The 56,272-nt window shown below is 64.3% G+C and carries 54 protein-coding genes (2 of these 54 running past the window's edge); 21 read left to right on the top strand and 33 right to left on the bottom strand.

The features are described 5' to 3' along the window. From QQK95_RS17275 to QQK95_RS17260, 4 genes are all read right to left on the bottom strand, one after another. On the bottom strand, nt 1–322 hold the start of the coding sequence (locus tag QQK95_RS17275) for an AbrB family transcriptional regulator (RefSeq protein ID WP_284274876.1). 776 nt of this gene lie to the left of the window's left edge; the window shows 322 of its 1,098 coding nt (coding positions 1–322); the start codon lies at nt 320–322; its stop codon lies off the left edge, out of view. A gap of 67 nt (nt 323–389) precedes the next feature. Next, entirely contained in the window at nt 390–698 is a 309-nt protein-coding gene (locus tag QQK95_RS17270; RefSeq protein ID WP_284274875.1) for a putative quinol monooxygenase, read from the bottom strand. 64 nt (nt 699–762) lie between these two features. Further along, nucleotides 763–1,545, bottom strand: coding sequence for an SDR family NAD(P)-dependent oxidoreductase (locus tag QQK95_RS17265; protein WP_284274874.1), 783 nt, complete (start codon nt 1,543–1,545; stop codon nt 763–765). A 61-nt stretch (nt 1,546–1,606) separates the two neighbouring features. After that, the gene (locus tag QQK95_RS17260; RefSeq protein ID WP_284274873.1) at nt 1,607–2,044 is read right to left on the bottom strand and encodes a DsrE family protein; all 438 of its coding nucleotides are present in this window, start codon (nt 2,042–2,044) and stop codon (nt 1,607–1,609) included. Nucleotides 2,045–2,139: 95 nt separating this feature from the next. Between QQK95_RS17260 and QQK95_RS17255 the strand changes: the two genes are divergently transcribed. Continuing rightward, the gene (locus QQK95_RS17255) at nt 2,140–3,243 is read left to right on the top strand and encodes a hypothetical protein (RefSeq protein WP_284274871.1); all 1,104 of its coding nucleotides are present in this window, start codon (nt 2,140–2,142) and stop codon (nt 3,241–3,243) included. 114 nt (nt 3,244–3,357) lie between these two features. Here QQK95_RS17255 and QQK95_RS17250 read toward each other — a convergent pair whose 3' ends face one another. Continuing rightward, nucleotides 3,358–4,305 carry a cation diffusion facilitator family transporter gene (locus QQK95_RS17250; RefSeq protein ID WP_284274869.1) on the bottom strand — a complete coding sequence of 316 codons (948 nt, stop codon included), beginning with the start codon at nt 4,303–4,305 and terminating at the stop codon, nt 3,358–3,360. A gap of 5 nt (nt 4,306–4,310) precedes the next feature. Continuing rightward, on the bottom strand, nt 4,311–6,500 hold the full coding sequence (locus QQK95_RS17245; protein WP_284274867.1) for an anthranilate synthase: 2,190 nt from the start codon (nt 6,498–6,500) through the stop codon (nt 4,311–4,313). A gap of 319 nt (nt 6,501–6,819) precedes the next feature. On the opposite strand from QQK95_RS17245, the gene QQK95_RS17240 reads away from it, so the two are divergent. Beyond that, a complete protein-coding gene (locus tag QQK95_RS17240; RefSeq protein WP_284274865.1) occupies nt 6,820–7,590 on the top strand; it encodes an isocitrate lyase/PEP mutase family protein in 771 nt (256 codons plus the stop codon). Between the two features lies 1 nt (nt 7,591). On the opposite strand, the gene QQK95_RS17235 is transcribed toward QQK95_RS17240, so the two are convergent. The 3 genes from QQK95_RS17235 to QQK95_RS17225 form a co-directional block, all read right to left on the bottom strand. Further along, a complete protein-coding gene (locus QQK95_RS17235; RefSeq protein WP_284274863.1) occupies nt 7,592–8,647 on the bottom strand; it encodes a succinylglutamate desuccinylase/aspartoacylase family protein in 1,056 nt (351 codons plus the stop codon). 110 nt (nt 8,648–8,757) lie between these two features. Beyond that, a complete protein-coding gene (locus QQK95_RS17230) occupies nt 8,758–9,933 on the bottom strand; it encodes an MFS transporter (RefSeq protein ID WP_284274861.1) in 1,176 nt (391 codons plus the stop codon). A gap of 162 nt (nt 9,934–10,095) precedes the next feature. Next, on the bottom strand, nt 10,096–12,462 hold the full coding sequence (locus QQK95_RS17225) for a membrane-bound PQQ-dependent dehydrogenase, glucose/quinate/shikimate family (RefSeq protein WP_284274859.1): 2,367 nt from the start codon (nt 12,460–12,462) through the stop codon (nt 10,096–10,098). 171 nt (nt 12,463–12,633) lie between these two features. On the opposite strand from QQK95_RS17225, the gene QQK95_RS17220 reads away from it, so the two are divergent. Further along, the gene (locus tag QQK95_RS17220) at nt 12,634–13,086 is read left to right on the top strand and encodes a MarR family winged helix-turn-helix transcriptional regulator (protein WP_284274857.1); all 453 of its coding nucleotides are present in this window, start codon (nt 12,634–12,636) and stop codon (nt 13,084–13,086) included. A gap of 3 nt (nt 13,087–13,089) precedes the next feature. Here the strand turns inward: QQK95_RS17220 and QQK95_RS17215 are convergent, their stop codons facing one another. Together QQK95_RS17215 and QQK95_RS17210 are read right to left on the bottom strand one after the other, a co-directional pair. Then, nucleotides 13,090–14,466 (bottom strand): FAD-containing oxidoreductase, encoded by a 1,377-nt coding sequence (locus QQK95_RS17215; RefSeq protein ID WP_284274855.1) that lies wholly within the window; start codon nt 14,464–14,466, stop codon nt 13,090–13,092. Beyond that, nucleotides 14,463–14,924: a DUF4126 domain-containing protein gene (locus QQK95_RS17210; RefSeq protein WP_284274854.1), complete on the bottom strand. Its 462-nt coding sequence runs from the start codon at nt 14,922–14,924 to the stop codon at nt 14,463–14,465. Before QQK95_RS17210 ends, QQK95_RS17215 begins: the two co-directional genes overlap by 4 nt. Before the next feature lie 141 nt (nt 14,925–15,065). On the opposite strand from QQK95_RS17210, the gene QQK95_RS17205 reads away from it, so the two are divergent. After that, nucleotides 15,066–15,623, top strand: coding sequence for a sugar O-acetyltransferase (locus QQK95_RS17205; RefSeq protein WP_284274853.1), 558 nt, complete (start codon nt 15,066–15,068; stop codon nt 15,621–15,623). A 16-nt stretch (nt 15,624–15,639) separates the two neighbouring features. Here the strand turns inward: QQK95_RS17205 and QQK95_RS17200 are convergent, their stop codons facing one another. Further along, complete coding sequence (locus QQK95_RS17200; RefSeq protein ID WP_284274851.1) at nt 15,640–16,626, bottom strand: helix-turn-helix domain-containing protein; 987 nt, start codon at nt 16,624–16,626, stop codon at nt 15,640–15,642. 125 nt (nt 16,627–16,751) lie between these two features. On the opposite strand from QQK95_RS17200, the gene QQK95_RS17195 reads away from it, so the two are divergent. After that, a complete protein-coding gene (locus QQK95_RS17195) occupies nt 16,752–17,396 on the top strand; it encodes a cysteine hydrolase family protein (RefSeq protein WP_284274850.1) in 645 nt (214 codons plus the stop codon). A 67-nt stretch (nt 17,397–17,463) separates the two neighbouring features. Here the strand turns inward: QQK95_RS17195 and QQK95_RS17190 are convergent, their stop codons facing one another. From QQK95_RS17190 to QQK95_RS17155, 8 genes are all read right to left on the bottom strand, one after another. Then, entirely contained in the window at nt 17,464–19,143 is a 1,680-nt protein-coding gene (locus tag QQK95_RS17190) for a formate--tetrahydrofolate ligase (protein WP_284274849.1), read from the bottom strand. Nucleotides 19,144–19,458: 315 nt separating this feature from the next. Further along, a complete protein-coding gene (locus QQK95_RS17185) occupies nt 19,459–20,583 on the bottom strand; it encodes a DUF2333 family protein (protein ID WP_284274848.1) in 1,125 nt (374 codons plus the stop codon). Nucleotides 20,584–20,783: 200 nt separating this feature from the next. Beyond that, the gene (locus tag QQK95_RS17180) at nt 20,784–22,082 is read right to left on the bottom strand and encodes a DUF6638 family protein (protein ID WP_284274847.1); all 1,299 of its coding nucleotides are present in this window, start codon (nt 22,080–22,082) and stop codon (nt 20,784–20,786) included. 258 nt (nt 22,083–22,340) lie between these two features. Beyond that, nucleotides 22,341–24,251 (bottom strand): AAA family ATPase, encoded by a 1,911-nt coding sequence (locus QQK95_RS17175; RefSeq protein WP_284274845.1) that lies wholly within the window; start codon nt 24,249–24,251, stop codon nt 22,341–22,343. A 24-nt stretch (nt 24,252–24,275) separates the two neighbouring features. Continuing rightward, complete coding sequence (locus tag QQK95_RS17170; RefSeq protein ID WP_143973709.1) at nt 24,276–25,421, bottom strand: hypothetical protein; 1,146 nt, start codon at nt 25,419–25,421, stop codon at nt 24,276–24,278. Between the two features lie 40 nt (nt 25,422–25,461). Continuing rightward, entirely contained in the window at nt 25,462–26,550 is a 1,089-nt protein-coding gene (locus tag QQK95_RS17165; protein ID WP_095773710.1) for a hypothetical protein, read from the bottom strand. A 308-nt stretch (nt 26,551–26,858) separates the two neighbouring features. Beyond that, complete coding sequence (locus QQK95_RS17160; RefSeq protein ID WP_284274844.1) at nt 26,859–27,248, bottom strand: c-type cytochrome; 390 nt, start codon at nt 27,246–27,248, stop codon at nt 26,859–26,861. Nucleotides 27,249–27,360: 112 nt separating this feature from the next. After that, nucleotides 27,361–27,936 carry a LysR substrate-binding domain-containing protein gene (locus tag QQK95_RS17155; protein ID WP_284274841.1) on the bottom strand — a complete coding sequence of 192 codons (576 nt, stop codon included), beginning with the start codon at nt 27,934–27,936 and terminating at the stop codon, nt 27,361–27,363. 36 nt (nt 27,937–27,972) lie between these two features. Between QQK95_RS17155 and QQK95_RS17150 the strand changes: the two genes are divergently transcribed. Then, nucleotides 27,973–28,764, top strand: a complete 792-nt coding sequence (locus QQK95_RS17150) for a DMT family transporter (protein ID WP_284274839.1) — start codon at nt 27,973–27,975, stop codon at nt 28,762–28,764. 25 nt (nt 28,765–28,789) lie between these two features. On the opposite strand, the gene QQK95_RS17145 is transcribed toward QQK95_RS17150, so the two are convergent. Next, nucleotides 28,790–29,401 carry a thymidine kinase gene (locus QQK95_RS17145; protein WP_284274837.1) on the bottom strand — a complete coding sequence of 204 codons (612 nt, stop codon included), beginning with the start codon at nt 29,399–29,401 and terminating at the stop codon, nt 28,790–28,792. A 257-nt stretch (nt 29,402–29,658) separates the two neighbouring features. Between QQK95_RS17145 and QQK95_RS17140 the strand changes: the two genes are divergently transcribed. The 3 genes from QQK95_RS17140 to choV all read left to right on the top strand — a co-directional run bounded on the left by QQK95_RS17140 (nt 29,659) and on the right by choV (nt 32,765). After that, the gene (locus tag QQK95_RS17140) at nt 29,659–30,594 is read left to right on the top strand and encodes a choline ABC transporter substrate-binding protein (RefSeq protein WP_284274835.1); all 936 of its coding nucleotides are present in this window, start codon (nt 29,659–29,661) and stop codon (nt 30,592–30,594) included. A gap of 138 nt (nt 30,595–30,732) precedes the next feature. Further along, nucleotides 30,733–31,587, top strand: coding sequence for a choline ABC transporter permease subunit (gene choW, locus QQK95_RS17135; RefSeq protein WP_143973714.1), 855 nt, complete (start codon nt 30,733–30,735; stop codon nt 31,585–31,587). Beyond that, a complete protein-coding gene (gene choV, locus QQK95_RS17130; protein ID WP_284274833.1) occupies nt 31,584–32,765 on the top strand; it encodes a choline ABC transporter ATP-binding protein in 1,182 nt (393 codons plus the stop codon). The genes choW and choV overlap by 4 nt, the downstream gene beginning before the upstream one ends. A gap of 6 nt (nt 32,766–32,771) precedes the next feature. On the opposite strand, the gene QQK95_RS17125 is transcribed toward choV, so the two are convergent. Both QQK95_RS17125 and QQK95_RS17120 read right to left on the bottom strand, forming a co-directional pair. Continuing rightward, entirely contained in the window at nt 32,772–34,178 is a 1,407-nt protein-coding gene (locus QQK95_RS17125; protein ID WP_284274831.1) for an ATP-binding protein, read from the bottom strand. Beyond that, complete coding sequence (locus QQK95_RS17120) at nt 34,175–34,891, bottom strand: response regulator (RefSeq protein WP_284274830.1); 717 nt, start codon at nt 34,889–34,891, stop codon at nt 34,175–34,177. Before QQK95_RS17120 ends, QQK95_RS17125 begins: the two co-directional genes overlap by 4 nt. Before the next feature lie 324 nt (nt 34,892–35,215). Between QQK95_RS17120 and QQK95_RS17115 the strand changes: the two genes are divergently transcribed. The 4 genes from QQK95_RS17115 (at nt 35,216) to clpS (ending at nt 36,778) form a co-directional block, all read left to right on the top strand. Beyond that, nucleotides 35,216–35,515 carry a hypothetical protein gene (locus QQK95_RS17115; protein ID WP_095201931.1) on the top strand — a complete coding sequence of 100 codons (300 nt, stop codon included), beginning with the start codon at nt 35,216–35,218 and terminating at the stop codon, nt 35,513–35,515. A gap of 37 nt (nt 35,516–35,552) precedes the next feature. Further along, on the top strand, nt 35,553–35,858 hold the full coding sequence (locus QQK95_RS17110; protein ID WP_284274828.1) for a hypothetical protein: 306 nt from the start codon (nt 35,553–35,555) through the stop codon (nt 35,856–35,858). A gap of 161 nt (nt 35,859–36,019) precedes the next feature. After that, nucleotides 36,020–36,334, top strand: a complete 315-nt coding sequence (locus QQK95_RS17105; RefSeq protein WP_284274827.1) for a hypothetical protein — start codon at nt 36,020–36,022, stop codon at nt 36,332–36,334. A 138-nt stretch (nt 36,335–36,472) separates the two neighbouring features. Further along, nucleotides 36,473–36,778, top strand: coding sequence for an ATP-dependent Clp protease adapter ClpS (clpS, locus tag QQK95_RS17100; protein ID WP_010911143.1), 306 nt, complete (start codon nt 36,473–36,475; stop codon nt 36,776–36,778). Nucleotides 36,779–36,829: 51 nt separating this feature from the next. On the opposite strand, the gene QQK95_RS17095 is transcribed toward clpS, so the two are convergent. From QQK95_RS17095 to QQK95_RS17080, 4 genes are read right to left on the bottom strand one after another with little or no spacing between them, the layout of a single operon-like run. Then, nucleotides 36,830–38,908: a hypothetical protein gene (locus tag QQK95_RS17095; RefSeq protein WP_284274823.1), complete on the bottom strand. Its 2,079-nt coding sequence runs from the start codon at nt 38,906–38,908 to the stop codon at nt 36,830–36,832. 60 nt (nt 38,909–38,968) lie between these two features. Continuing rightward, complete coding sequence (locus QQK95_RS17090) at nt 38,969–41,788, bottom strand: DUF4159 domain-containing protein (protein ID WP_284274821.1); 2,820 nt, start codon at nt 41,786–41,788, stop codon at nt 38,969–38,971. Further along, nucleotides 41,785–42,738: a DUF58 domain-containing protein gene (locus QQK95_RS17085; protein WP_284274820.1), complete on the bottom strand. Its 954-nt coding sequence runs from the start codon at nt 42,736–42,738 to the stop codon at nt 41,785–41,787. Before QQK95_RS17085 ends, QQK95_RS17090 begins: the two co-directional genes overlap by 4 nt. Then, nucleotides 42,738–43,742: an AAA family ATPase gene (locus tag QQK95_RS17080; protein ID WP_284274818.1), complete on the bottom strand. Its 1,005-nt coding sequence runs from the start codon at nt 43,740–43,742 to the stop codon at nt 42,738–42,740. Before QQK95_RS17080 ends, QQK95_RS17085 begins: the two co-directional genes overlap by 1 nt. Nucleotides 43,743–43,883: 141 nt before the next feature. On the opposite strand from QQK95_RS17080, the gene QQK95_RS17075 reads away from it, so the two are divergent. Genes QQK95_RS17075 through QQK95_RS17065 form a run of 3 tightly spaced genes read left to right on the top strand, consistent with a single transcriptional unit; the run spans nt 43,884 to nt 46,404 of the window. Further along, a complete protein-coding gene (locus QQK95_RS17075; protein WP_284274925.1) occupies nt 43,884–44,513 on the top strand; it encodes a DUF1285 domain-containing protein in 630 nt (209 codons plus the stop codon). Continuing rightward, on the top strand, nt 44,513–45,145 hold the full coding sequence (locus tag QQK95_RS17070; RefSeq protein ID WP_284274924.1) for a CoA pyrophosphatase: 633 nt from the start codon (nt 44,513–44,515) through the stop codon (nt 45,143–45,145). Before QQK95_RS17075 ends, QQK95_RS17070 begins: the two co-directional genes overlap by 1 nt. Then, complete coding sequence (locus tag QQK95_RS17065; RefSeq protein ID WP_284274816.1) at nt 45,142–46,404, top strand: CCA tRNA nucleotidyltransferase; 1,263 nt, start codon at nt 45,142–45,144, stop codon at nt 46,402–46,404. The genes QQK95_RS17070 and QQK95_RS17065 overlap by 4 nt, the downstream gene beginning before the upstream one ends. Nucleotides 46,405–46,482: 78 nt before the next feature. Here QQK95_RS17065 and QQK95_RS17060 read toward each other — a convergent pair whose 3' ends face one another. The 4 genes from QQK95_RS17060 to hemF all read right to left on the bottom strand — a co-directional run bounded on the left by QQK95_RS17060 (nt 46,483) and on the right by hemF (nt 49,681). Beyond that, nucleotides 46,483–47,463 (bottom strand): S8 family serine peptidase, encoded by a 981-nt coding sequence (locus QQK95_RS17060; RefSeq protein WP_284274814.1) that lies wholly within the window; start codon nt 47,461–47,463, stop codon nt 46,483–46,485. Nucleotides 47,464–47,548: 85 nt separating this feature from the next. After that, nucleotides 47,549–48,127 carry a hypothetical protein gene (locus QQK95_RS17055; RefSeq protein ID WP_284274813.1) on the bottom strand — a complete coding sequence of 193 codons (579 nt, stop codon included), beginning with the start codon at nt 48,125–48,127 and terminating at the stop codon, nt 47,549–47,551. A gap of 260 nt (nt 48,128–48,387) precedes the next feature. Then, complete coding sequence (locus QQK95_RS17050) at nt 48,388–48,573, bottom strand: DUF1059 domain-containing protein (RefSeq protein ID WP_027047304.1); 186 nt, start codon at nt 48,571–48,573, stop codon at nt 48,388–48,390. A 193-nt stretch (nt 48,574–48,766) separates the two neighbouring features. Then, on the bottom strand, nt 48,767–49,681 hold the full coding sequence (gene hemF / locus QQK95_RS17045; protein ID WP_284274808.1) for an oxygen-dependent coproporphyrinogen oxidase: 915 nt from the start codon (nt 49,679–49,681) through the stop codon (nt 48,767–48,769). 165 nt (nt 49,682–49,846) lie between these two features. Between hemF and QQK95_RS17040 the strand changes: the two genes are divergently transcribed. Next, the gene (locus QQK95_RS17040; protein WP_284274806.1) at nt 49,847–50,104 is read left to right on the top strand and encodes a hypothetical protein; all 258 of its coding nucleotides are present in this window, start codon (nt 49,847–49,849) and stop codon (nt 50,102–50,104) included. A 231-nt stretch (nt 50,105–50,335) separates the two neighbouring features. Here the strand turns inward: QQK95_RS17040 and soxR are convergent, their stop codons facing one another. Further along, nucleotides 50,336–50,779, bottom strand: coding sequence for a redox-sensitive transcriptional activator SoxR (soxR, locus tag QQK95_RS17035; RefSeq protein WP_284274804.1), 444 nt, complete (start codon nt 50,777–50,779; stop codon nt 50,336–50,338). A 155-nt stretch (nt 50,780–50,934) separates the two neighbouring features. Beyond that, nucleotides 50,935–51,393 (bottom strand): tRNA (cytidine(34)-2'-O)-methyltransferase, encoded by a 459-nt coding sequence (locus QQK95_RS17030; protein WP_284274802.1) that lies wholly within the window; start codon nt 51,391–51,393, stop codon nt 50,935–50,937. A 446-nt stretch (nt 51,394–51,839) separates the two neighbouring features. On the opposite strand from QQK95_RS17030, the gene QQK95_RS17025 reads away from it, so the two are divergent. The 4 genes in view from QQK95_RS17025 to QQK95_RS17010 are tightly spaced (at most 30 nt apart) and all read left to right on the top strand, a layout consistent with a single transcriptional unit that may run on beyond the window. Further along, on the top strand, nt 51,840–52,235 hold the full coding sequence (locus QQK95_RS17025; RefSeq protein WP_284274800.1) for a hypothetical protein: 396 nt from the start codon (nt 51,840–51,842) through the stop codon (nt 52,233–52,235). Nucleotides 52,236–52,265: 30 nt separating this feature from the next. Beyond that, nucleotides 52,266–54,152 (top strand): ABC transporter ATP-binding protein, encoded by a 1,887-nt coding sequence (locus QQK95_RS17020; RefSeq protein WP_284274798.1) that lies wholly within the window; start codon nt 52,266–52,268, stop codon nt 54,150–54,152. Nucleotides 54,153–54,162: 10 nt separating this feature from the next. Continuing rightward, nucleotides 54,163–56,046 (top strand): ABC transporter ATP-binding protein, encoded by a 1,884-nt coding sequence (locus QQK95_RS17015; RefSeq protein ID WP_284274796.1) that lies wholly within the window; start codon nt 54,163–54,165, stop codon nt 56,044–56,046. A gap of 4 nt (nt 56,047–56,050) precedes the next feature. Continuing rightward, nucleotides 56,051–56,272: the start of a GNAT family N-acetyltransferase gene (locus QQK95_RS17010; protein WP_284274795.1), read on the top strand. Its footprint extends 246 nt past the window's final position; only the first 222 of its 468 coding nucleotides appear in the window; the start codon lies at nt 56,051–56,053; the stop codon falls past the right edge of the window.

The raw sequence follows: 56,272 nt of genomic DNA, 5'->3' as shown, positions 1-56,272 counted from the left end.
TCACCACGCCAAGGAACAGCGGCCATTCCCGGTAGAAGACGGGAAAGATGTCGGCCGAAATCGACGCGGCGACGAGGCAGCCGACAATGGCCTGGGCCGAGCCGAACAGCAGGCGCGGCACCCGCACCGTGGCGCCATTGGTGCCGGCGACAATCGCCGCCAGCATCGGCCCGATCAGCAGCGCCGCCGGCAGAGCGGCGCGTTCGAGCGCGCCGGCAAACAAGGCCGAGATGGTGAGCAGGACCAGCCATTGCCAAGGCTTGGGTATTCGCGCCATGCGCTCGGTGGCGGGCTGGTCAGGAGGCTGCACCGAGGAATCCATGTTTCGGTCTTAGACGCCAAGCCCGGCGATGCGAACCCCGCCGTGCTGAAAAAGCTGCCCGCAGGCCTCAGCCCGTCTTGCCGTCAGGCAACCCGAAGCCGCCGACGGGGTGGGTCTCCACCTGGAACTCGAAGCCGGCGATGAAGGGGCGCGCCTTGGCGATGGCCGCCTGGACCTCCGGAAGCTGCAGTGAGGCCTTGTGGCTTGCCTGGTCGGTCCACACTTCGGTCACCCAGATCGCGTCGGCATCGGCCGGGTCGGTGGCGACGATATAGCTCAGGCAGCCGGGGAGAGCGCCGGTGCTGGCGCGCAGGACGTCCATGACCGCGTCGCGCTGGCCGCGCGCCGCCCGTATCTTGCCGATCAGTCCGTACATGCAGTTGTCTCCCCTTCAAAGTCTTCGACAAGAGTATGCGGACCTTCAGTATGCAGATAGCCGGTCAAGGCATCAACTGGCCGCCATTCACCTCGATCACCTGGCCGGTGATGTAGCCGCTCAGCATATCCGAAGAGAGGAACAGGTAGGCGCCGACGCAGTCCTCCGCCGTGCCGGCCCGGCCCTGCGGAATGGTGGCGACCATGCCCTTGATCTGCTCCTCGGTCGAATAGCGCTCGTGGAAGGGGGTGAGAATGGTGCCGGGCGCCACGGCGTTGACGCGGATGCCGAAGCCGATCAGTTCCTTGGCCATGCCGCGCGTCACGTTGGAGACGAAGGCCTTGGCCGAGCCATAGAGGCCGGCGCCGCCGCCGGCCCCATTGCGCGCGGCGATGGACGAGGTGTTGACGATGAAGCCGCCCTGCTTCTTCAGCCATGGCATCGCCTTGCGCGAGGCGGTCAGCACCGAACGGGCGTTGAGATCCATCACCGCGTCGTAATGCGCTTCGGTCTGTTCGGCATAGGGCACGCGGCCGAGCATGCCGCCGGCATTGTTGACCAGCCCGTCGAGGCGGCCGAAATGTTGCGCGCTGTCCTCGACGACGCGCTCGACATCGGCGGCAACGGAAAAATCGCCCTGGACGAGGAACACCTCGCCGCCGCTGTCACGAATGGTCTTGGCGAGTTTCTCGGCGGCCTCTCGGCTCGAATTGTAATGCAGCGCCACTTTGGATTTCTGCGCGGCATAGGCCAGCGCGAGGGCCGCGCCTATGCCGGTCGAGGCGCCGGTGACCAGCACCGCCTTGCCGGCGAGATCGGGAATGCTGAGCGTGTTGGTGGCTGGCACTGTTGTTCCTCCGGGATGTCTCCCGCCCTTCGTAGGCCTTTGCCACCCCGGTGTTCAAGCCTCAGGGGCGCAGATAGACGTAGCCCTGGCTTTGCAGTTCCGCGAGCTTGACGACGCCGCCCTTGTCGGCGGCATGGAAACCGTCGAGCAGGTCGGTGAGCGAAATGTCCATGCCCCGCATGGTGTTGCCGCAGGCCTGCGGCTCGAGCCCCTGCTGCACCAGGCCGGCGAAGCGGCCGGAGACCGCGGCCGATATGCCCTTCGACTTGAAGCTGGCCAGGGCCGGGCCATGCACGACCAGCACGATGTCGACATTGCCGCCGGTGCCTTCATAGTGGTTCTTGATGTTGCCGAGCACGAAGTTGACCTTGTCCACATCGCTCAGATGATAGGCGACCTTCAGCCTGGCGGGGCCCGCGGTCGCGGCCTGCGCGGCCCGCAGGCCAAGAAACGTCCCGGTTCCGGCAAGAACCGCGCGGAACATGTCGCGTCTGCGCATGGCATCCTCCTCAGATTTCACCGCTATTTGCGTGGCTGCGGCAGCAATACTAGCATACGTTGACGCTACGTCCTGTCGATGCGAGGAGAGGTCACATGACGTTCGGGGCAAGGAAATGGAAGACAATTGCGGGCGCCGGAATTGGCATTGCCCTGCTTGGTTTGCTGTCGGGCACGGCGGTCGCCGAAGATGCGCTGAAACTCAGGGAACTCAGCCCGAACGGGTCGGACGCTTGTTTCGGCCGGGTCTATGACGCGGCCCATCTGAAGGCGCATCCGAAGCAGAAAGTGGCACGGATCTTCTTCTACTACGGCCATGACCCGGTCAGCCGGCCGAACGAAGAACCCACGGCAAATGCCGACACGTCCTACAATGGTTTTCTCACCACGACGGTGCGCGGCGCCAAGGCGCCGCAATGGGCCGGCGGCTGGTGCAATCATGAATCCGAGGACGGCACATCAGGGCCGATCCGTTGCGGCATGGACTGCGACCGCACCATGGCCTCGCTGAAGGTCGATGACAAAGGCCGTCTGATTGTCACCGATGTCTCGGCCGACCTCTATCTCGATGCCGGATCGGAAGAGGAACTCGGCAAGGCGGAATATGACAGGCAGGCGCTGGGCTCGGAGGACGACAATTTCCGCCTCGACCCGATGCCGGCCGCGACCTGCAAGGCCGAGTTCGCGCGCATCGATCCGATCGACCCGGCGCTCGGCCCCCCGCTGCGCGAGCGGCTTAAGCCCGACCAGGCGTTCTGCTATGGCCGCGACTATGACGCGTCGCACCTTGCCTCGCACCCCAACCAGTTGACGCAGTCGATCCGGGTTTTTCGCGGGCCGGTGGAACTGGCGTCTTTCGCCTCCGGTGGTGACGCCGCCAATTGGCCTGATGGCGCCGACATCGCTGTCTCGGTGACCACCAGGCTGAAGTCGGGAAAGGTCACGCAGACCTATTCCTGCCAGGGCGAAGCCGACCAGTGGCGCTGCGCGGCAAGCTCTAAGATGAGCGATTTCTCCTGCGACATCGCGCAGAAGGAAATCTTCCTCAAGCGCGGCGCCAACGGCACGATGATGCTGGCCAATCCCAACAGCAGCCTGGCGATCGTCGATCTGTGCTCGAAGGCAGCGGACGGCAAGACGAAGTCGGACGACAAGGTCTACCGGCTGGAGCCAATGCCGCAATCGGCCTGCGCACCTTGAGCACGGCTTCGTCATCCTGTGGTCTGCGCCGCGTCGCTTCGCTGCTGCTCCGCCCGTGGATGACGAAGTCCAGACGCTTTGGCTAATTTTCCAAGGTCGTGACGGGGGATTGCCTCACGCGAACGGCACGGCCGTCGTGCCTTTCGGCAGCTTCGCCTCGTCGTCGGGCTCCACATGGATGGTGACGCGCACTGAGGGGATTTCGGCCTTCAGCGCGTCTTCGATCCGGTCGCAGATGACGTGGCTGGCGCCGACCGACATGTCGGCGTCGACGACCAGATGGAACTCGATGAAGGTGGCGCGGCCGGCGATGCGGGTTTTAAGGTCGTGCACCTCCAGCGCGCCCTTGCAATTGGCCGAGATGACATCGCGGATGCGCATGTGTTCCTGCGTGTCGACGGCACGGTCCATCAGGCCGTTCATCGACGAGCCGATGACGTGCCAGCCCTGCCACAGGATGTTGAGCGCGACGATGACGGCGAGCGCCGGATCGAGGATCTGCCAGCCGGTCAGGATTGCCCCGACCAGGCCGCCGAAGACGCCCACCGAGGTGACGACGTCGGTCATGATATGGTTGCCGTCGGCAACCAGCGCCGGCGATTTTTCGGCCCGGCCGGCGCGGATCAGCGTCCACGCCCAGAAGGCGTTGATCAGCGTGGCGATGCCGTTGACGGCAAGGCCGTTCCAGGGTCTTTCCAGGGGCGCCGGTGCTTGCCAGGAGCGCCAGACCTCGTTGAGGATCAACAGCGCGGCGACGACGATCAGCACGCCTTCTAGCACGGCCGAGAAATACTCGGCCTTGTGATGGCCGAACGGATGATCCTGGTCGGCCGGCTTGTAACTGACCTGGATCGCCCAGAAGGCGGCGACCGAGGCAATGACATTGACGATCGATTCCAGAGCGTCCGAATAAAGCGCGACGGAGCCGGTAATGTACCAGGCGGCCAGCTTCAGCGCGAGCACGACAAAGGCGACCACGATCGACCAGAAGGCAAGGTTGGCAACCTTGCGCTTCGCGGCCGCCTTGGCTGCGATCGCCATCGTGTTCTCGGCTTCGGCCATCGCGGTCAGGCTGCCTTTTCCTTGGCCTTGCGCGGCAAATGGGCGACGATGTTCTCGATGATGCGCATGCCGGCATTGTGGCCGAGCGTCATGATCGATTCCGGATGGAACTGCACGGCGGCGATCGGCTCCTTGCGGTGCTCGAAGGCCATGATGATGCCGTCCTCCGTCTCGGCCGTGACAATGAAATCATCGGGCAGCCGCACCGGATCGGCGAAGATCGAATGGTAGCGGCCGACAGTGACTTCCTTTGGCAGGCCGGAGAAGATGATGCCGGGCTTGGAGACGCGGATGCGCGAGGGCTTGCCGTGCATGGGAATATGCAGCTGGCGCAGTTCCCCGCCATAGGCCTCGGCCAGCGCCTGCAGGCCAAGGCACACGCCGAAGATCGGCAGGTCGCGGGCGCGCGCTCGTCTGATGGTGGCGGCGCAATCGAAATCCTTCGGCGTGCCCGGTCCGGGCGAGAGCACGACGAGGTCCGGCTTCAGCCGCTCGAACACTTCCTCCGGCACCGGCGTGCGCACGGTCGAGACATTGGCGCCGGTCTGGCGGAAGTAGTTGGCCAGCGTGTGGACGAAGGAGTCCTCGTGGTCGACGAGCAGGATGTTGACGCCGTCGCCGACCCGCGCGGTGGTGCGCTCGGTGTTGGCGGAATTGCCCGTCTTGGCGTCGCGAATGGCGGAGAGCATGGCGGATGCCTTCAGTTCGGTTTCGGCTTCTTCTTCCTCGGGGATGCTGTCGAACAGCAATGTGGCGCCGGCGCGCACTTCGGCTATGCCGTCCTTGATGCGGATGGTGCGCAAGGTGAGGCCAGTGTTCATGTCGCCGTTGAAATTGACCATGCCGATCGCCCCGCCATACCAGGCGCGCGGGCTCTTCTCGTTCTGCTCGATAAAGCGCATGGCCCACAGTTTCGGCGCGCCGGTGACGGTGACCGCCCAGGCATGCGACAGGAAGGCGTCGAAGGCGTCCATGCCTTCGCGCAGGCGGCCCTCTATGTGGTCGACGGTGTGGATAAGCCGCGAATACATCTCGATCTGGCGGCGGCCGATGACGCGCACCGAGCCGGGCTCGCAGACCCGCGACTTGTCGTTGCGGTCGACGTCCGAGCACATTGTGAGCTCGGATTCGTCCTTCTTCGAATTGAGCAGCTTCAGGATCTGCTCGCTATCCGAGATGGCATCGTCGCCGCGCTTGATGGTCCCCGAGATCGGGCAGGTCTCGACCCGGCGGCCGTTGACGCGCACGAACATTTCGGGCGAGGCGCCGATCAGATATTCGTTTTCGCCGAGATTGATGAAGAAGGAATAGGGCGAGGGGTTGATCGACTTCAGCTTGCGCGAAATCTCGGAGGGCTGGGTCTCGCAGCGCTCGTAGAACATCTGGCCGGGCACTACCTCGAACAGGTCGCCGCGCTTGAACGAGTCCATGGCGCGCCGCACAAGGTTGGCGTATTCGCCGGGTTCATGGTCGCCGCGCGGCGGGATGCGGTCAGCGGTCCTGAACGGCTCGGCGCTTGCGTCACGGGCCAAGCCTTCCGTCGAAAATCCCTCGCCTGAATAGTCGTAGCGGTCGGTCCAGGCCTTTGCGGAATAATGGTCGACCACCAGGATCTCGTCGGGCAGGAACAGCACAAGGTCGCGCTGGCTCGGCTTGCGCTCGAGCTTGTAGTCGACCGGGTCGAACTGGAAGGCGAGGTCGTAGCCGAAGGCGCCGTAGAGGCCGAGATTGGCGTCTTCCTCGGTCTTGAACAAGGCGGTGATGGCGCGCAGCACGGTAAACACCGAAGGCACGCGGCTGCGCTCCTCTTCGGTGAAGACACGGCCGGGTTTGGCGACGTCGAGGCGTATCAGCGTCTTCGTCGTCTCGGCGATGGTGATGTCGGCAAGGCCGCCCAGCGTCTTGCCGATGACCGGCAACAGCGCCTCGCCACGGCCGTTCAGTGCCTCGATGCGCATGGCGCGGCCGCGCGCGGAGATGACCAAAGGCGGATCGATGATGGCGGTGTCCCAGCGCGTGTAACGGCCGGGATATTCGTAATTGGAGGAAAACACCGCGCCCCGACGCGAGTTCAAGCCGTCGACATAGGCGTCGATCGCCCCCGCATAGGGCCGGTCGTGGCGCTCACGCGCAATGGTGATGCCACCCGCGGTCACGAAGCTTTCAGCGCCGTTTTCCAGAACCTTCATCGTCATTGCCGTCTCCATCAGCTTGTTGGGGCAACGGACCCGGGACTGGCTTTGGAAAAACAAATGGCCGCCCGGACTTTCCGTTGCGGCCACCCTCTCTTTTCACGCACGCGCGTTCGGACAGGCCGCTGTCAGCAGGCCCACCACCAAATGGTCTTGGTCGAACGCATGTTCATGGCGAAATCCATAGCGGCGAAAAACCGGATGCGCAACAGGTTTGAAAGGCTGTCCGGTGGCCGCCGCTTCCCGGGCCCATGGCACATCGCCACAGCCGGTGGCGTTGCCTAGACTATACATCTGACATCCAGAGAACGGGAAAACACCCATGACCGACCAGGCCGAGCGCGCGCGGACGTTCCATTCCCTTCACGTCAAGGGCAACCCGATCGTTCTCTACAATGCCTGGGATCCGGGCTCGGCCAAGATCGTCGAAAAGGCGGGCGCCAAGGCCATCGCCACCGGAAGCTGGCCGGTCGCGGCCGCCTTCGGCTATGCCGATGGCGAGAAGATCCCGCTGGACCTGGCGCTCGACAACATCAGGCGTATCGTGGGGGCAGTCGACCTGCCGGTGACCATGGACCTCGAGGGCGGCTATGGCGTCGAGCCGGAAGCGGTCGCCCAGACGGTGACACGCGCCTTGCAGGCTGGCGCCATCGGTTTCAATTTCGAGGACCAGATCGTCGGCGGCGCCGGCCTGCACGACATCGCCGTCCAGGTGAAGCGGGTCGAGGCGGCCGCGGCCGCCGTCAAGGCCTCCGGCATTCCGGCCTTCCTCAACGCCCGCACCGACATCTTCCTCAAGGCCAAGCCCGATGCGCATGACAAGGCGCTGCTCGACCAGGCGATCGAGCGGGCGCATGCCTATGAAAAGGCCGGAGTGAACGGTTTCTTTGCGCCGGGCCTTGGTGACGAGAGGCTTATCGAGGCGCTGTGCAAGACAGTTGCGCTGCCGGTCAACATCATCGCACTGGCGCATGTGCCGCCGCGCCAGCGGCTGGCCGAACTCGGCGTCGCCCGCATCAGCCACGGCCCGGTGCCTTACCGGCAGATGGCCGAATGGCTGGAGGCCAAGGCGCGGCTGGCGATCTCGGGCTAGGTCAATCCTCCAGCGTGCCCGACCTGGCATCGGCGCTCTTCCTGTCGCCGACCAATTTCAGCAGGTCCTCGCCGGCGCGGATGATGCGGCGCGAGCGGCGGGTCAGGATGATGCCGTCCTGCGGCGCGAACACTTCCGTGCGGCCATCGATCTCGCCCGGTGCATGGACGATGGTGGCGAGGCGATCGCCCCTGATGACGCGGTCGCCGGGCTTCACGTCATAGAGGACGGCGCCGGCCCGAGGCGCCGGCATCATGTCGATGTTTTCCAAGGGGGCGACGACGCCCTTGAATGGGCCGGGCGCAGGCAGCGCGCCGTCGGCGATCACGCCGCGCGCCACCAGCAGCCGGTAAAGCCCGTCGGCGTCGGCCTTGGCGAGCGCGCCGTCGACATCGAGGATGCCGCGATATTCGACCGTGGTGGCGACGCGCCGGTCGAACTTCGCCACGTCGGCGGGAACGTTCTGGTAGGGCATGATCGAGGCGCCTTCGAAGGTGCCGTCGGTGTCCTCGCTCCACAGCACGACCGCATCGACGCCCATGGCGGCGGCGCAATCAGCCATGGCCGGCCACAGGCTGGTGTGGATGTAGAGATAGGCTAGGCCCTCATCGTCGCAGTGCAGGTCGAGCACGATGTCGTGGCCGAGCGACAGCTGCACCAGGCGGGACTTCAGCCGCTGGTCGGCGCCGCCGAAGCTGGTGTCGGGCAAGAGCTTGGTGTCGGGCGCGGCAAGCAGCGGAAAGGCTCGGTTGAAATTGGTACGGGTGCCCAGGTGAAAGCGGCCTTGGTGCTCGCCGAAATGATATTGCGCGCGGCCGATCGGGTTGGCCCAGGGCACGATGGTGATATTGCCCCTGATGCGGCCTTCGGCAGCGGCCTTGTTCAGCGCCGGCATCAGCGCGTCGATGGCGACGACGCCCGGCAGCTCACCGGCGTGGAGGGCGGCCTGCAAATAGGCCGATGGCGCCGCCTTGTCGCTACCTGTGAAGCGAAACACCGGGAATTCGTAGGAAACGCCCTCGCTGTCACCGGCGATGCGTTCGATCGATTTCTGCATGACTTTCTCCGTTAGAGCGAGAAGACATGCCCATTTGAGGTATCGCTGTCGATTGGTCCAGTCGGCCGCGCTATGGGCGCAAGATTTCCATCCCTTTGGCGAATGGACGTCTATTCGGCTGCAGCCTGGAGCGGGACGGGCGCGCGCCGATCCAGCGCTTGCGACAGCACCGCGACGGTGACCGCCAGCAGAGCGAGCACCGCGCCGACCAATGGCAGTTGGGCATAGGAAACGCCGGCCGAAAGGGCCACACCGCCGATCCAGGCGCCGCTGGCATTGCCGACGTTGAAGGCGCCCTGGTTCAGCGTGGCGGCAAGGTTCGGCCCTTCGGCAGCGGCCTCGACGACACGGATCTGCAGCGGCGGCACGACGACGAAGATGAGCAGTCCCCAGAGGAAGACGATACCGACAGCGATACTGGCAATGGCGCCGAACTGCATGAAGCCGACGAACAGCACCGCCATCAACAGCAGCGTGCCAATGACCGTCGGCATCAGCTTCCAGTCCGCCAGCCGCCCACCAATGATGTTGCCGATCGTCATGCCGGCGCCGAACAGCAGCAGAACCCAGGTGACGGCAGAGGTCGACAGTCCGGACACGTCGGTGAGGTAGGGTTTTATGTAGGTGAAGACGGCAAACAGGCTGGCCGAGGCCAGCGAGGCGATCAGCATCGCCAGCCAGACCTGCAGCCTGCCCAGTACCCGCAACTCGCCGCGCAGGCCGCCGCCGCTCGGTTCAGCAACATCCGACGGCACCAGCCAGGCGATCGCCGCGACCGAGATCAGGCCGATGCCGACCACGGCGATGAATGTGGAGCGCCAGCCGAAAGCCTCGCCAAGCGCAGTGCCGGCGGGAACGCCCAGAATGTTGGAAAGCGTCAGTCCGGCAAACATCAGCGCCATGGCGCTGGCGCGTTTGTTGCGCGGAACCAGGCTTGCGGCCACGACCGAGCCGATGCCGAAGAAAGCGCCGTGGCCAAAAGCCGTGAAGACACGCGCCGCCATCAGTGTCCAATAGTCCGGCGCTATGGCGCAGAACAGATTGCCGACGACGAATGAAGCTGTCAGCCCGACCAGCACCGGCTTGCGCGGCAGGTGCGCGGTGGCCATGGCAACGATCGGGGCGCCGAAGACGACGCCCAGCGCATAGCCGGTGACCAGCAGGCCGGCCGAAGGGATCGACACGCGAAGGTCGGCGGCGACCTCGGGCAGCAGGCCCATGATGACGAATTCGGTGGTGCCGATGCAGAAGGACGCAATGGCAAGCGCGAGGATCGGCAGGGGCATGAGGCGTCCAGACTGAATCGGTTCAATTTTCAGACTGCGCGAGTATCCATGCCAGGCGCAATGTCTATCGCTGCAATGCAGCAATGCAGAAAGCGAGGGGCAGATCGAAAACGGGGCGCCGAGACGCCCCGTCTGTCGATCGTCCGCGGACGAACTTGCGGATCATGGCGCCTTCGGCAAGGCATAGGCGATGATGTAGTCGCCACGGTCGGGCGATTGGCGCGCCCCGCCCGCCGAGACGACGACGAACTGGCGGCCGCTTTCGGGCGAGGTATAGGTCATCGGCGTCGCCTGCGCGCCGACCGGCAGGCGGCCTTTCCAAAGCTCCTCGCCGGTGGCGATGTCGATGGCGCGCAGATAATAGTCCTGTGTGCCGGAATAGAAGACGAGGCCGCCGGCCGTCGTCACCGGGCCGCCGAGCGACGGCATGCCGATCGGGATTTGCAGGCCGGTCTTCATGCCGAGCGGGCCGGTGTCCTGCAGCGTGCCGGCCGGTACCTGCCAGACGAGTTTTCGCGTGTTCAGGTCGATGGCGCTGATCGTGCCGTAGGGCGGCTGATGGCAAGGCACGCCGAGCGGCGACATGAAGCCGTTCTTCAATGCGCCATAGGGCGTGCCGAGCTGGGTGCCGAGGCCATCATGCGCCGCCGAGGGGCCATAATTATCGGCCACGGCGCGTGGCAGCAACTCGACGAATTGCGGCATGCGGATGTCGTTGACGATCAGAGTGCCATTGGCCTCGTCGATCGAGGCGCTGCCCCAGTTCATGCCGCCATAATAGCCGGGAAACTGCAGCGAGCGCGTCGGGCCCGGCGGCGTGAACTCACCCTCGTAGCGCAGCCTCTTGAAACCGATGCGGCAATAGAGCTGGTCGAACGGGGTGGCGCCCCACATGCTGGCCTCGGTGAATGGCTGATCGCCGATCGAAGGCATGCCGACCGAATAGGGCTGGGTCGGCGACAGGAAGTCCTCCTTGGCGCCGCCGTCCTGTGGCACCGGCTTTTCCTGCACTTCGGCGATCGGCTTGCCGTCGCGGCGGTCGAGCATGAAGATCTGGCCGCGCTTGGTCACCTGGATCAGCGCCGGTACCTTGCCGCCCTTGCCGTCGGGTACGTCGTAGAGCGCAGGCTGCGAGGGAAGGTCATAGTCCCACAGATCGTGATGCACGGTCTGGAATTTCCAACGCTCGCGGCCGGTGGCGATGTCGAGGGCGACGACCGAGGCGGTGTAGTCCTCGGCCGCCTTGCTGCGTTCGGCGCCGAAGAAGTCGGGCGTGGCGTTGCCGGTCGGCAGATAGACGAGGCCGAGCGCGTCGTCATAGCTGGGCGTCGACCAGACATTGGGCGTGCCGCGCGTGTAGCTCTGGCCCTCCGGCGGCAGTTTGGTGATGGCGGGGTTGCCGAGGTCCCAGGCCCAGACCAGTTCGCCGGTTTTAGCGTTGAAGGCACGGATGGCGCCGGAGGGTTCACCGGTCTCGACATTGTCCCAGACCCAGCCGCCGACCATGATCAGGTCGCGCATGACTGTCGGAGCCGAGGTCTGGAAATAGAAACCGGCCTTGACCTCGCCCATGCCTTGCTTGAGGTCGACAATGCCGCCCTGGCCGAAATCCGCGCAGGGCTGGCCGGTCCTGGCATCGATCTCGATCAGCCGCGCGTCGATGGTTGTCATGACGATGCGTCCGGTACAGGCGGCTGGGGTGCCGCCGGCCGCTGCATCGGCCGCCGGCTGGTAGTAGCTCACGCCACGGCAGCGCTGCCACAGCGGCGCCGAGGCCTTCGGGTCGAATTTCCAGCGCGGCTCGCCGGTCTCGGCGTTGAGTGCATTGACGATATTTGTCGAAGAGCAGGTGTAGACGGTGTCGCCGATCTGCAGCGGCGTGTTCTGGTCCTCGGCGCCCTTGGCCGGGACATCGCCGGTGCGGAAGGTCCAGGCGACCTTGAGGTCTTTCACATTGTCCTTGTTGATCTGGTCGATCGGCGCATAGCGCGTGCCGGCGGGCGTGCGGCCGTAGTGGCGCCAGTCGGTGCTGGAGGCCGTCGCGGCGGCAGGCGTCGGCGCTTGACTGGCGGCGACCGTGTCGCGGATCACGCCATGCGGCTGGAAGGCATAGGCGGCGGTGGCGACCAGGCCGAGCACGAGGATGCCGGCAAGGGTGAAGGGACCACGCTTGCCGCTGCTGGATGACGGGAACAGCGGCGCCAGCAGGAGAGCGATCACCGCAAGCACCGCCGGCGCGACCAGTCGCGGCACCAGCGGCCAGAAGTTCAGTCCGGCCTCCCAGAGCGCCCAGGCGATGGTGGCGAGGAAAACGAGGATGTAGAGCCAGAAGCCGGCACGGCGGCGCAAGGCAAAGAGGAATCCCGAGATGATGATGCCGGCACCGGCCAGCGCGTAATACCAGGAGCCGCCAAGGCCGATGAGCTGGACGCCGCCATAAAGCAGCGGCAGGCCGATGATCATCAGCACCAGGCCGAAAAGGACAAGCAGCCAGATGCCGCCGGAGCTGTTGGAATCTTGGTTTGGCATGTGGATCCTCACGCTTTTCCGGTCGCGATGCCTCGCGGTCGCGGCGGCCGAAAGGGCCATCAGGGCGATCTTTGGAGCTCGGTCGTCGGCTTCCGGTTTTCGGCGACGGGGGCTTCGCCAGGGAAAAGAATTTTATCGCAACCTAATAGATAGCATGTTATCTTTTTGATCATGCCCAAGCAAGACCTGGATCGAGCCAGATTTGGCCAACTCGTTATATCAGTCGCCAGGCTGTGGCGGCGCGCGGCCGACAAGGCGCTCGACGATTGCGGGCTTTCGCATGCCACCGCCATGCCATTGGTGATGCTGTCGCGGCTGGGCGACAATCAGCGCCAGGGCGTGCTTGCCGATCATCTCGGCTTCGAGGGGCCGTCGCTGGTGCGCATCGTCGATCTGCTGGTCGAGGAAGGGCTGGTGACGCGCACCGAGGATGCGGCCGACCGACGCGCCAAGATCCTGTCGCTCACCGATGCCGGGCGCAGCCGCGTGACCGAGATCGAGCGGCTGCTGGCGGTGCTGCGCGCCGACCTGCTCAGCGATGTCGGCGACGCTGAACTGAGCGGTGCCATGCTTCTGCTCGGCCGGCTGGAGGCGAAGCTGAGCCGACCGGATACGGGGGAATAGACCTCAGGCCAGCGGCTTCAGCTCCTGGGCAATCGTGGGGAGCAGTTCCGACACAGTGGGATGGATGTGCATCGCGCGCGCCAGCGTGTCGACCGGCGCCTTGGCGTACATCAAATCGAGCACGCAATGCACCGCCTCGTCGCCGCCGGGACCGAGCACCGAGCAGCCGAGGATCTGCCGCGTGTCGGCATCGACGAGGATCTTCATGAAGCCTTGCGTCTCGCCTTTTTCGACGGCGCGGCCGACGCGGGTCATCGGCCGCTGGCCGACCAGCGCGCGGCGTCCGGATTTCCTCACCGCCGCCTCGGTCATGCCGCAGCGGCCGAGCGGCGGGTCGATGTAGAGCGCATAGGCCTCGATGCGGTCGCTGACCTTCCGCGGGTCGTTGTCGAGCAGATTGGCGGCGACGATCTCGTAGTCATTGTAGGAGGTGTGGGTGAAGGCGCCCTTGCCGTTGCAGTCGCCCATCGCCCAGATGCCTGGGACACTGGAGCGCAGCTGGTCGTCGACGATAACGGCACCACGTTTGTCGACGGCGACGCCGGCTTTGTCGAGGCCGAGATCGTCGGTGTTGAGCGTTCGGCCGAGCGCCAGCAGCACATGAGAACCGACGGCCGGCGGCTTGCCGGCCGAGAAGGTCACGGCGATATCGTCGCCTTGTTTGGCGAAGCCGATATCGTCGGCGCCGACATGGACCGTAATGCCCTCGTTTTCGAGGATGGACAGGATGGTGGCCGAGACGTCCTCGTCCTCGCGGCCGGTCAGGCGCGGGCTCTTCTCGATGACGGTGACGTCCGAGCCGAAACGGCGGAACATCTGCGCGAATTCGAGCGAGATGTAGCTGCCGCCGACGACGATCAGATGGCGCGGCAGGACCTCGAGATCCATCATCGAGGAATTGGTCAGATAGTCGATATCGTGGATGCCGGGCAAATCGGGCACGGAAGCGCGGCCGCCGGTGTTGAGGAAGATCTTTGCGGCAGTCAGAAGGTCGTCGCTGACGCGCACCGTATTGGCGGATTCGAAGCGCGCATGGCCGCGATAGAGCGTGCATTTGTCCATGCCGGCGATCCAGCTTTCCAGCCCGGTGCGGGAGGCGCCCGAAACCTTGTCCTTGCGCGCCTTGATCGCCTTGTAGTCAACGCCGACAGGGCCGGAGAGCGTCACGCCATAATCGGCGGCGCGCCGCGCCAGATGCGCGGCATAGGCGCTCGCCACCATCGTCTTGGTCGGGATGCAACCGGTGTTGACGCAGGTGCCGCCGACCAGCTTGCGCTCGATCAGCGCCACACTCATGCCGGCTGCGTTCAACCTGCCGGCGAGCGGCGTGCCGGCTTGGCCGGCGCCGATGATGATGGCGTCGAATGTTTTTGCCGTCATGCCACCGCCGCCACGATCAGCAGGCCACCGATGATCGCCACCGCGTCCTCGATGAAGGCGGCGGGCTGATCCTTGCCGAAAGCGGCCGCCAGCCGGCCGCGCGCTTCGGCACCGCCATAAGTGCCGATTACCGCGCCGATGGCGCCGGCGATCAGGCAGACGATGGTGGCGCCACCGGTCGCGCCGATCACAGCACCGGTGAATGCTCCCATGATGATGCGGGCGCCGAACTGTTGCGGCACTTTACGGCTTGGCGTCGAGGGCAGCTGGTCGGTGACAAGCTCGACGATGGCGAGGATGGTGAAGATGCCGACTGCGGCCCAATGGCTCATGAAGCTCGCCCAGGTGCCGGCAACCGGCAGCCAGCCCAGATACGCGCCCCAGGCGACGGCAGCCGGCGCGGTCATGGCGCGCAGGCCGGCAATGACGCCGATCAGAAGTGCAAGAAGATAGAGCATGTTGATCCCCTCGATCAGCAGGCCAGGACGGCCTTGAGACGGCAGGCTACCATAGGTCCAATATTTGACCAGTACTTGGATTGGCGCTTTTCTGCTGGACGCGAACTATGCTTTGCAAGGACGTCAATCGGAGACCCCGCCATGGCTGGAAGCGAGCGCACGAAGATGGCGGCCGGCGAATGGTACTCTTGCCTCGATGACGAGCTGGAGGCCCTGCGTGCCCTGGCGCGCGACGCGGTGTTCGAGCACAATTGCCTGCCGCCAAGGCAGCGCGGCAATCTCGGGACCGGCCTGAAGGCATTGCTCGGCGGCGTGGGCGAGGGCGTCCGCATCGAGGCGCCGTTCCACTGCGCCTACGGCTTCAACATTGTTCTCGGCGATGGCGTCTTCCTCAACGCCGGCTGCACCATTCTCGACACGGCAAGCGTGCGCATCGGCAAGGGAACGCTGCTCGGCCCCAATGTGCAGATCTATTGCGCCGAGCACCACAGGCAAGCTGCCGGGCGACAGGCGGGGCTGGAGATCGCCAGGCCGGTTGAGATCGGCGCCCATGCCTGGATCGGCGGCAGCGCAATCATCCTTGGCGGCGTCAGCATCGGCGAGGGCGCCATCGTCGGCGCCGGCGCGGTGGTGACGCGCGATGTGCCTGCGAACGAGACGGTGGTCGGCAATCCGGCGCGACCGGTCAAGCGCGGCTGAGGTCCATTGCAAACAATCAGGCGTGCGCCGTCCGTTCGCCCTGATCCACCCGCCGGGAGAATTCGCGCCGATACTGCGCCGGCGATGTCCTCAGTCTCGCAGCGAAATGCTGGCGCAGCGAGGTGGCGCTGCCGAAGCCGGCCTCGAAGGCGACGATGTCCATCGATTTTTCCGTCGCTTCTAGCAGCCGCTGCGCCAGTTCGATGCGCCGGCTGGTCAGCCAGTCGCCAAAACTGGTGCCGATCGATTTCTGGAAGCGGCGGGTGAAGGTGCGCCGTGTCAGGCCGGCGGCGTCGGCGACGCTGTCCAGGCTGTGCGTCTCACCAAGTGTGGCGCGAACCGCGTCGAGCGCCTGGCTGAAACGGTCGGCGTCAGCGCTTTTTGCCACGGGGCGCTCGATGAACTGCGCCTGCCCGCCCTGGCGGTGAGGCGAGAGGACGATGTGCCGGGCGAGCCGCAGTGCCGCTTCCGCGCCATAACGGGCGCGCACGATGTGCAGGCAGCAGTCCAGCCCGGCGGCGACGCCGGCCGAGGTGACGATGTCGCCGTCATCGACATAGAGCACGTCGGCATCGATCGAAATGTCGGGGTGCAGGGCGCGCAGCTGGTCCGTATAGGCCCAGTGCGTGGTCGCGTTGCGGCCCGAAAGCAGGCCGGCGGCGGCAATGGCAAAGGTGCCGAGGCACAGGCCAACGATCAGCGCGCCGCGCCGGTGCGCGCGGCCGAGCGCTTCGTCGAGCGGCTTCGCGAGAGGGGCTCCGAGATCCTTCCAGCTCGGGATGATGATGATGTCGGCATCGTCGAGCGCGGACAGATCGTGCGGGACAAGGATGCTCAGCCCGGCATCGGTCCGGATCATGCCTTGCTCGACCCCGCAGACACGAAAGTCGAAGCGCGGCAGGCCAAGCCTCGTGCGGTCGGCGCCGAACACCAGGCAAGGCACGGAGAGGTGGAACGGGCTGATGCCGTCGAAGGCGAGGGCGGCAATGATCGGGGCGGTCATGGGCGTTTCCGGTTCGAAAGCTGGATTGTCCCAATTATTTCGAATGATGTCAATCGGGCCACTTTTGACCACTCACAAAGCCGCCTATTTTCCGCCCATCGCATTCAAGCCGGAAGGAAAACACCATGTCTGCCCCAGCCAACACCTCCCCACACCGCGCGCTGATCGTCGTCGATGTCCAGAACGACTATGACGGCGGCAATCTGGCGATCCAGCATCCGCCGTTCCGCGACAGCATCGTCAATGTGGCGCGCGCCATGGATGCGGCCGCCGCCGCCGGCGTCAAGGTGGTTGTTATCAAGCAGATGGCGCCCGAGACGTCACTGATCTTCGCCAAAGGCAGTCACGGCGGCGAACTGCATCCCGAAATTGCCGGGCGCGGCCGCGACCATTATGTCGAGAAGACGCTGCCTTCGGCGTTTACCGGCACCGACCTCGAGGCGTGGCTGCGCGCCAATGCCATCGATACGCTCACGGTGGTCGGCTACATGACGCATAATTGCGACCTGTCGACCATCATCCATGCCGTGCACATGGGCTTTGCCGTCGAGTTCCTGTCGGATGCGACCGGCTCGGTGCCCTATGCCAACAGCGCCGGCTATGCCTCGGCCGAGGAGATCCACCGCGTGGTCACTGTTATCCTGCAGTCGCGCTTCGCGGCAGTGCTCAAGACCGCCGAATGGGTCGAGTGCCTGAAGACCGGCGCCTTGCCGGAGCGCGACACGATCTATGCCTCCAACCAGCGGGCGCTGGCGCGCAACGCGGCATAGGAATATCCACAAACAGAAAGGGCGCCGCATCACTGCGGCGCCCTTTCTGTTTGGCATTTGAAGGATCCTAGAACAGGCCTTCGATCTGGCCGGCCTCGTTGAGGAAGATCTTCTCCGAGGACGGCGCCTTGGGCAGGCCGGGCATGGTCATGACCTCGCCGCAGATGATGACGACGAATCCGGCGCCCGCCGAAAGCCTGACCTCGCGCACCGGCACGGTGTGGCCGGTCGGCGCGCCGCGCAGGTTCGGGTCGGTCGAGAAGGAGTACTGGGTCTTGGCCATGCAGACCGGGAGGTTGCCGTAGCCGGCCTGCTCCCAGGCGTGCAACTGGTCGCGCACCGACTTGTCGGCGATTGCTTCCGAGCCGCGATAGATGCGCTGCACGATGGTGTTGATCTTCTCGAACAGCGGCATGGCGTCGGGATAGAGCGGCGCGAATTGCGAGGCGCCGGATTCGGCCAGCGCCACCACCTTGTTGGCGAGTTCCTCGATGCCGGCCGAGCCCTTGGCCCAGTGCTTGCAAAGCACCGCCTCTTCACCCATCGAGGCGACATAGTCCTTCATCGCCTGGATCTCGGCGTCGGTGTCGGAATAGAAGTGGTTGATGGCAACCACCGCCGGCACGCCGAACTGCCTGATGTTCTCGATGTGGCGGCCGAGATTGGCGCAGCCCTTCTTCACCGCCTCGATGTTTTCCTTGCCGAGGTCTTCCTTCTTGACGCCGCCATTCATCTTCATGGCGCGCACAGTGGCGACGATGACGGCCGCAGCCGGCTTCAGGCCCGCCTTGCGGCACTTGATGTCGAAGAATTTCTCGGCACCGAGATCGGCGCCGAAACCGGCTTCGGTGACGACATAGTCGGCGAGCTTCAGCGCCGTGGTGGTGGCGACGACCGAGTTGCAGCCATGCGCGATGTTGGCGAACGGGCCGCCATGGACGAAGGCCGGGTTGTTCTCCAGCGTCTGCACCAGGTTGGGCTGCATGGCGTCCTTCAGAAGCACGGCCATGGCGCCGTCGGCCTTGAGGTCGCGGGCATAGACCGGCGACTTGTCGCGGCGGTAGGCGACGATGATGTCGCCGAGGCGCTTTTCCAGATCCTTCAAGTCGGTGGCGAGGCACAGGATCGCCATGACTTCCGAGGCGACGGTGATGTCGAAGCCGCCCTCGCGGGGGAAACCGTTGGCGACGCCGCCGAGCGAGCAGATGATTTCGCGCAGCGCCCGGTCGTTCATGTCCATGACGCGGCGCCACACCACGCGGCGTGTGTCGATGCCGAGATCATTGCCCCAGTAGATGTGGTTGTCGATCAGCGCCGAAAGCAGATTGTGGGCGGTGGTGATGGCGTGGAAGTCGCCGGTGAAATGGAGGTTCATGTCCTCCATCGGCACGACCTGAGCGTAGCCGCCGCCGGCAGCACCGCCCTTGACACCGAAATTCGGGCCGAGCGAGGCCTCGCGGATGCAGACGATCGCCTTTTTGCCGATGCGGTTGAGGCCGTCACCAAGGCCGACCGTGGTGGTGGTCTTGCCTTCGCCGGCAGGGGTCGGGTTGATGGCGGTGACCAGGATCAGCTTGCCGTCCTTGTTGCCCTTCACCGATTTGATGAATTCGGCCGAGATCTTGGCCTTGTCGTGGCCATAGGGCAGCAGATGTTCGGTCGGGATGCCGATCTTCTGGCCGATCTCCTGGATCTGCTTTTTCTTGGCGGCGCGCGCGATCTCGATGTCGGACTTCACTTCGGCCATGACGGCTTTCCTCTGGATTGAACGGTGGAGGGGACGGGGTTGATCTCTATCGCAAGCAGGTTGGAACCGGGCGCGCGGGCATGTTCTAACCCTGTCGCTGCCGTGGCGTCAACTTCCATGCAACTATGTTTCCTATAGAGAAAATTTCTGTGCGGCCGGCCGACCTGTCCTCGGTTCTTTCTGGCTCCGCTTGCCGCGCCGTATAGAAGCCAGAGCGGCGGCGCTTCCGCCGTCTCAAAACAGCCGCACAATGCACGGAATGCGACAGAGGCGACGGCGCAAATTCGCCATCGCAGGAACCGCGACAAGCGAATGCTACTGCGTCAGCACGTTGCTGATTTCGACCATGTTGGAGCGCACGCGCAGGATGTAGAAGCCCATCGTCGTCAGGTGGGTCGGCAGCAGCCAGCCGTCCTCGCGGCCATTGGCGATGATGAAGGGCTGGATGCGCAGGGCCGAGACGAATTGCGCGTCCATCGTGTCCCACAGGCTCTGCAGGTGCTTTTCCTTGATGACGTCCTCGAAGTCGGCCTGCGCGCCCTTCATCAGGCCGTAATAGGCATAGAGCTGGCCATAGGCGAACCAGTAGCGGTCGTCGGCGCGGGTATCGAACCAGCCATTGTTGTGGTTCTCGGCACGCTCCTTGAGGATGGCGGAGGTCGAGCCGATGTCCGATGCGATACGGTCGATATACTGCTTGAGATTGTCGGCGCGGGCATCGAAAGTGGCCTGGCAGGTGGCGAGGCGGGCGTTGAACGAACGCAGCTTGCGCACCGCGTCCCGATAGTAGCTTGGGGTCGGCGTCTTCGGGCCGAATGGGCTCACGCCGAAATACCAGGTGTCTTCATCGAACTGCAGATTGCCGCGCGCGTCCTGCAGATCGGCATCGATCTGCGAGGTCGTGCGCACGCGGCCGAGATTGTCGGCAAGCTCGGTCGCCGTGCGCCGCACCGCCTGGTTGATGCCGCGCTGGAAGGACGCCTTGTTGTCCATCCACGGCGTGTTGTCCCAGTCGATGCCGAACAGGCCGACCTTGTAGAGGATCATCGACGAGATCCAGGCATTCTGGTTGACGTTGAAGTCGGTCAGGTCGGCAGCGATCTGGGCAATGCCGGAGTTGCCGCAGGTCTTTGCCGTGTCGGTGCCGGTACCGGCGGCGACCTGCTCGCCGGCGGAAACATTGCGCTTCTCGAACGTGTAGGTGTCCGGATAGTTCGGGTTGAAATTGTTCCACCACTGGGTGGCGTAGAAGAAGTTGGCGTAGAGACCGATCAGCACCAGCAGCGCCAGGCCGAGCACGGCCTTGAGGATCCAGCCGCGCTGCGTGTACCAGCGGCCGGCCCACAGGAACGGCCACAGGATGGCGCCGATCAAGAGGCCGATGCCGCGGCCGATCCACTGGAAGATCCGGGTGAAGAAATTGACGATCGGATCGAGCATGGCAGTGTCACCCCCTCAAAGCATGATGCCAAAAGACTTTTTGGATAACATCATGCGCCAAAACAACAAGTTAGAACGAAATGGCGGCTCATTTCGTTCTAAAGCGCGTCGCGTCGAAACGGATTCATGCGACGCGCTTTAGGTCTTTGGTTTATGCATGTCGTTTTCCCAAAACCGAGGTCACTTTTGGGCGACATGCATTAGTCAGTCAGGCCGTAGAGGCGTGTGCGAAACGCCACCTTGTCCTTCAAATATGTGGTTTTCAGAACGTCCACAACATGCGATCTCCAGGCGTCGCTGAAGCCGTCATAGTCCTTGTAGAAGCCCTGCTTGTTGAAGATGTAGCGCGAGACGAAGTCGGTCGGCACGAAATCCGAGATCAGCCGGTTGGTCAGCCAGGCGTCGGGATGGTCCGGCTTGGCGCGCACCACCAGGAAGCGCTGCAGGGGAAAGACATCCTCGATCTTGAGGTGGCCAAGCTGGGCGATTTCGCGCTTGGCGGCGTTGAGGAAAGGAAAATTGCCGTCCTTGGTGATCAGGTCGGCATGGCTCTGGATCCAGGTCTGCAGCCAGACCTTGTCGACATCGGTCAGATTGCGGTTCGGCTTGGCGTCGCGGATCAGCGCGCGCACCACCATCTCGGCGCGGTGCTCGAGATAGCCGGACGCTTCGATCCAGGAGGCGCGCGGCAGTTCGATGCGGCCGGTACTGGCCAGGAACTTGAAGACCTTGTCGGCGTCGTTGATCGAGAGATAACTCACCTGCCACGGCCGCGAGCGGCGAAAGCCGGGGGCCGCAGGATCGCTGATCACCGTCGTCATGCCGGGATCGACGAACACGTAGAGCCCGCCGAAATGGCTGGTCCAGTAGGCATTGTGACGGAAGATCACCTGGTCGGGCACCAGCGCGTTCTCGCGGATGTCGCCGCAGATCTTTGCCAGTTCCACCATGCGGGTCAGCATGGCGTTGTCGCGCCAGGCGTCGGGCTCCTGCTTCAGCCGGTCGACGAGCTTGCCGAGTTCGGCGGCCTTGCCCAGCACATCCTCGGCCGACAGGACCTTGAATTCGACCTGGTTGATCGACAGCAGGTCTTCGATGTCGTTGACCTTGGGAACGGAGTCCTCGATCTCGCCGTAGATGACGTCCTTGATGGTCAGCGCGTCGATGGCGCGCTGGTTCTTGGACATGAACTCGAACATCAGCTGCGAGGTGTTGGAGAAGGCCGTGTGCACCACCGGCAAGTCGATCTGCGACGGCGTCAGGATGATGAAGCGGCGGTTGACCTCGTTGGGATCGAGATAGTCGGGATCGCCGCATTCATCGGCGATCTCGGGCGAGAAGCCGGTGCGGTCGATCTGAAAGCCCTTCAGCTTTGTCGGCTGTAGGCCGAACGCGGCCAGCGCCTTGTTGTAGCGCTGGATGAGATGCGGCTCGTCGACGGGGAGCAAACGACCGTAGATGAGCTCGTTGTCGCGCAGCAGGTCGGGTTTTTTGCTCACCTTTCCTTCTCCCCGTTTACGGGGAGAAGGTGCCCGAAGGGCGGATGAGAGGCGCGAGCCTTTCTTCTCCCCTTGCGGGAGAAGGTGGATCGGCGCGACAGCGCCGAGACGGATGAGGGGTGTTCCAGCGGAGTGAGACGCTGGCGTTCACTGGAACACCCCTCATCCGTCGCCTTCGGCGACGACGCCCGGGGGCGAGCCGCTTGTCTCGCTCCGTCCTTCGGACCCCACAAGGGGAGAAGGGAAGGCCGGCGTAGCTCAAGCATTCCAATTGCCCTTCTTCTTCATCTCCTCCATTTCCCGCGCAGCCCGTTCGCGCAGCCGCGCGTCGCGCAGCAGCTTTTCCACGGCGGCGTCGTCGGACTTGTCGGAATAGCGGAACTCGGAATCGGCGTAGCGGTTGATCTCCTGCATGACCATGTCCATCGAGAACGGACCGCGCAGTTCCTCGATCATGGCTTTCTTCTCGTCATAGCTCTTGTGCATGAAGGCTTCCGGCTTCTCGAACCAGTCGTCGGGAAGCTCGATGTCCATGGCGCGCATCTTGATGGCGTCGGTGACGTTCTTGATGGCGCGGCCGGTGAAGCGCGGCTCGGCGTCCTTGATCAGGTGCAGATAGGTGCCGATATCGGCCATGGTCTTGGGTGCGCCATTCTCCTTCATGTAGCGCTCGTAGACCTTCATCAGGCCGTCCTCCTGGGGCTTCTCATGCTCCTCATAGGCTTCCATTACGGCGCGCTGGATTTCCTGTGCGGCGTAAAGCTCGTGCTTGCCCAGAGGGATTTCGTGGTTCTTGCCAGCGAGCAGCACGAAGATGTCGATGTAGTCGTCGCGGGTCTGCGGTCCGTCGACCAGCCAGCGGGCGCCGGCGCGCTGGCGCAGCGCGTCGTCGACGTTTTCAGGGTAGTTGGAGAACATGCCGAAAGAGCAGTTGCCGCGCACCACGGTGCCGGCGCCGGCGAAGGCATCCATGAGGACGCCGGTGATCTCCTGCTGGCCGGCCGAGGCGCGGTCGTCGGAGCGGCGTGCCGCCACCTGGTCGATATCGTCGATCGTGCCGAAGCCGATAACGCGCGGGTTGAGCACATTGTTGATGAACTGGCGGCAGTTCTGGCCCGACTTGCCCTGATAGGACGAGATCTGGTCGACGCCGAAATTCTCATAGGCGAAGGGATAGCCGGCGACCTGGCAGTAGCCGTTGACCAGGCCGGCGATCATCTGGATCAAAGTCGTCTTGCCGGTGCCGGGCGCGCCGTCGCCGATGAAGGTGAAAAGGAAGCCTCCGAGTTCGACGAACGGGTTCAGCTCGCGCTCGAAATCATAGGCCATCAGCATCTTGGCGAGCTTGACCGACTGGTATTTGGCGATGTGGTTGCCGACGACCTCTTCCGGCTTCTTGAAAGTCATCACCAGCGGCTTGGAGCGCTTGCCGGGAGCGACGTCGAAGCCGTCGAGGGTGAAGTCGTCGGCATCGATGCGGATATGGGCGTTCTCGAACGGGCCGATGCCATCGAAGCGGCCTTTTCTGGCCAGCAGCCCGTCAATGGCGACGCGGGCGAAGGCGCGTGCCCTGGTCGCCAGGTCGGCATCGTCCTTCGAGCCCGCTATCGCCTTGTCGAGGCCGGCGAGGATCGATTTCACCGCGTCCTGCGGCGTGTCGAAAAGGAAGTCGGGTTCGGGGATGTCGTTGGGTGCTTCGCCGTCGCTGTCGATCAGCTGGAACAGATAGGACGCCAGGCTGAAAGCCGAGATGTAGGCGGAGGCCGACAGGAGTTTCTTGAAGGCGGACGCCTCGTCGCCCTCGAGCGGCGCGCGGGCGTTCTTCGCCTGCAGGCTTTCGAGGTCCGAGCCTTCGGCGAAGACATCCGATATTGCGAGTGCAATTGCCGTGCCGCGCCGGGCGCGAAACAGAAGCGTGTGCTGCGGGATGGTCAGCAACTGGTCGTCGGGATGGACGGCGCCGACGGTCTTCGACAGCTCGACCTCGCGCGTGCGGCGCACCGAGCCGACCGAGACGGTGGAGACGAAGCGGCGGTTGGTGCCGGCCAAGGCCGTGCCGGATTCGCGCGACGGGTCCTCCAGCACGACGATGCGGGTGATGAAGCTCTGCGCGGTGGCGCGGTGCTTCTCGATCGCCGCTTCCGGGATGGTGGTCAGGCCGGTGTCCATGAAGGATGCTCCGTGGTGTTACGGTCAGACGTCTGAAATGACCTGTCCGTTGGACAGAATATGAACCTTGTAGCCGCCAAAGATCTTCTGTGCTTCGCCGGCGGCGTAGAGCGCCTGGTAGGCCTCGTGCGGGATCAGCGCGTGGTTCTCGTAACTCGACACGCCCTGGCGGGCGGCTTCCAGGTCGTCGGTGTTGATGAAGAATTCCTGCGTCGTCTTCTCGCTGGAAAACAGCCCCTTGCGCCCGGGCTTCTCGCCCTTGGAATAGACCTCCTGGATGGTCCAGGTCAGCAGCCAGGCGTTTTCCGGCTTGCGCACCTTGGCCAGCACTTCGGTCACCGTCGAATTGTTGTCGGTAATGCCTGCGGAATAGAAGGGGCCGAGCACGACGCGGCGCAACTGCTTGGGATGCAGAGGCTCGAAATCCTTGTCGAGGTTGACCGCGATGGTCGCCGGCGACAGCGTGTAGGCGGAGTTCTTCTCGGTGAAATCGTCGAAGCGGTGGGCAAGCTCGGGATTGAGCAGGCCATCGACCGGCAGCGGGATGTCGACCTTGTCGTTGAGCTTGCCGTTCCGGTCGACGAGCTGGCGGACCATGTTCTCGGAGGAATCCTCCACCGTGACCATGTAGACCAGCGGCAGGTTGGCGCTGCCGTCGAAGGTCGCCCAATGGACGAGATAGTAGGGCAGTGCCGTCTTCGGATTGACCGACACCTTGGCCGTTTGCGCCAGCGTGAACGGCCCAAAAGTCTGCTCGCTCTTGACGTCCTCGAGATAGAGCCGTTCGGCCATCGACTTCTGCAGCGCCTCGGGGAATTCCTTGTGGCGCAGGATGAAGTCGGCCATCTCCTCGCGCAGCTCGCCGGCCAGCGGGATGTTGGCAAGGCGCGCATCGGCCTGCCGGCGATCGTTTTCCAGTTCGAGCAGGTTCTGGAACACCGGGAAGCCGCTTTCGGCGCGCGAAATGCGGAATGTGTCCATGAATCCCAGCCGGTTGCGCCAGCAGCCAAAGGACTTGTCGAGCCGGGCGATGTATTCGGCAACGATCTTGGCGACGATGCCGTGCCGGTAGAGCGGCGAGCGGTCGTCGCGCATGAACACTTCAAGGCCGCTGAGCGCGGCCGTGATTGCCGAGAAATACCGCGCCGCCGCGTCGTTTTCGGGGGTCATTCTGTCAGCCCTGGGATTGTCGCACCGATGCGCGCGGCAATTATGACTGCACGTAATTGGCCGAATTGTGCTTCTTCAGCACCTCGTCGAAGCGGCGGGCAAAGGCATCGTCGGCGAGCTTCTTGCGGCGCTGGATATCGGCGCTGGCCACCATGTTCTTCTCGTGCATTTCGAGCAGATCGCCAATGTGCTTCTGCGAAGCGGCGCCGATGCCGGCCATGGTTTCTTCAGCCGTGTTGTCGACCTGGCTGCCCAGCGTGTTGATCTTGTGGGCGACGTCCTGCTGGGCCGCCGTTTTCAGCGAATCTTCCAGCGCCTTGTAGAGCACGATGCGCTGCTCGGTATCGATGGTCAGCTTGTTGATCAGCGTCGACTGCGCGGCGATCTGGTTGTTGAGCGAATCGACGAAGGTCTGGAACATCGAGGTGTAGCGCTCGAGCGTCTGGCTTTCGGCCAGCAGTTCCTGTTCCTTGGCCTGCTTCTCATTGTATTCGGTGGCCAGTTTCGAGCGCTCTCCCTCGAGCTGCGTGCGGTCCTTCTGGCTGGTCGAGGCGGCAATCTTGTTTTCGATGTCGAGCAGCATCGGGTTGAGTTCCTCGATGCGCTTCTGCACGGCTTCGAGGTTCGACATGGTGGTCTTGCGGCGTTCGATCACCTGCGACAGGCTGGCCTCGGAGGTCTTGTAGCGCTGGTCGAGCACCTCCTTCTGCGCCTTCAGGATGCCGACGATGGTGTCGGACTTGGCCAGAAGCTCCTGCAGATTGCCGGCGAGCGACATGTTGCGGACGCGGTCGGTGCGCATGCGCTGCTTGCGCTGGCTGGAGAAGACGCCGACGAAGTTTTCCCAGCCGGTATAATTCTTCATGCTCTCGAATTCGGCGCCGAAGACGTTGGTGGCATCCTCGAGGCCGATGATCAGGTCGGCAATGTTGCCTTCCATCACCTTCTGCTGCTTCAGCACATCCTCGATGCGGGCGTTTTCGATGTCGAAATTGGCGTCGCCGATCTTCTTGTCGGCGGTGGCGAGCGTGTCGAGCACGGTACCGGACTGTTCGATCTTGGTGCGCATGTCCTGGACGACCTGCTTGGTCTTGGCAATTTCGGCATCGAAATTCTGCAATGTCGCCATTGGGGCCTCCCGCTTCGGCTTCCGGTCGCTGGTTGCGAACAGCGGCGAATATATGTGGGGCATCCGGGGATTGAAAGACGTGAAGACAAGGGGCGTGTGAAAACAAAAGAATCCGCCAAGGCCTTGAAAGACAATGAAGGTGGGGTCATGGCGTGAATAGCCGGTCAGCCGGAACTGGTTCAGCTGTCATTGAACTTTCATGCCGGCAAAACAGTCAGCCCCCGCCGGCGCGGAAATGCTGAATTCGGCAGGCAATTGAACCGGTTGCGGGCAAACATATCCATGCGGCCACGCCGCACGACGCGCACTCAGGGCTTCGGATCGGCCTTCAGATAGGCGATGACGTTGGCGATGTCGTCATCATTCGTCAGGCCGCCAAAAGCCATTTTGTTGCCGGGAACCTTGAGCTTGGGGGCCCTGAGATACTCGGTGAGATTTGCCTCGTCCCAGACGAGACCGCCAGCGCCCGCATTCTTCATGGCTTCGGAATAATGGCCAAGGAAGCTTTCCGCGGTGCCGGCGGTGCGTCCGACCACACCCTTGAGATGCGGGCCGACCTTGTCGCGGTCGCTGGCCGCCTCGTGGCAGGCCATGCAGCGGTTGAAGACGTGCTTGCCCTGCACCGGGTCGCCGCCGGCATGGGCGCAAATGGAGGAGGCAATGAGAAGAAGGCTGGCGGAGGAAACGGCTCGAAGCATGGCTGACCCCGGAGAGCTCTGGCTGACGGCCTTATAGGACCGAGGCCTTAACAAACGCTGCATCGCGGAGAGTGAGGCCGGTCGCACCCAATCCCGCGCGGCGACGATGATCTCAGGCTTGCTGTGCGAGGTCGCGGCGCAGGAAATCATGCAGCCGATCGACCGCGGGCGTCGTCGACATCGGGTTGCGCAGGATGCCGATCTCGAGATCCGGCAGCACGGGAAGCCCTTCATTGCCGCCAATGATGCGCAGCGATGGCGGCACGCTGCGCTGGGCGAGGCCGGCGACGGCGAGCCCGGCCTGCACGACCGCGATCAGGCCAAGCAGGGAGGCGCTGGAATAGGTGCAACGGTAGGACCGGTCAGCCTCGCCAAGCGCTTGCAGGACATTCATCCTGGCGGCGCAGCCGGGCTCGAACAGGGCGACCGGCAAGGGATCGGCCTGCCAGGCGACATGGTTGGGCGAGGCGACCCAGACGAAACGTTCGAGCCGGATGACGTCGAGCGGCTGGTCCGGCAAACGAGTGACGATCGCCAGGTCGAGCCGTCCTTCCGCCAGGGTTTTCACCAGCGCGGTCGACTGTTCGCAGATCAGTTCCACCGTCACCAGCGGGTGGTCCTCGGCAAAGCGCGATAGCACAGCTGGCAGAAGGAAGGCGGCGTAGTCGTCCGGCACGCCAAGGCGCACGCTGCCCGTCTCCTTCGGCCGCGTGACGCTCGCCCAGTGACGATCGTGTTCTGGCGCTGCGTGTTCGGCGCCATGTTCCTCGGCGCATGGTGCCTTCTGCGGGGCTATCTGCCGGACAGGACGCTATCGCCGTCCCGCCTGGCACTGGCAGCACTTGCCGGCGCCTGCATGGTGCTGAGCTGGACGGCCTTCTTCGCCGGCTTCGCCATGACCTCGATCGCCACGACGACGATCGTCTATCACGTGCAGCCGTTCTTCGTGGTCATCATCGGGGTGGTCTTCCTCAAGGAGCGCATCTCGCTCGACCAGATGCTGTGGATGCTTGGCGCCTTCCTTGGCGTCGTGCTGGCCAGCGGGCTGGTGGTCTCGCACGCGCAGGCCAGCACGGCCTGGGCGCTGGGCATCGCGCTGACGCTGGTCGCCGCGCTGCTCTATGCGGTGGCGACGATCCTCGCCAAGGGCCTTGGCCAGCAGCGCGCGGAGGTCACCGTGCTTTGCCAGACGATCGTCGGAATCGTCATGCTCGCGCCCTTCGCCGACATCGGCCAGCATGTTCCCGCGCATGCATGGGGCTGGCTGGTCAGCATCGGCGTTCTGCACACCGGCATTGCCTATGTGCTGATGAACTCGGCCTTTCCACGCCTGACGACGCCGGTGATCGGCATCATCACCTTCATCTATCCGGTCGTTGCCATCATCATCGACTGGGCGCTCTACGGGCATCCGCTCGGGCCGGCGCAGGCGGCCGGCATGGCGCTGATCGCCGTGGCGACGCTCGGTGTCCGGCTGGGCTGGCGGTTTCCGCCGAGGCGGGTCTCGGCGGCCTGAGGAGGATCGCCCCGGGGAAGCAGGGTCAGGATTTCATGAAGCCGATGAAATCGTCGGGCGCGGCGCGGCCCATTTCTTCTTCCCAGTGACGACGGCAGAGCGAGACATAGACATCCTTGCCGATCGCCACCTGTTCGCCCTGGCGGGCAACCTTGCCGTCGGCGCCGAGGCGCACGACCATCGTCGCCTTGCGGCCGCAGCGGCAGATGGTGCGCACCTCGCGTAGGTCGTCGGCGATCGCCAGCAGCGCGCGCGAGCCGGAAAACAGCTTGCCCTGGAAATCGGTGCGCAAGCCGTAGCACATGACCGGGATGTTCAGCCGGTCGGCGATGCGGGCCAATTGCCAGACCTGCTCCTCCTGGAGGAACTGCGCCTCGTCGACGAAGACGCAATGCACCGTCGTATGGTCGTGATGTTCGGCGACGCGGGCGTAAAGGTCGTCGCCGTCGCGGAACATCTCGGCCTCCATCTCCAGCCCGATGCGCGACGAGATCAGGCCGCTGTCGCCCTTGCGGTAGTGGCCGGCGACGAACAGCATCGTCGTCATGCCGCGTTCGCGATAATTATACGAGGCCTGCAAGAGCATCGTCGTCTTGCCGGCATTCATCGTTGCGTAGTTGAAGTAGAGCTTGGCCATGCCGCTCTTTTAAGCTGACTTGGACTGGGGCGGGGAGGGGCCGCGGCCGCATTCCCCCGAAAAAGCAGGAACGCCCGTGAAAAAAACGACTGGCACGACAAAAGCGTCAGCCGTGTCGCTGATTGGCCAGTCCGCGCCGTTGATCGTGATTGCCTTGACGCTTGAATCCACACCAGAATGGTGTTTGGCTGACGAAACAAGGCGGGCAGAGAAACCGTAACTACGCTTCGCCAAAGAATCACAATGGGAGACTGTCTATGTCGCGTATGAATTCCTTTGTCGCCGGCCTCGGTCTGGCGGCTTTGTTGTCCACGAGCGCCGCCTTCGCAGGTGACGCCGAAAGCTGCAAGACCGTGCGTCTTTCCGATGTCGGCTGGACCGACATCCAGGCGACCACCGGGATTGCCTCGGTGCTGCTCACCGCTCTCGGTTACGAGCCGAAGGTGATCCAGCTGTCGGTGCCGGTAACCATGGCTTCGCTGAAGAACAAGGACCTCGATGTCTTCCTCGGCAACTGGATGCCGTCGATGACCAACGACATCAAGGACTACACCGCCGATGGCTCGGTCGAGACCATCAGCACGAACCTGACCGGCGCGGGCTACGGCATCGTGGTGCCGACCTATGTCGCGGACGCCGGCGTCAAGTCGCTGACCGACCTCGGCAAGTTCAAGGACAAGTTCAACGGCAAGATCTACGGCATCGAAGCCGGCAATGACGGCAACCGCATCATCCTCGACATGATCAAGAACCCGAAGGACAATCTCGGCGGCTTCGAACTGGTCGAATCCTCGGAGGCCGGCATGCTGACGCAGGCCGAGCAGTCGATGAAGAACAATGAATGGATCGCCTTCCTCGGCTGGACGCCGCATCCGGTGATGGGCGCTATGAAGATCACCTATCTCGACGGCATGGGCGACAGCGGCTTCGGCGCGGCCACCGTGTTCACCAATGTGCGCAAGGGCTACACCACCGAATGCCCGAATGCCGGCAAGCTGATCGCCAACCTGAAGTTCAATCTGGACATGGAAGGCCAGATGATGGACGCGATCCTCAAGGGTGGCGATGCCGCCACGGTCGCTACCGACTGGCTGAAGAAGAATCCGGACGCGGTCAAGCCATGGATCGCCGGCGTGACCACTTTCGACGGCGGCGACGCCGCTGCGGCCATCAAGACCGCGCTCGGAAGCTGAGCCGACTTCGCATCCGGCATGACCGGATGAAGACAGGGCAGCCGTTTGACAAAGGGCTGCCCTTTTTCACATCCTGTGACAAGATGACGTTGCGACAGCGCGGGGCCGAAGGCAGAGCTCCGGTGGAAGAGGGGTGAGATGGATCCGATTTCCAAGTTCATGGTCGATCACAAGATCCCGATCGGCGCCTGGGGAAAGTCCTTTTTCGGCTTCCTGACCGACAATTTCGACACCATCTTCAGAGCCTTCTCCAACGGCCTGAATTTCATTCTCGACGGGCTGGTCAATCTCCTGCTGCTGGTGCCGCCGGTGCTGCTGGCGCTGGTCATCGCTGTTATCGCCTGGTTGCTGCAGCGCTCGCGGCCGCTCGCCATCGGCGTCTTCCTCGGGCTGATCTTCATCATCAACCAGAACCTGTGGAAGCAGACCGTGCAGACGCTGGTGCTGGTCGTCGCCGCCGCCGCCATGGCCATGGCCATCGGCGTGCCGCTCGGCATCTGGGCGGCGCACAAGCCGAAGGTCTACCGGATCATGCTGCCGGTGCTCGACCTGATGCAGACGCTGCCGACCTTCGTCTACCTGATCCCGGTCCTGACCCTGTTCGGTCTCGGCAACGCGCCCGGCCTCATCGTCACCATCATCTTCGTCATCCCGACGGCCGTGCGGCTCACCCATCTCGGCGTCGTCTCGGTGCCGAAGTCGATCATCGAGGCCGGCGAGGCGTTCGGCGCCACCAAGAGCCAGCTGTTGTGGAAGGTGGAACTGCCGTCGGCGCTGCCCACCATCATGGCGGGGCTGACGCAGTCGATCATGCTGTCGCTGTCGATGGTGGTGTTCGCGGCCCTCATCGGCGCCGGTGGCCTGGGCACCGAAATCAACCGCGCGCTGGGTTCGCGCCGCATCGATCTCGGGCTTGAGGCGGGCCTCGCCATCGTCGTGCTGGCCATCGTGCTCGACCGAATGACCCGCATTGGCGTTGGAGGCAAGAAATGACCGTCGCCGTCGATTTCAAGAACGTCGATATCGTCTTCGGCGCCGACCAGGCCGGCTCGCTGGCGATGATCGACAAGGGCGCGACGCGCGCCGAAATCCTCGAGAAGACCGGCAATGTGCTGGGCTGCGCCGGCGCCAGCCTCACCGTGCATGAGGGCGAGATCTCGGTGCTGATGGGCCTGTCGGGCTCCGGCAAGTCGACGCTGCTTCGGGCCGTCAACAGGCTCAACGTGGTGTCGCGCGGCCAGGTGCTGGTCAAGGACGGCGACAAGATCGTCGACGTCGTCACCTGCGACGAGCCGACCTTGCGGCGCTTGCGCCAGAAGCAGGTGGCGATGGTGTTCCAGCAGTTCGGCCTGCTGCCATGGCGCACGGTGGAGGAAAATGTCGGCCTCGGCCTCGAACTTGCCGGCGTGCCGGACGCCGAGCGCAAGGAGCGCGTGCACAAGCAGCTCAAGCTGGTCAATCTCGACCAATGGTCGAAGAAATACGCGCATGAGCTGTCGGGCGGCATGCAGCAGCGTGTCGGCCTGGCTCGCGCCTTCGCCACCGAGGCGCCGATCCTGTTGATGGACGAGCCGTTCTCTGCGCTCGACCCGCTGATCCGCACCAAGCTGCAGGATGAATTGCTGCAGCTGCAGGCGGAGTTGAAGAAGACCATCATCTTTGTCAGCCATGACCTGGAAGAGGCGCTGAAGATCGGCAGCCACATCACCATCATGGAGGGCGGCCGCATCGTGCAGACCGGCGCGCCGGAAGACATCGTGCTGCGCCCCGCCAACGACTATGTCCGCGACTTCATCGCCAATGTGAACCCGCTCTCGGTGCTGACGGCCTGGAACGTGATGCGCGACCGCCGCGACCTCGAAGAGAGCACGGACGGCTGGGTGTGGCTCGACCGGCGCAAGACGACGCGCTTCAAGATCGACGATCACGGGCTGGTGGCAGCGGCCGAGCGCGACGGCAAGCCGGCGGTGTGGGTGTCCTGCGCCGATGTCGAGGCCCAGTCGGAGGAAGCAGCGCAAGTGTTCTGGGCCAATCCCGGCACGTCGCTGAAAACCGTGATGCTGGCCATGCATCGCTCGCAGACCGCACCCGTGGCGCTGTTCGACGACCAGTCCCGCTTCGTCGGCGCCATCGGCATCAGGGATGTGCTGAGCGCGGTGTTGAGAAGGTAGAACGGCTCAGGTCGCCAGCGGCAGGCGCAGCTCGGTCAGCAGTCCGCCGTCCGGATGGTTGGACAGGCGGATCTCGCCGCCGGCGGCGCGCGCGATGTTGCGGGCGATGGTGAGACCCAGCCCAAGGCCGCCGGTCTGGCGGTTGCGTGACTGTTCGAGGCGCACGAAGGAGCCGAAGACGGCATCGATCTGCGCCTGCGGTATGCCAGGCCCTTCGTCGCGGATGGTGAGTGTGATCGTGCCGTCCGAGCGGTGCAGGCTGAGATGCGCCTTCTTGCCGTAGGTGACGGCATTCTGGACCAGATTGGTGACGCAGCGCTTGAGCGCCACCGGCCGCGCCATGCAGATCAGGCCGCGAGAACGGGTGTCGTCATTGTCGAACGAGACCTCTGGATACGGGTCGGCGATCGATTCCACGAGCGACCAGAAGTCGATGCGCTCGGTCTTTTCCTCGTTCACCTCGAAAGTGGCGAAGTCGATCACCGAGCTGGCGATGCTCTCGACGTCGGCGAGATCATGCGCCAGCGCCTCGCGTACCGCCGATTTGCGCAACAGTTCGAGCCGCAGCCGCATGCGCGTCATCGGCGTGCGCAAATCATGCGCAAGGGCCGCGGCAAGATGTTCGCGGTCCTCGACATATTCGCGCAACCTCTTCTGCATGGCGTTGATCGCCCTGGCGGCAGCCTGAACCTCGCGGCTGCCCGACTCGGCAATCGGCGGGCTCTTCAGATCCTTGCCGATCCTGTTCACGGCGGTTTCCATCATCCGGTAGGGGGCGGTCAGCCGGCGCAGCGACCAGATCGACATGATCACCACCAGGCCGGCGATCAGCGAATAGAGCGGCAGGCTGTCGAAGCTCAGGATCGGGCCGACCGGCGTGATAGGCTCTGTGAAGTTCAGCCACTGGCCGTCGGCGAAGCGTAAGGAGGCCGTCAGCTTGTCGCTCTGGGCGAAATCGGCGGCGAGCACCAGAAGGTCGCGCTCGACCTGGCCGATATCGGGGCCGGATGCGGTGCTGGCGTCGTCGGCCTCGCGCGTTGCCGGATCGCGCCGCACGCGCGCGTCGGTGACGCCGAACTTCGACAGCCGGCCGACGAGAATGTCCTCGAGTTCGGCCAGCTCGTCGTCGCCGGCGATCGAGGAAGTGACGGCGGGCGTGTCGGAGACGGTAAGGGCGTAAGTCGAGTTGAACAGGCCCGCCGCGGTTGCCTTGCGCTCCTCGGGCGTGGCGCCGCTCATCAGCTGCACCAAAGAGAAGGCGCGGTCGTTGAGCCGGTAGAGGTCGACCACGTCGTTGGCGGCGGCGCGGTCGCGCGACACGATATAGAGGGTCGCGACCTGGCTTATCAGAAGGCCGGCAATGACGATCAGCAGCACCCAGGCAGGCAAGGTCTGCGGCAGGAGACGTTTCATTCGGAAGTCGTCTCGGGCAGGAACTGGTAGCCGCCGCTGCGCACCGTCAGGATCAGTTTCGGTGTTTTCGGGTCGTCTTCCATCTTGCGCCGCAGCCGGCTGACCAGGATGTCGATGCTGCGGTCGAAGGAATAGTCGCTGTCGCCGCCGGAGAGCTCGATCAGCTGGTCGCGGGTCAGCACCCGCTGGGCGCTCTTGACGAAGGTCTGCAGCAGGTTGAATTCGGCCATGGTCAGCTCGACCCTGACATCGTCGGGCGCGGTCAGCCGGCGCCGCGAACAGTCCATCGTCCAGCCGGCGAAACGGTAGATCTGCTTTGTGGTGGCGCGCTTCGGTTCGGCCGCACCATTGCGGCGCAGCACGGCACGGATGCGCGCCAGGAGTTCGCGCGGATCGAAGGGCTTGGGCACATAATCGTCGGCGCCCATCTCCAGGCCAACGACGCGGTCGGTGGTCTCGGTGACGGCGGTCAGCATGATGATCGGCGTCGAATACTGGGCGCGCAGGTCGCGGCACAGTTCCAGCCCGCTCTTGCCGGGCAACATCACGTCGAGCACGATGAGGTCCACCTGCGCGCGGCGCAGGACGGCCTCCATCTCGGTACCGTCGGCGGCAACCGAAGTGTGCAGGCCCCGCTTCTGGAAGAATTCCTGAAGCAGGTCGCGGATGCCCTTGTCGTCGTCGACGATCAGTATGTGTGCGTCGGATTTCACGAGGTGCCCTGTCTCGATTGCAGGCCAGGTCATTCCTGGCAGGTGAGCCACACGATAGAATTCGGGCCATATGTTGGCCAGTGCCTTGCTTTTCAAGGGAGAACGAATTCGGCCTTCTCCACATGGAAAGCCATGTCCGTGCGTGCCGGTTCCCAAAACCGGGACCGATCTTGGACGATACGCATCAGGCGGGCGGGCCAGACACAATCCAGAAACAAAATTCTACAATTGGGAAAAACTCCTGAAAAGGTAGGGCGACATAACGGTTTCGTGGCGGTCAGATTACCGGCTGCGACGCAAATCTCCGGGTTCACGGAAAAACCAATGCCAAGGTTGTCGATCAGTTTGTTGGGTGCGTTGCTGGGCCTTGGCCTGGTCACTGCCGCTGCCGGACAATCAAACGCAAAGGCGCCGCTCACCCGGAGCGAACGGTGCGCCAATCTCAGCCACCAATTTGATGAAGCCCTCGAAACCCATGCCACGGCAACGCAGGTCACCGCGGCAAAGGCACTTCAGAGAAAGGGCAACCGGTATTGTGCTGCCAAGAAACAGGCACAGGGCATCCGGATGCTCGCCAACGCTTTGAAGCTGCTTGGAGTGACACCGAACGACCCGGTCCAGTGACGCTCGAAATCGACCCGCATAAAAAGGAAATGAAGCCATGAAAAAGTCCCTCCTGTCGGCCCTCGGCCTCACCGTTGCTCTTGCCTTCTCGATGCCGGCTCTCGGCAACGCTGCCGCCACCACGACCGCTGCCCCGGCTGCCGCCGCCACGACCACGGCTCCGGCCGCTGCCGCGACGACCACCGCTCCGGCCAAGGCTGCTCCGAAGAAGGTCGCCAAGAAGGCCGTTTGCAAGGTGACCAAGAAGCACAAGTGCCCGGTCAAGAAGGCCCCCGCCAAGGCGGCTCCCGCCAAGGCCGCCCCCGCCGCGGCGGCCCCGAAGGCTGCTCCGAAGAAGCCCTGATCCGTTTCGAGGTCAGTTCTAGCAAGGCCGCCCCAGCCGCAACCGGCTGGGGCGGCCTTCTGCCGAATGCATGGTCGATGAGCTGAACACCGGCGGCTTCCAGCCACGCATCTCGATCGTGCTTAACCCGTTTGCAACGCCGGTCGTGTAGGACAATCCGCATGAAGAAGCGGCTTTCGTCCATTTTGCGTTCGATGGTGATTGGTGGCCTGATTGCCACCGGTGTCGCCAGGGGGCTGATTCTGCTCACCGCCAGCCCCGTGCCCGACCCTGCCAGTGGCCGCACCGAGCCCTCGCTGTTCGCGCCGATAATCTCCAGCAATTGGGACTACATCACACCCGTCCAGGCGTGGCTGCTGATCGTGCTTCTTGCCGTGACGCTGCTCTGCGTTGTCGGATGGCCGATCGCGGCCTGGCTGGAACGCCGGGCGGATGCCGGCGCCAACCGCCGCATGTTCGGCCGCCAGGGCCGTTGAAGCGGGATCGACAATTTCCCACATGATTGTGAATGACCGGGCCAGCCCGCCGGCTGCCCGCATGCCAATCAAAATGGACGATCGCTGCCGCCCGTGGCAAAATACCGGGTGAGTCCGATCGCGAAACTGTCGGTTCCGATGCCAGAAATCACCACAAAACCGCGAACCAAGGTCAAGCCGCAGACCGAGCGGCCTAAGCTCTACAAGGTCATCCTCATCAACGACGATTTCACGCCGCGCGAATTCGTGGTGACGGTGCTGAAGGGCGAGTTCAAGCTCAGCGAGGACCAGGCGCACCGCATCATGATCACCGCGCACCGGCGCGGCGTCTGCGTGGTCGCGGTCTTCACCAAGGATGTCGCCGAGACCAAGGCAACGCGGGCCACCGACGCAGGCAAGGCCAAGGGCTACCCGCTGCTGTTCACGACCGAGCCGGAAGAGTGAGGAGGGCTGCCTTTTCCTTCTCCCACAAGGGGAGAAGGAAAAGGCGTCGCGCTACCGTCCCTCGCGGTACCACATCGATCCCATCGCCAGGAGCAACAGGCCGAGGCCGAGGAAGCCGCCGAACAGCGGCACGCGCGAGACGGCCTTCAAGACGCTGTCGTCGGTGGTGCGCAGGCCGATCCAGTCGCTGCCCGACGCTTCGCCGGACGAGCGCACCGGCACGATGGAAGGCAAGGTCACATCGCTGCCCAAGGCTGTCGATGACGCCAGCCGGCGTACGCTGCCGCCGGTGGCTTCCGCCGGCGCCTTCAGCCGGTTTTCGGTGGAGATGACATCGGCGAATTCCGGCGCATTGACCGGTCCGACATGGGCGAGCGCGGTGAGATCGCCATTGGCGACCTGGAAGAGGCCGATCTCGTTGGTCTGGACGCTGCCGAGGAAGACGCCGGGCTCGGATTTGTCGAGCTTGACGGTCACGGTCTTGCCGGAGGGCGTGATGATCTGCGCCGGGCCGGGATCGTCGGCCATGGTCTGGCGGCGGATCTCCAGCACCATGCCGCGCCCCTCGGCGGTCAGCCGCTCTTCCTCGAGCTCGGGTTCCTTCATCAGCCAGTGGGCGATGCGCCTGTAGAGCTGGACATGCGGCCCGCCGCCCTCGAAGCCGCGCGCCCACAGCCAGCCCTGGTCGGACAGAAGCATGCCGACGCGGCCTTCGCCCTTGCGGTCGAGCAGCAGCAGGGGCCGGTTGTCGGCGCCCTTCATCACCACCTCGCCTTGCGGGTTCTGCACGCCGATGGTGCGGAACCAGCGGCTCCAGTGCGGCGGCTCGGTGGCCGAACCATCGAGGCCGCGCGTCACCGGATGACGCTGGCCGAGGTCGGTGAGCCGCGGGTAGAAGGCCTTTTCGACCACTTCGCCGGTCGGCATGGCCGGCAAAGCCGACATCAGCGGCGTGCGCGCGATCGAAGCCTCGCCGGCATATTCGGGGCCGGCGGCGATCAGCAGCGCGCCGCCCTTTTCGACATATTCGGAGATGTAGTCGTAGTAGAGGATCGGCAGCACGTCGCGGTGCTGGTAGCGGTCGAAGATGATGAGGTCGAAATCCTTGATCTTCTCGACGAACAGTTCGCGCGTCGGGAAGGCGATCAGCGACAATTCGTTGATCGGCGTGCCGTCCTGCTTTTCCGGCGGCCGCAGAATGGTGAAGTGGACGAGATCGACCGAGGCGTCGGACTTCAGCAGATTGCGCCAGGTGCGCTCGCCCGCATGCGGTTCGCCCGAAACGAGCAGCACGCGCAAATTCTCGCGGATGCCGTCGACCAGCGCGATGGCGCGGTTGTTGGTGTCGGTGAGTTCGCCGGGTTCGCGGTCTATGGCGAGTTCGATGATGTTGCGGCCGGCGCCCGGAATGGTCACCTGCAGCGGCATGGCCTGGCCGACGGTGGCATGCTCGACCGAGACCTGCTCGCCATTGACCGAGACGCGCACATCGACCGGGCCGGTCTCGTTTTCCGTCGAAATGACGCGGTAGGTCATGTCGAGCGGTTTGCCGACGATGCCGAAACGCGGCGCGTTCTCGAAGCGGATGCGGCGGTCCTTTTCGTGGTCGTTGCCGGTGATCAAGGCATGCAGCGGGGCGTTGAAGTCGGGCGCGCCAGGCGGTGCGTCATGCACCTCGCCGTCGGTGATCATGATGGCGCCGCCGATGCGCGACGGCGGCACGTCGCGGAAGGCGCCTTCCAGCGCGCCGAACAGCCGCGTTTCGGTACGCTCCTCGGCGGCATCGGACTTGCCGGCCTCGACGACGCGAACGTCGAACTGCTTGAAGCGGCCAAGACGCTGCTGCAGCCCGGCCAGCGCCTCATCGGTCTGTTTGGTGCGGTCGCCAATGTCCTGGCTCTGGCTGCGGTCGACGATCAGCGCGACGACGCTCTTCAGCGGCTCGCGCTCCTCGTTGAGGAACACCGGGTTGAACAGTGCGGCGGCAAGCGCCAGCAGGGCGACGAAGCGCAGGACGCCGCCGCGCTGGCGAAACCACAGGCCGACAAGGGCCAGCAGCGCCAGCGGCACCAGCACGAGGGCCAGCAAAGGCCAGGAGATCAGCGGTTCGAAGGAGATCGACCAGTTCATTTCTTACCCTCCCTTCTGTGGGGAGGGTCGATCCAAGGAGGTGCAATAGAGAACGCCATCCTACTGCCCCAGCCGTTCGAGCAGGATGGGGACATGCACTTGGTCGGATTTGTAGTTGCCGGTCAGCATGTACATCATGATGTTGACGCCGGCGCGCAGCGCGTAGACGCGCTGCATCGGGTCGGCCGGCACCGTCGGCAGCAGCGGGTCGCCATTCTCGTCGACCGCCCAGGCGCCGGCGAAATCATTGGCCGTGATCATGATCGGCGATACGCCGTCGCCTGTGCGCACCGGACGGTTGTCGGTATTGCTGGCATCGAGCGAGGCCTCTACCCAGAGCGGGCTGCCGGCGAAGCGGCCGGGGAACTCCGGCAGGATGAAGAAGGACTTGGTCAACACGTGGTCCGACGGCACCGGTTCCAGCGGGGGCACGTTGAGGTTGCCGAGGATGTCGCGCAGCCGCTCGGTGGCCGGGCTGGTGGAATCGGCGCCGATGCCGTTGGCGAACTGGTCTCGCGTGTCGAACAGCACCGTGCCGCCCTGCTGCATATAGGCGTCGATGCGGGCGATCGCGGCCTGGCTCGGCATCGGGGCGGCCGGATCGATCGGCCAGTAGATCAGCGGATAGAAGGACAGCTCGTCCTTCGCAATGTCGACGCCGGCCGGCGCGCCGGGTTCCAGCGCGGTCTTCTCGATCAGGAAGCGGGTCAAGCCTTCGAGCCCGGCGCGGCTGATCGAATCGTCGCCGGGCACGCCGGTCAGCACATAGGCGATGCGGGTTTTCGAAATCGCCGTGATGGCCGCCTCGTCGCCCGGCTTGGCATCGTCGGCGCGGGCGAAATCGGCATGGCCGAACAATGCGCCAAGCACGATCAGGACGGCAGCGGTGGTGGCCACAGCGCCGGCGCGGCGCCGCCGGCGTGAAAACAGCCCGCCCATCCAGAACACCGCCAGCGTGTCGAGCAGCATCAGCACCAGGGCGGCGGTGACCAGCGAACCTTTCAGATTGCGGGATTCGTCGAAGGCGTACTGGATTGATGTGACCGGAACGGTCAATTGCGGGCGCGCCAGCGGCACGAAGGTGCTTGCCGCATCGAGCAAATTGTGGGCGAAGACGCCGGTCTCCGAGCCATAGAGGCCGGGCGGGTTCTCGAAGGTCACCGGCGCGCTGGCGCCCGGCACCAGCGGCCTTGCATCCGGGGTCGGCGGCACCAGCGAGCCGTCGGCCGCGATCATGCGGTAGGGCGCCAGCGACGTGGCGGCGGCTTCGGCATTGGCGATCGCCGCGCCCTGGTTGCGCGACAGCTGGACGATGCGGCGCAGCATCTCGACGAAGCTGCCCGAGATCGGCAGGTTCGACCAGGTCGCCTCGGGTGTGACGTGGAACAGCACAAGCGTGCCCTTGCCTTTCTTCAGCCCGGTGACCAGCGGCGTGCCGTCTGCAAGAGCGGCCCAGGTGCGCTCGACAATATCGGGCGTCGGTTCGGCCAGCACCTGCCTGCTCACGGTGACTTCGGTCGGCGGCGCCAGATCGGCGAAGGGACCGGCCTTTGGGAATTCGGTGACCGGCTGCGGCGATGTCCAGGACAGCGCGCCGCCCAGCGAACGTTCGCCGGTGCGCAGGCGGACCGGCAGCAGATCGTCGTCATTGCCGGCGGCTGCCAGCCGCGAGCCGGCGAAACGCACCAGCGTGCCGCCATTGTCGACCCAGTCGACCAGCCGTTGCCGGACCTGCGCCGGAATGGTGCCGATATCGGCCATGATGATCATCGCCGGCTTCTGGTCGAGGATCTGCGGGATGGCGTCGGCGAGATCGGCGCTGGAGGGTTCGACCAGATCGGCGAAGGGCTGCAGCGCGCGCCTGATGTAGTAAAGCGGCGACAGAAGTGGCTGCGCCTGGTCGGCCTCGGCCTGCGACAGGAGCCCGACGCGGCGGCGCTTGGAGCTTTCGTCGAGCACGCGCACCGCACCCGCCTGGCGTTCACCGTCAAGCGCGATCGAGGCAAAGTCGTTGCGCAGTTCGAACGGCACCGCCATGGTGCCGGTGGCGGTGGCTTCGCCGGGCGCGAAGGTCAGCGTCGCATCGGCGATGCGACGGCCCTTGTCATCGAAGGCGCCGGCGGTGACCTGCGCCGGCGCCGGGTCACCTGGCGCGCGGATGGCGGTAAGGGCAAAGCCGTCGACCTGATTGTCGGCGGCGGTGAGGCCTGTCAGCGAAAGCCGATCGGCGGTAGCCCAAACCACGCGTGCCGCATTCTTCGACAACAGCGTGTTGAAGGCGGTTTCGTCGCCCTTGGCCGCGAGGCCGTCGGCCAGCACGGCGACACTGGCGCCGGGCAAGGTCTCCAGCACGCCTGCGACGCGGGCATAGACGGCGGGCCGGTCGGTCGGGATCGGCCGCGGCTTGGCGGCGCGCAGCCGGTCGAGCGCGGCGGCGGCATCGAAGGGGCCGATCTCCGCATTGGCCTTTTCGGCGGTGAAGGCGATGATGACGGGCACGCCGTTCGAGCCGGCATCCTTGATCAGCCGCTCGGCGGTGGCGACGCGCTTGTTCCAGTCGGCCGCACTAGCCCAGTCATTGTCGATGACCAGCGCCAAGGCCGCACCCTCGGCCGGCAGTTTTTCGCGCGGGTTGAAGACCGGTTCTGCAAGGGCCGCGACGACGAGGCCCGCCATCAGCAGCCTGAGCAGCGTCAGCCACCAGGGGCTTTGATGCGGCGTCTCCTCGCGCTTCAAGACGCGCGCCAGGATCTTCAGCGGCGGAAAGATCTCGGCCTGCGGCTTGGGCGGCGTCAGCCTGAGCAGCCACCAGATCACCGGCAGCGCCAGCAGGCCCCACAGCACCATGGGAGCGCCAAAGGAGAGCGGCAGCCAGCTCATGCGCCAACCACCTTCCCGAATTGGCCAGCACGGCCGCCACCGGCGTTCGGCCCGGCATAACCACCATCGGCGGTCATTGCCATGTGCAAGCGAACCAGTGCGTCGGAAGCGAGCCGATCGGTGTGGTTGACGGTAAAGCTCCAGCCGAGCCGCTTGCACCAGCCGGCCAATTCCTGGCGGCGGGCGGTGTAGAGCAGGCGGTATTCGTCACCGAGCATTTCGGCGCGTCCGGCGGTCAGCTTTTCGCCGGTCTCGGGATCGGTGAACTCGGTGCGGCCGGCATAGGGGAAGGTTTCCTCGGCCGGGTCGGCGACCTCGATCAGATGCGCTCGCACGCCGTGGCGGGCGAGCACGTCGAGCCATTCCATCGTCTCTTCGACCGGATCGAGGAAATCGCTGGCGATGACGATGTCGCAGAAGCGCCTGATGTCCGTGAGGTCAGGCTTAGCCGGCAGGTCGCCGGCATGCATCAGCTGGGCGGCGATGCGTTCGGCTCCGTTGCGGGCGGTGAATGGGTCGGTCAGGCCCGGCCAGGCGATGCGTTCGCCGCTGCGCGACAACAATTCGGCCATGGCCAGCGCCAGCACCAGCGCGCGCGACTGCTTGGAGACGCTGGCGCCGGTCGATTTGTAGAGCATGGACGGCGAGGGGTCTGCCCACAGCCATACCGTATGCGCGGCTTCCCATTCGCGGTCGCGCACATAGGTGTGGTCGTCGCGCGCCGAGCGACGCCAGTCGATGCGCGAGGAATCGCCCTCGACATAGGGCCGAAACTGCCAGAAATTCTCGCCGATGCCGCGTTTGCGGCGGCCATGCCAGCCGGCGATCACGGTGTTGACGATGCGGCGCGCCTCGACCAGCAGGTCGGGTACCAGCGAAGCCCGCAACCGGCCACGGGCGAGTGCGTCGCGCGTCGCTGCCGGAGCCTGGACCTCGCCGATGCGCGCCATCAAATCCCTTTCACGAGCTTCGCCACCACGTCGCGCACGCTGGTGCCTTCGGCGCGGGCGGCGAAGGTCAGCGCCATGCGGTGCTGCAGCACCGGCTCGGCGAGCGCCCGCACATCGTCGACCGAGGGCGCCAGCCGCCCATCGTAGAGCGCACGCGCCCTCGTGCACAGCATCAGCGCCTGGCTGGCGCGCGGGCCAGGACCCCAGGCGACATGCTTGTCGGTCTCGGCATTGCCTTGCCCGGGACGCGCCGAGCGCACCAGGGTGAGGATCGCCTCGACGACGCTTTCGGGCACCGGCATGCGGCGGATCAGCGTCTGGATTTCCTTCAATCGCGCCGGCTGCAGCACGTTCTGCGCCTTGGCGTCCTCGATACCGGTGGTTTCCAGGAGGATGCGGCGCTCGGCCTCGATTTCGGGATAGAGGATGTCGACCTGCATCAGGAAGCGGTCGAGCTGGGCCTCGGGCAGCGGATAGGTGCCTTCCTGCTCCAGCGGGTTCTGCGTCGCCAGCACATGGAAGGGTGCGGGCAGGTCATATCGGGCGCCGGCGATGGTGACGTGATATTCCTGCATGGCCTGCAGCAGCGCCGACTGGGTGCGCGGCGAGGCGCGGTTGATCTCGTCGGCCATCAGCAACTGGGCGAAGATCGGCCCGGAGATGAAGCGGAAGGAGCGCTTGCCGGTCTCGTCCTGCTCCATCACCTCGGAACCGAGGATGTCGGACGGCATCAGATCGGGCGTGAACTGGATGCGGCGCGAATCAAGGCCGAGCACGACGCCCAGCGTTTCGACCAATTTGGTCTTGGCGAGGCCGGGAACACCGACCAGCAGCGCATGGCCACCGGCCAGCAGCGCCACGAGCGTGCGCTCGATAACGCTCTCCTGGCCAAAGATCACCCGGCCGACCCCGTCGCGGATCCTGGAAATGTCGGCCAGCGCCTTTTCGGCCTCGGCGATCATGTCGGTTTCGCTGATCGGGCTTTCCTTGACCATCACGCTCATTCGGCTCGATCCCTTTGGTTGGAAATACCGGCCTGCACCATATCATAGGTTGCCGCGATTCGGCCTCGCGTAGCGCCTATGGTCGAACTTAAATCACAGACTTAGGCTGACAAGCGGAACAACAGTGACTATTTCGTGACGATGACGGAACACGACGAACATCGCCAACAAAGCCTTACGCAGGCAACCGAGGCGCGCGGCCTGGAGGCGCTGATCTCGCGTGCGGCGCGTGCCGGCAAGGGCGCGGCGCCAGTCGAGCGCTGGAATCCCGACTTTTGCGGCGATCTCGACATGGAGATCAAGGCGGACGGCACCTGGTTTTATCTCGGCACGCCGATCGGCCGCATGCCGCTGGTGCAGCTTTTCTCCTCCGTGCTGCGCAAGGACGCGGATGGCAGGACCTATCTGGTGACGCCTGTGGAAAAGGTCGGCATCCGCGTCGCCGATGCGCCCTTCATCGCCGTCGAAATGGATGTTTCGGGCAGTGGCGACGAACAGATCATCACCTTCCGCACCAATGTCGGCGACGTGGTCGAAGCTGGGCCGGAACGGCCGCTGCGTTTCGTCGACGAAAGCGAGACCGGGGGCCTGAAGCCCTATGTGCTGGTGCGCGGCAGGCTGGAAGCGCTGGTGGGGCGGCCTGTCATGTATGAACTGGTCGGGCATGGCGAGGAGATCGATATCGGCGGCGAGGCCATGTTCGCCGTGCGCTCCAAGGGCGCGGTTTTTCCGATCATGCCGGCGGACCAGTTGAAACGGCTCAGCGCATGATGGACCGCCTGTCATTGATGCCGTTCTCATCGGCGGATTTTCGCGCGCGCTTCGCCGCGCAGCCGGATGCGCATGCCGACGACGACTATGGCGACCATCGCTTCAATCCGGGTCATCCGCGGCTGAACCAGGACAAGCCGCTGCGCAATGCCGCGGTGCTGATCCCGGTGATCGATCACGAAGACGAGGCGACGGTCTTGCTGACCAAACGAGCCGAAAAGCTGCGCAACCATTCGGGGCAGGTGGCCTTTCCCGGAGGCACCATCGATGCGACCGACGCCAGCCCGGAGGCGGCGGCGCTGCGCGAAACCTTCGAGGAGATCGGCCTTGACCAGGACCGCATCGAGATCATCGGCCGCATGCCGGACTATGTCGCCGGCAGCGGCTACCGCATCGCGCCGGTGCTGGGCATCGTGCGGCCCGGCTTCCAACTGGCCTTGAATGCCGACGAGGTCGATGCCGCCTTCGAAGTGCCGCTGCGCTTCCTGATGGACCCGGTGAACCACAAGCGCGACAGCCGCATGTGGAACGATCTCGAATGGTTCTTCTACGACATGCCCTATGGCGACCGCCGCATCTGGGGTGTCACCGCCGGCATCATCCGCACGCTCTATGAAAGGCTCTATGCGTGAGTGTTTCGATCGCGGGCAGGGCCGACTGGCTCGCCGACAAGCATTTGCAGCGCCTGCTTGCCGCCCTGGCTGAAGGCGGCGAAGAGGCGCGTGTCGCCGGCGGCGCCGTGCGCAACACGCTGATGGGCCAGCCGGTCGCCGATGTCGACATCGCCACCACCTGTTTGCCGCAGGAAATCATCCGCCGCGCCGAGGCGGAGGGTTTCAAGCCGGTGCCGACCGGCATCGAGCACGGCACCATCACGGTGGTCGCCGGCGGCAAACCCTATGAAATCACCACTTTGCGCGCCGATGTCGAGACCGACGGCCGCCGCGCCAAGGTGTCGTTCGGGCGCGACTGGAAGCTCGATGCCGAGCGGCGGGACTTCACCATCAACGCTCTTTACGTCGACGCGGATGGCTCCGTCGTCGACCTGGTCGGCGGTATCGCCGACATCGAGGCGCGGCGGCTGCGCTTCATCGGTGATGCGGAGGCACGCATCCGTGAGGACTATCTGCGCATCCTGCGCTTCTTCCGCTTCTTCGCCTGGTATGGCGAAGGCCGGCCGGACGCCGAGGGGCTGAAGGCCTGCGCCCGGCTGAAGGATGGCCTGGCGCAGCTTTCGGCGGAGCGCGTCTGGTCCGAGCTGAAGAAGCTGCTTTCGGCGCCTGACCCGTCGCGGGCGCTGCTGTGGATGCGGCAGGCTGGCGTTTTGACCGCCGCGCTGCCGGAAAGCGAGAAATGGGGCATCGACGCCATCCATGGATTGACCAAGGCCGAGAAGGATCTGGGCTGGGCGGCGGATCCGATGCTGCGGCTGGAGGCGATCGTGCCGCCTGATGCCGCGCGCATGAAGACGCTGGCCGAGCGGCTGAGGTTTTCGACCGCGGAATCGGACCGTTTGCGCCACTGGGCACTTTCAACGGCCGTCGAGCCGAAGACGACCGAGGGCGAACTGGCGAAACGGCTCTATCGCGGCGACCGGCAAGGGTTTGTCGATCGCCTGCGGCTATCGCTTGCCGGAGCCCGGGTGCGCGCCGTCGAGGACAATAACGCGCTGCTTGAAGCTGGCGGCTTTTCGCGCCTGCTGGCCTTCGCGCTCAAGTGGGAAAAACCGGTGTTTCCGCTGAAAGGCGCCGATCTGACGGCGCTCGGCGCCACGCCGGGGCCGAAGCTGGGCGAAATCCTCAAGAACCTCGAGACGGAATGGATCGAGGCGGGATTTGCCCCCGATCGCGGCGCGCTGCTCGAACGCGCCGCGAAGGCGCTTGAAACCTAGACCGGAGCCTGGCGGGAGGGCCGTGCCGATCAAAGCCATAGCCGAGGCGACGATTTGACCGGGTGAAGCGCCGCTCTCCTACCTGATCGCCACGGGCGCCAGGGCGCGCGAAAGGCTTGCCTCGCCCTTGCCGTAGACGGAGGCGCTATAGTTGGCCAGCGTGTCGGTACGAGCCGTGTTGAGCAGGTCGTTGGTGATCTGCGTCGGCGTGGCCTTGGTGAATTTGCTGCCGATGATCGCCGCGTATCCTGAAATGATCGGCGCGGCGAACGAGGTGCCATAAAGGCCTGTCTTGCCTCCATCGACACCAACCACGAGGAAGTGGCTTTGCACCACCGGATTGGAGCCGGCGGTGTTGGAATACCAGGCAAGCTGGGCCTTGTTGGTCGTCGTGCCGTTGGTGGACAGCGCGCCGACGAAGATAGCGGATGGTTTTCCAATCAGGGCAAGGTCGAGATAGTCCTGCTGGCCGTTCGTGATCCCGCCCACGGCAACCGAATCGTTGCCCGCGGCCTTCGAAACAACAGCCGTTCCCTTGGTGGCATAGGAGATGATGGAGGCTTCCTCGGAAGCCCATCCGATCTGGTTCGAGCTGTAGCCCGCCTTGGCGTACATGCCGTAGCTCAGATTGAGCACGTTCAGGCCGGGCGCAAGGCCGACGGCCGAGCCGGTTGAGAAGTCCTTCGACCTGATGGTCGCCAAGGGCGCGATCATGCCGGCTTCCTCACGCGTCCATTCACCGTGGCGCTGGGTTTGTGTCCCGACGCCGAAATTGCCGGAGAAGCGCGACGTGCTGGAGAAATCGTCGACGATGGTAATCGTGACGCCCTTGCCCTTGTATCCCGCGGCCCAAGCGGCGCCAATTTCGGGGCTCATCCACCCCTGCACCGCTTGCGTGCCCGCGGCCGGGATCGTTGCGCTTACGCATGTGGACAGACCGCCGCCGTGGCACAGCGCGGCCATCTCGTCCGCATTGACCGCTTCCTGCGCCGACGCCATCGGTGCCGACAGGATGGCGAGAGCCGCGGCGACACCGAATTTCAAGCAACTCCGTGACATGCTCTTACTCCGTTCAAACAGAACCAGGACGGGTGATCGCGAATTTCGGGGCGAGATGACTTTCTCATTTGCATCCTCCCGGCGATCAGAAAGTTACACGGTAATTCAGCCAGATGTGCTGGCTCTCCGGTTTAGCGTTAACCAGATATTTCAAGGTTTCCTCAGGCGCCATCCGGCTGGCCGCGAGCCGGCAATTGACGCTGTAGGTGCCAAAATCACCGTAGTCGGCTTCGCAGGCCTTTTCGGTAAGCTTGCCGCCGATGGTCGTGGTGAGTGAAAGCGAAAGAGTGCTGTTCGGGCTCGGATGCATCTGAGTGAGGAACCCAAGCTTGAGGCTGGGCTCGATCCGATACTTCTCGCCCTCTTCGCCGGTTCCAAATCCCCAAAGGATGCCGGTATCTTCGGTGATCTGGGTGAGCAGGTCCACATGCATGTCAACCCAGTGCGCGCGGTACCATTGGTTGAACGAAACAAAGGTCCCGTTCTGCAGTTCGTAACCGCCATTGCCCAGGCTTCTCGCGCGATCGCTGAGCGGCGAGCCCTGATGAATGTCGACCACCGATGTCGTCATTTCCTGGGCTGCGGCCGGGGACGCCCCGATGAGCGCGCACAGCAGGAGCGCCATCATGCCGAACCTCACTCGACTGCCGGACTTTTCGCGCATGCGCGAAACACCTCGCCCCACCGGTCCGGATCAGTGCCTGGTGGCGACGGGCTTCTCTGGCAGCCCACTGTAGCCGGATTATCCCTGCGACAGTGGCACGGGTTCGGTTACCGTGCGGTTTACTTTAGCTGAGGCAAATATGATTTTTTTTGACCCTGCGGGGTCTGGCTCACCAGGCGTTCGCGATGGCGCTTCCAACCAATCTAGAAGCGCCAACGCGGCTGGTTTTCCGTTCCGATGAATTCTGGCGAGGGGAAAGCCTACGCGGCGTCGCGCACTTTCTCGATGCGCGAGCGGATCGCCTCGATCATGGTTTCGCGGATGGTCGTCTCGCCATGCGTCTCGCGCATATGTTCGACGGCACGGCGCATCACTTCGGCTTCCTCGTCGGCACGGGTGTGCCACTCACAGCCGGGAACAAGCGAGCCGCAGTGGAATTGCTTCATGGGATTTCTCCTTTTCCTCCAGGGAGCCGGTGGAGGGCTCCGCCACTTTTTTGGCCCACGCTCCATTCAAGGACGCGGGCGGGGCGAGAACTATAACACGGGAGGGGCGGTCTGGTTGCATCAAAGCATCGTGCACCGCCCGCCATGTCTCCTTGATTGACGCAATTCCAGACGGAATTGCTCCGGCTCGATGTTACGGCCAGCGCACCTCCGGCGGCAGGCTGGACAGGATCGAGGCGACATTGCCGCCAGTCTTCAGGCCGAAGATGGTGCCGCGATCGTGAAGCAGGTTGAATTCGACATAGCGGCCACGGCGGATGAGCTGTTCGTCACGGTCGCCGTCCGTCCAGTTCTCGTTGAAGTTGGCACGCACGAGGTGGCCGTAGACGACGAGGAAGGAGCGTCCGACGTCCTGGACGAAGTTGAAGTCGGCGTTCCAGCCGCCCTTTTCCTCGCCAGTATGCAGCCAGTCGAAGAAAATGCCGCCAACGCCGCGCGGCTCGTCGCGGTGGGGCAGGAAGAAATACTCGTCGCACCAGGCCTTGAATTTCGGGTGGTCGGCGACGGCGGCGTTCTTCTCGCAAGCGAACTGCATGGCGCGGTGGAAGGCGACAGTGTCGGGGTCGTCCTGGGTGCGGCGGCGGTCGAGCACCGGCGTCAGATCGGCGCCGCCGCCGAACCATTGCCTCGAGGTGACGACCATGCGCGTGTTCATGTGTACTGCCGGAACGTTGGGATTCCAGGGGTGCGCGATCAGCGAGATGCCGGAGGCCCAGAAGCGCGGGTCTTCCTCGGCGCCGGGCATCTGCTTCCTGAATTCGGGCGAGAACTCGCCGTAGACGGTCGAAGTGTGCACGCCGACCTTCTCGAAGACGCGGCCGTGCATCATCGACATGGTGCCGCCGCCACCCTTGCCCTGGTCTCGCTCCCAGGGCGTCTTTTCGAAACGGCCAGGCGACCATGAGGCGAGAGGGCCCTGGAGATCCTGCTCGATCTGCTCGAAGGCGCCGCAGATGCGTTCGCGCAGCGCTTCGAACCACAGGCGCGCCTTCATCTTCTTTTCTTCAATGTCGGCGGGCAGGCCAGCCGGTATTTCAGGTCGTTCCAAAATGCCGTCTCCGGTTGCGGGGCGGCCCGCCCCTACAAATGACTCGTCTTTTGCCGGCGCGATCCCTAATCTCTTAGGGAACAGGGTCAAGTCACTTTGCTTTCGCGCATGATCCTTTCCGAGCCCGATACCGGGGGACATGCGCCAGGTGCAAGGAGTTGTTTCGTGCGCACCCCGGCAAGACCGCCGCTGGATGGCCTGAAGAACAGGCTCGATCAGAGCCGGGCTGAGCGCGCACGTATGCCGCGCGACGGTTTTCTGCGCGAGACCTTCGTCCTGCCGCGCTCCGACGCGCGGCTCAAGGCCAAGGAATGGTTCGAGCGCTTCCCCAAGCAAGCCTACTGGACCGAGATCGAAAGCTGGTTCGAACGCCCGGGCGACTTGATCGAGTTCACCATCAGGCGGTTGCCGGCGGCGGATTAGTTGCCGTCACAACGAGAACAGATGGCGCATTCTTGGAGAATCCAGGATCAGGCTCTCGCCAAGCAGCCTGCCGAATTTCTCGAACCCGCGCCTCCTCGAAGCTCACCGAGGTGTACAGGGTTGGCGTGCCACCGGAATCGATCCGGTGGATCGTGATGGGTTGCGTCTCGTCCTCTGCCTGAACCAGGTGTCCCAGCACTGACGTACCTCCTTTGTAGCGCGGCATTCCACTCAAGGCGCAATCAGTCTCCGCGCGCCGGTGCCTTCCCTGGCCAGCCGGTCGCCCTTGTTCCTGAGTGGGCATTTGTCGATCGACATGCAGCCGCAACCGATGCAGTCGGTCAGGCCGTCACGCAGTTTCTTCAACTGCGCGATCTTGTGGTCTAGCCCATCGCGCCAGGCAGTCGACAGCAGGTTCCAGTCGTCACGCGTCGGCGTGCGGCCTTCGGGCAGCGACGCCAATGCCTCGCCGATCTCGGCCAGCGAGATGCCGACCTCCTGCGCGACCTTGATGATCGCCACCCGTCGCAGCACGTCGCGGCCGTAGCGCCGCTGGTTGCCTGACGTGCGATGGCTGCGGATCAGTCCGCGCGCTTCATAAAAATGCAGCGCCGACACCGCCACGCCGCTGCGCATGGCCACCTGGCCGACCGTCAATTCCGTTGCTGGAGCCATTTCCGATTTTCCGCTTGACCTCAAGTTAAGTTGAGCTTGTAGCGAAGAAATATCGATAGGGCAAATGACAGGAGAAGGCGATGTGCGCCTGGGTGAGAATGACCGGAGAAACCGCTGCCGCCGGCGACGGCGGCGCTGTCGATGGGCCGCCGATCCTATCCGAGTTGCCGGACGGCTTCGCCCGCCACCATGGCGACGGACAGCGCGACGTTGATGCTGCGCGCGCTGCCCTGCATGGGGATAGTCAGCCGCGCATCCGCCGCCTGATGGACAAGATCCGGCACGCCCGCGGATTCGCGGCCGAACAGGAGGATGTCGCCGTCCGCAAAGCTGAAGCTGGTGTAGGGGCCCGTCGCCTTGGTCGACAGAAGCACCAGCCGGCGCCCGTCCTTCTTGCGCCAGTCCTCGAAGGCGTTCCAGTCGACATGCCGGGTCAGGGCGGCCATTTCGAGGTAGTCCATGCCGGCGCGCTTGAGCGCCTTGTCGGAAAGCGGAAAGCCGGCCGGCTCGATGATGTCGACGCCAAGGCCGAGGCAAGCGGCGAAGCGCAGGATTGTCCCGGTATTGCCGGCAATGTCCGGCTGGTAGAGCGCGATGCGGAGACGACGGTTCATTTCCGCATCCTTCTAATAAGTGGCAGATCGGCCACAGGAGCCTCCCGGTTTTGGAAATTCCTGGACCTGCGGGTGGCCATTTTTTGCGAAGTCGGGTATGTCAGTCGCATTGTCAACCCGAACCGATGGAGGGGACACTCATGATGACCATGCACATCCAGCGCCCCTCTCGTGGGCTTGTACGCCTGCTGGCGGCTTCGGTACGACAATTCTCCTGACTCTCTAAGACTTGATCGCACCGATTCCCGCCGAAAAGATTTTTCGGCTCTCGAAGGAATCCTGCGATGTTTTTCAAAAAGCCAAAAGGGCTGAACGCCCGAAGTGAACGTGCCCAGACCGATGCCGAGCGTCGGTTGCGGACAGACGCAATCCGCGCCTCCGGCCGAATGCCGGCGGACGATGTTGCTTCGCCTTTTCATCTCTATTTTCATACGGAGGACGGACCGATGTTCGATCCCTACAGAATACCGGGCTCGAGGAGCCTGCATATCCACCGGCTGCCGACCTGGGCGCTGCTGATCGGCGAGACCTATTCGTCGGCGGTCCATGCCGAAGTCCGGCGCCGGCCGCATCGCGGCATGCTGCCGGATGTCGATTTCTCGCACGCCGTTCCGGACCCCAGCCGGCCTTCTCTGGTGCGCCGGATCATCCGGCTGATCCGGCCGGGCGCGAAAATCAGGCTTGTCGGCACCGCGCCGTCAGGATCGGCAAACGAGCCTGTCGGCGAAAAGCCCGCGAGCCCCTATATTGCGCGAAGCAGGGCCGACGGTCCGGACGATTCCGGACCGTCGGCCCTCGGCGCCACACGGTCCGAGGACTTCGTACGTTCACGCGCCGCTTAGGCGAAAAACAGATTTTCACAGGCATGACCCATGTTGTTGTTTAGCTGGTTTGAAAGAAGGCTCGATCCGTTCCCCTCGGCGGAACCGGTCGAGCCGCCCAAGACGCTGGTAGCCTTCTGCCTGCATTATACGCGCGGCGCCTGGCCCTATATCCTTGTCGACGCGGTGCTGGTCGCGGCCATCGCCATAGCGGAAGTGTGGATGTTCGGCTTCCTCGGCCGCATCGTCGACTGGCTGTCGGGGCAGAATCGCGAAACTTTCCTGCAGATGGAAGGCTGGAAGCTCGCCGCAATGGCCTTCATCGTGCTGTTCGCACTGCCGGGCACGGTATGGGTGCATTCGCTGCTCAACCAGCAGACGCTGATGGGCAACTATCCGATGCGCATCCGCTGGCAGGTGCACCGCTACCTGCTCAACCAGTCGATGAGCTTCTACCAGGACGAGTTCGCCGGCCGCATCGCCACCAAGCTGATGCAGACCGCACTCGCCGTGCGCGAATGCGTCATCAAGGTGATCGACGTGCTCAACTACGTCATCGTCTATTTCCTCGGCATGCTGTTGATCGTCGGCTCCGCCGACTGGCGGCTGGCCGCGCCTCTGGCGGTCTGGCTGGTCGGTTACATCCTTTTGCTGCGCTACTTCATCCCTCGCCTGGGCAAGGTCGGCGAGGAGCAGGCCAATGCGCGCTCGGTCATGACCGGTCGCGTCGTCGACAGCTACTCCAACATCCAGACGGTCAAGCTGTTCAGCCATGCCAAGCGCGAGGCGACTTTCGCCAGGGAAGGCATGATGGGCTTCCTCGACACGGTCTACCGGTCGATGCGGCTGGTGACGGTGCTTTTCGGCACGCTCTACATATTGAACGCCCTGCTGCTGTTCTCGGTCACCGCCATCTCGCTGTGGCTGTGGATGGGACAAGTGGTGACGATCGGCGCGGTCGCCGTGGTCATCGGCCTGGTGCTCCGGATGTGGGGCATGTCGCAGTGGATCATGTGGGAGATGTCGGGCCTGTTCGAGAACATCGGCACGGTGCAGGACGGCATCGCCTCGATCTCGCTGCCGCGCCTTGTCGAGGACAGGCCGGATGCGGAGGAGATCGCCGTTTCCAGGGGCGAGATCCGCTTCGAGGATATCCGCTTCCACTACGGCAAGCAGAAAGGCGTCATCGAGAACCTGTCGCTGACGGTCAAGCCGGGCGAGAAGGTCGGCATCGTCGGCCGCTCCGGCGCCGGCAAGTCGACGCTGGTCAACCTGCTGTTGCGCTTCTACGATTTGGAAGCTGGCCGGATCCTGATCGACGGCCAGGAGATCGCCGGCGTGAAGCAGGATTCGCTGCGCGCCCAGATCGGCATGGTCACGCAGGACACTTCGCTGCTGCATCGTTCGGTGCGCGAGAACATCCTCTACGGCCGGCCCGATGCTTCGGATGAGATGCTGGTCGAGGCGGCGCGGCGGGCCGAGGCGCTGGACTTCATTGGCGGGCTCGCGGATCACAAGGGCCGCAAGGGTTTTGACGCCTATGTCGGTGATCGCGGCGTCAAATTGTCGGGCGGCCAGCGGCAACGCATCGCCATTGCTCGCGTTATGTTGAAGGATGCACCTATACTTATCCTTGACGAGGCGACGTCGGCGCTGGATTCCGAGGCGGAAGCAGCCATCCAGGAGAACCTCTACAAACTCATGCAGGGCAAGACCGTCATCGCCATCGCCCACCGGCTGTCGACCATCGCGGCGATGGACAGGCTCGTGGTGATGGACCAGGGCCGTGTCATCGAGGAAGGTTCGCATGAAGAACTGGTCGCCAGGGGCGGGCTCTACGCGCAGCTCTGGCAGCGCCAGTCGGGCGGGTTCCTGCTCGAGGACATCCCGGCCGATGTCGCCAATGACGTGATCGCGAAGGGGCAAGCCGCAGAATGATGGCCGCCGCATGATGACAGCCATCTATCGCTGGTTCGAGAACTGGGTCTATCCGTTCAGGGAGCCGGCGAATCTTCGGCCGCCATCCAGCGTCGGCGGTTTCCTCTGGCACTATGTCGGCCAGGCGAAGTTCGCCTTCTTCGCCATGCTGGTCATCGGCGGCATCGCGCCGCTGGTCGAGGCCGGGCTGTTCTATTTCGTCGGGCGGCTGGTCGATATCCTCGACCAGCTTCCCGGCGAGCGCAGCTGGCACGCGCTGTGGGCCGCCGCCGGCCCCGAACTGGTGTTCATGATCGCGGTCGTGCTGGTCATCCGCACCATCGTCGTCGGCCTGTCGGCGCTGGTCGACGAGCAGACGATCACGCCCGGCTTCTACAATCTGGTGCGCTGGCAGGCGCACCGGCATGTGTCGCGCCAGTCCTACGCCTTCTTCCAGAACGATTTCGCCGGCCGCATCGCGACGAAAGTCTGGCAGGCGGGGCAAGCGACCGGCGACCTGATGGAGAGCTTCATCGAGGTCGTCTGGTTCATGGTCGTCTATACGGTCACGACGCTGGCGCTGGTCGCCGGACTGGATCTGCGGCTGGCGGTGCTGGTGGTGATCTGGATCTTCGCCTTCGGCTGGCTGGCAAAGCTCTATCTGCCCGCGATCCGCAAGCACGCCGAGGCGACCGCCGAGGCCGGCTCGATGATCAATGGCCGCATCGTCGATTCCTATTCCAACGTGCAGACGCTAAAACTATTCGCGGCCGACGGCGACGACCGCTACATCAGGAACGGCTTCGACATCTATCTGGACGCGCTGCGCCCCTTCACCCGCCGGCTGACCGGGGTGCGCATGGCGCTGACGACGCTGTCGGGCGTCATGATCACGGCGATCGGCTGTTTTGCAGTCTATCTCTGGGTCGAAGGCTCGATTACCGTCGGCGCGGTCGCCTTCACGCTGTCGCTGGTGCTGCGGCTCAACATGCTGCTCGGCCGGCTGATGATGCAGCTCAACAGCATTCTGCGGAATCTCGGTGTGCTGGAGAATTCCAAGGCGCTGATCTCGCAGCCGCTCGGGCTTGTTGATGCGCCTGACGCCAGGGAGCTAGTCGTTGCCGGTGGGCGCATCGACGTGAAGGGCGTCGAGTTCCACTACGGCAAGGGGTTCGGCGTGCTGAACGGCATCGACCTTGTCGTCAAGCCCGGCGAAAAGGTCGGGCTGGTCGGGCCATCGGGCGCCGGCAAGACGACGCTCGCCAACCTGATCCTGCGGCTCTATGACCTGGAAGGCGGGTCGATCACCGTCGATGGCCAGAACGTTGCCAAGGTCACGCAGAATTCGCTGCGCGCCAATATCGGCGTCGTCAGCCAGGATACGGCGCTCTTCCACCGTTCGCTGCGTGACAACATCAAGCTTGGCATGCCTGAAGCAACCGACGCCGAGGTGATCGCGGCGGCGAAGAAGGCCGAGGCGCACGACTTCATCCTGACCTTGCGCGACAACCGGGATCGTGCCGGCTACGAAGCCTTTGTCGGCGAGCGCGGCGTGAAACTGTCGGGCGGCCAGCGCCAGCGCGTGGCGATCGCCCGTGTCTTCCTGAAGGATGCGCCGATCCTGATCCTCGACGAGGCGACCTCGGCGCTCGATTCCGACATCGAGGCGGCGATCCAGGAGAATCTCGCCCGGCTGATGGAAAACAAGACGGTCATCGCCATCGCCCACCGGCTGTCGACGATCGCCGCGCTCGACCGCCTGGTGGTGCTGGACGGCGGCCGCATCGTCGAGCAAGGCACGCATGACGAGCTGGTGGCGCTCGACGGGCTTTATGCGCGGCTGTGGAAGCGACAGTCCGGCGGCTTCCTCTATCACGAGGACAGCGTGCTCGAAGAGACGCGGCCGGCGGAGTAGGCGCATGGGCGGAACGCCAGAAGTCGGCTATGGGATCAAGCGGCTGCGGCCGACCACGCCGGCCTTCGACAGGCTGAAGGACGAGAGCCGGCTGGAAGGCTACTGGATGCTGGTGCGCCTGGCGGATGGCTGGGCAAGCGGCCGCAACAAGTTCCTGAAGCGGGGCGAGGCGTTGTTCGGAGCGTGGCATGGCGCCGAACTTGCCGGCGTGTGCGGGCTGAATATC

The organism is Mesorhizobium huakuii, from assembly GCF_030160235.1.
GTDB classification, from domain to species: Bacteria; Pseudomonadota; Alphaproteobacteria; order Rhizobiales; family Rhizobiaceae; genus Mesorhizobium; species Mesorhizobium huakuii.
The sequence above is the reverse complement of the archived record's forward strand: the minus strand, read 5'-3'. Positions and strand labels throughout refer to the sequence as shown.

Coding starts and splice junctions, on each gene's coding strand:
- QQK95_RS17270 (WP_284274875.1), bottom strand. CDS start 698: ATGTACGGACTGATCGGCAAGATACGGGCGGCGCGCGGCCAGCGCGAC.
- QQK95_RS17260 (WP_284274873.1), bottom strand. CDS start 2,044: ATGCGCAGACGCGACATGTTCCGCGCGGTTCTTGCCGGAACCGGGACG.
- QQK95_RS17255 (WP_284274871.1), top strand. CDS start 2,140: ATGACGTTCGGGGCAAGGAAATGGAAGACAATTGCGGGCGCCGGAATT.
- QQK95_RS17250 (WP_284274869.1), bottom strand. CDS start 4,305: ATGGCCGAAGCCGAGAACACGATGGCGATCGCAGCCAAGGCGGCCGCG.
- QQK95_RS17245 (WP_284274867.1), bottom strand. CDS start 6,500: ATGACGATGAAGGTTCTGGAAAACGGCGCTGAAAGCTTCGTGACCGCG.
- QQK95_RS17240 (WP_284274865.1), top strand. CDS start 6,820: ATGACCGACCAGGCCGAGCGCGCGCGGACGTTCCATTCCCTTCACGTC.
- QQK95_RS17235 (WP_284274863.1), bottom strand. CDS start 8,647: ATGCAGAAATCGATCGAACGCATCGCCGGTGACAGCGAGGGCGTTTCC.
- QQK95_RS17230 (WP_284274861.1), bottom strand. CDS start 9,933: ATGCCCCTGCCGATCCTCGCGCTTGCCATTGCGTCCTTCTGCATCGGC.
- QQK95_RS17225 (WP_284274859.1), bottom strand. CDS start 12,462: ATGCCAAACCAAGATTCCAACAGCTCCGGCGGCATCTGGCTGCTTGTC.
- QQK95_RS17220 (WP_284274857.1), top strand. CDS start 12,634: ATGCCCAAGCAAGACCTGGATCGAGCCAGATTTGGCCAACTCGTTATA.
- QQK95_RS17215 (WP_284274855.1), bottom strand. CDS start 14,466: ATGACGGCAAAAACATTCGACGCCATCATCATCGGCGCCGGCCAAGCC.
- QQK95_RS17210 (WP_284274854.1), bottom strand. CDS start 14,924: ATGCTCTATCTTCTTGCACTTCTGATCGGCGTCATTGCCGGCCTGCGC.
- QQK95_RS17205 (WP_284274853.1), top strand. CDS start 15,066: ATGGCTGGAAGCGAGCGCACGAAGATGGCGGCCGGCGAATGGTACTCT.
- QQK95_RS17200 (WP_284274851.1), bottom strand. CDS start 16,626: ATGACCGCCCCGATCATTGCCGCCCTCGCCTTCGACGGCATCAGCCCG.
- QQK95_RS17195 (WP_284274850.1), top strand. CDS start 16,752: ATGTCTGCCCCAGCCAACACCTCCCCACACCGCGCGCTGATCGTCGTC.
- QQK95_RS17190 (WP_284274849.1), bottom strand. CDS start 19,143: ATGGCCGAAGTGAAGTCCGACATCGAGATCGCGCGCGCCGCCAAGAAA.
- QQK95_RS17185 (WP_284274848.1), bottom strand. CDS start 20,583: ATGCTCGATCCGATCGTCAATTTCTTCACCCGGATCTTCCAGTGGATC.
- QQK95_RS17175 (WP_284274845.1), bottom strand. CDS start 24,251: ATGGACACCGGCCTGACCACCATCCCGGAAGCGGCGATCGAGAAGCAC.
- QQK95_RS17170 (WP_143973709.1), bottom strand. CDS start 25,421: ATGACCCCCGAAAACGACGCGGCGGCGCGGTATTTCTCGGCAATCACG.
- QQK95_RS17165 (WP_095773710.1), bottom strand. CDS start 26,550: ATGGCGACATTGCAGAATTTCGATGCCGAAATTGCCAAGACCAAGCAG.
- QQK95_RS17160 (WP_284274844.1), bottom strand. CDS start 27,248: ATGCTTCGAGCCGTTTCCTCCGCCAGCCTTCTTCTCATTGCCTCCTCC.
- QQK95_RS17145 (WP_284274837.1), bottom strand. CDS start 29,401: ATGGCCAAGCTCTACTTCAACTACGCAACGATGAATGCCGGCAAGACG.
- QQK95_RS17140 (WP_284274835.1), top strand. CDS start 29,659: ATGTCGCGTATGAATTCCTTTGTCGCCGGCCTCGGTCTGGCGGCTTTG.
- choW (WP_143973714.1), top strand. CDS start 30,733: ATGGATCCGATTTCCAAGTTCATGGTCGATCACAAGATCCCGATCGGC.
- choV (WP_284274833.1), top strand. CDS start 31,584: ATGACCGTCGCCGTCGATTTCAAGAACGTCGATATCGTCTTCGGCGCC.
- QQK95_RS17125 (WP_284274831.1), bottom strand. CDS start 34,178: ATGAAACGTCTCCTGCCGCAGACCTTGCCTGCCTGGGTGCTGCTGATC.
- QQK95_RS17115 (WP_095201931.1), top strand. CDS start 35,216: ATGCCAAGGTTGTCGATCAGTTTGTTGGGTGCGTTGCTGGGCCTTGGC.
- QQK95_RS17110 (WP_284274828.1), top strand. CDS start 35,553: ATGAAAAAGTCCCTCCTGTCGGCCCTCGGCCTCACCGTTGCTCTTGCC.
- QQK95_RS17105 (WP_284274827.1), top strand. CDS start 36,020: ATGAAGAAGCGGCTTTCGTCCATTTTGCGTTCGATGGTGATTGGTGGC.
- clpS (WP_010911143.1), top strand. CDS start 36,473: ATGCCAGAAATCACCACAAAACCGCGAACCAAGGTCAAGCCGCAGACC.
- QQK95_RS17095 (WP_284274823.1), bottom strand. CDS start 38,908: ATGAACTGGTCGATCTCCTTCGAACCGCTGATCTCCTGGCCTTTGCTG.
- QQK95_RS17090 (WP_284274821.1), bottom strand. CDS start 41,788: ATGAGCTGGCTGCCGCTCTCCTTTGGCGCTCCCATGGTGCTGTGGGGC.
- QQK95_RS17085 (WP_284274820.1), bottom strand. CDS start 42,738: ATGGCGCGCATCGGCGAGGTCCAGGCTCCGGCAGCGACGCGCGACGCA.
- QQK95_RS17080 (WP_284274818.1), bottom strand. CDS start 43,742: ATGAGCGTGATGGTCAAGGAAAGCCCGATCAGCGAAACCGACATGATC.
- QQK95_RS17075 (WP_284274925.1), top strand. CDS start 43,884: ATGACGGAACACGACGAACATCGCCAACAAAGCCTTACGCAGGCAACC.
- QQK95_RS17070 (WP_284274924.1), top strand. CDS start 44,513: ATGGACCGCCTGTCATTGATGCCGTTCTCATCGGCGGATTTTCGCGCG.
- QQK95_RS17060 (WP_284274814.1), bottom strand. CDS start 47,463: ATGTCACGGAGTTGCTTGAAATTCGGTGTCGCCGCGGCTCTCGCCATC.
- QQK95_RS17055 (WP_284274813.1), bottom strand. CDS start 48,127: ATGCGCGAAAAGTCCGGCAGTCGAGTGAGGTTCGGCATGATGGCGCTC.
- QQK95_RS17050 (WP_027047304.1), bottom strand. CDS start 48,573: ATGAAGCAATTCCACTGCGGCTCGCTTGTTCCCGGCTGTGAGTGGCAC.
- soxR (WP_284274804.1), bottom strand. CDS start 50,779: ATGGCTCCAGCAACGGAATTGACGGTCGGCCAGGTGGCCATGCGCAGC.
- QQK95_RS17030 (WP_284274802.1), bottom strand. CDS start 51,393: ATGAACCGTCGTCTCCGCATCGCGCTCTACCAGCCGGACATTGCCGGC.
- QQK95_RS17025 (WP_284274800.1), top strand. CDS start 51,840: ATGTTCGATCCCTACAGAATACCGGGCTCGAGGAGCCTGCATATCCAC.
- QQK95_RS17020 (WP_284274798.1), top strand. CDS start 52,266: ATGTTGTTGTTTAGCTGGTTTGAAAGAAGGCTCGATCCGTTCCCCTCG.
- QQK95_RS17015 (WP_284274796.1), top strand. CDS start 54,163: ATGATGACAGCCATCTATCGCTGGTTCGAGAACTGGGTCTATCCGTTC.